The following is a 56491-nucleotide window of genomic DNA, read 5'->3' on the forward strand; positions in this document are numbered from 1 at the left end:
ACAAAGTACACAAAGCCGGTTCATCGGCGATCAGGGCACGAAGGATACAAGGGCACAGTGGAATGAACAAGAGCACTTTTTGCCATCGTGCCTTTATATATTATAAATTCAAAAAGCTGCTCTGTGATCTTTGTATCTTAATTATAAAAAAGTCTTTGTGGGCCTCCGTGCTCTTCGTGCCTTTGTGGTGAAAAATAGTGTCCTTCGTACACTCCGAGACTTAAAAGGGCATATTCAACACAGCAATTATTTTAAAATAAGTTGGTGCCGCCTGGTGTAAACTTGGTCTAATTGGTGATTAAATAAAAATTCCGTGCGGCCTGGTGTAACCCTGGTGCCGCTTGTGAGCAACTGTTGTCTCAACCACACCAGGATTACACCAGGCGGCACGGAGTTTACACCAGGCCGCACCAACGATTTTTAATAAGTCTTAGAGAACTTAGAGCCAGCTTAGAGTAGCTTCGTGGCTGAAACAGTCTTCGAGCAGCCTGGTCTTTTTTTCGAGGGCCTTAGGGCCTATTGCTGCACGGGCTCTGTGGCCTCGATCTCGTGGTCGTGGGCCTTGGTGACCTCGTGCCACTCGGTGCCGTCGAACACGATGACGTAGTCGGCAACATTTTTTAACGCGATGGACAGGCCGGGCTCGGCGCCGAAGACGATGGTCTCCTTACCGTGGGCGTTGGCCTTCGCCAGGACGGGCTTGAAGTCCGCGTCACGGGTAACGATGGCGATGGTGTCGATGGTCGGGCTGAAGATGAGCTCCACGGCGTCCACGGCCAGGCGGACGTCCACGTCGCCGGAGCCGATGATCGGCTCAAAGCCCTGGTTCTCGATGGCCTCGACGAGCTTGTCGGACGCGTACTGGTTCAGGAAAACCTTGCCGACCTTGATGTCGCCGTAGCGCTTGAGGATATCTCTGACCACTTCGAGGTCGATCTGGAACTCCTTGCGGAGCATGTTCGGGCCGTCGACCAGGAGGGCGATGTTCCGGCGCTCCTTGCTCTTTTCCTTGAAAAAGGGGATCTTATCGAGCTTGAACGCATTTTTTATAGGTGATGATAACGAATTCTTGATAGGTGCCATGATATCAGCTCCATAAATATGGCGATACAATTACTTACAGTTCGCCTTCATGGTTATAATCCTGTCGGATTTTATACACGGATTGGCCAGGCAGTAATCGGAATGCTGCAACTTTTTATAATAATGATGTATTGATAAATCCTTTACTGCCATGGTGTTACTTTATAATCCGTTAGTTAAAATACCTTCTCCTGATATAAAATAAGGGGCGTATGCCCCTTACTTTATCGCGGCGAGCCGGTTCATGGCGTTGACGAGCGCCTCCACCGAGGCGCGGACGATGTCCTCGCGGGCGGCCCGGGCCGTGATCATGCGGCCTTTGCCGTCCTCGACGCCTACCACGACCTCCGCAAGAGCGTCCGAGCCGCCGGTTATGGCCTCTATGCGAAACTCGCGGAGCCGCATCCGGTTGCCCTCGCCGTCGACCAGGCTCTCGACCGCCTTCAGGGCGGCGTCCACGGGGCCGACGCCGGTCATGGCCCCGACGTGGGGCTTGCCGTCCACCGTGAGCCGTACGGTCGCCGTGGGCGTCACGGTGTTGCCCGTCATCACGGACAGCTCCTCGAGCACGATGCGCTTTTCCGTGTGCGCCACCTCGCCCATGACGGCCTCGGTGATCGCGTAAAGGTCCATGTCGGTGACCTTCTTGCCCTTATCCCCGAGCGCCTTCACGCGCTCCAGGATGGCGTCCAGCTCGGGGTCGGTCGGGTCCAGGCCGGAGTCGCTGAGGATCTTCCTGACAGCGTGCTTGCCCGTGTGCTTGCCCAGCACGAGCCTCCTCTGGTGGCCCACCATCTCCGGCGTCATGATGCCCGGCTCGAAGGTCTTGCTTTCCGTGATGACGCCGTGGCTATGGATGCCCGACTCGTGGGAGAAGGCGTTGGCGCCGACCACCGGCTGTGTCGGCGAGATCGGTATGCCCGAGAAGCGCTCCACGACCCGGGCCGTCTCGACCAGGTACTGCGTATTGACGCTCGTCTTCAGGCCATAGATGGAATGCAGGCTCATGACCACCTGGGAGAGGTCCGCGTTCCCCGCCCGCTCGCCCAGGCTGTTCATGGTGACCTGCACCTGCTTCGCGCCCGCCTCCACCGCCGCCAGGCTGTTGGCCACGGCCAGCCCGAAGTCGTTGTGGCAGTGAACGGCGATAGGGATCTTAACGTTCCGGTAAACTTCAGCTGTCAGTTTATGCATCGTAACGGGCGATGCCACGCCCACGGTGTCGGGAATGTTCAGGACGTCGGCGCCCGCGTCCTCGGCTGCCTTGCAGATCTGCACCAGGTAGTCCATGTCAGTCCTCGTGGCGTCCATGGCGGAGAACATGCAGGGCAGGCCGTGCTTTTTCACGTACTCGACGGCCTCGACGGCCATGGCGACGACCTCCTCCCGCGACTTCTTTATCGTATTCTCCCGCTGGATGTCCGAAGTCGACACGAACGTATGGACCATGCCCACGTCCGCGTCGATGCACGCATCGATATCGGCCCTTATCACGCGGGCGAGGCCGCAGACGGCACAGTTCAGGCCAAGGTGAGAGATATCCTTTACGGAATCCTTCTCGCCGGCCGATGATATGGGAAAGCCGGCCTCGATAATATTCACGCCGAGCCTGTCTAGCTGGCGGGCGATCTCAAGTTTCTTTTCGTGCGTGAAAGACACGCCGGGCGTTTGCTCTCCATCGCGGAGAGTAGTATCAAAAATGTCTATGGTCTTATTCCTGTCCGGTATTTCAACAGTGTAAAAAACGATTCCCCATGTGAAATCACAATAGGGGAGTATGCATTCAAGTATAAGAACGTTTGTATGGGAATAAAGAACTCAGCATCAGTATCTCAGCCCCATCCTTGAATCGGGCGATATATATTCATAACTATTGCTCGTCACGCAAGAGCAAGTATTTATATCCCATCGAGTAAAACAGATTACACGTAGGAACTTGGTGTTGAAGTCGCAAGCTATATACCCCCCAAACTGTTGCTACTAAAATTTAATATTTCCAGGTTCCTACACGATATTATCTCATTGCTTATCGTACGCGGGAGCCGTCTTTTTCACCGGGGCCCGGGCAGGCCCGTACTTCAGTATCTTCACCGCCTCCTGCCAGAAGATGGCGACGAAGGCGAACGCGGCGATGAGCAGCACCTGCGAGGGCGAGAGGCCCGTGGCCTTGATGAGCGTGCCCAGAGGCGTGAAGACGACGGCGCAGAGGAAGGCGAACGCGGCGATGGCCCAGGCGTCCATCACCCGGTTCGTCAGCGGGCCCAGGGATATGAGCGGCTCGCGCGCCGAGCGCGACACGAACGCCAGGAAGATGTGCCCGATGATCCAGGCGGCGAAGGCGAACGTTTGCGCTTCCGCCACGGGGTATCCGCGATACAGCGCATAATAGAAAGCGCCGAAGACGGCGGCGAACAGGCTGAGGCCGGACAGGGCGATGCCCAAGACCATGCCCCGGTCGAACAATTTCTTTTTTCGCTCCGGCTCGTAGATGGAGCGCTCCGCGGGCTCAGCCACGAACCCGGCCGAGGCCGCCAGGTCCATGAACAGCTCGAGGAGAATGATCTGGATGGGCGCCAGCGGCATGGGCAGGCTCAGCAGCACCGGGACTAAGAACACGAGTACCAGGGCAGTCTTGACCGATAAATAGTACTTAAGGCCTTTTTTCAGGTTATCGAAGAACTTCCGCCCCTGGAATATGCCGTGGCTGATCGTGACGTAGTTATCGTCGGCGAGCACCACGTCGGCGGCCTCCCGGGCCACGTCCGTGCCCTTGATGCCCATGGATATGCCGATGTCGGCCCCCTTCAGCGCCAGCGTGTCGTTGATGCCGTCGCCCGTGACCGCCACGACCTCGCCGTTCGCCCGGAGGGCCTTCACCAGCCGGTACTTGTCCTCGGGCGTCGTCCTCGCGAAGACCGAAACGTCCTCGACGACCCGGCGCAGCTCGTCGTCCGGCATCTGGCTCATCTGAGCCCCGGTCACGACGCGCTCTGCCGGTATGCCCACCTCGCCCGCTATATAGGCGGCGGTCTTCGGGTGGTCCCCGGTGACCATGATGGTGCGTATCCCCGCCCCGCTCGCCGTCTCGATGGTCCGCTTAACGCCGGGGCGCGGAGGGTCCTCGATCCCGGCGATGCCCACGACGTCCATGCCTTTTTCCAGCTCCTGGAACGGCCTGTCTTTATCGGCTTCCGCGACGGTCTTCCTGGCCACGGCCACCACGCGGCGCCCTTTTGAGGCATCGTCCGCGATGGCCCTATCGATGTCCGGCCGCGGCACGGATGAGCTTTTTAGGACTTGCTCGGGCGCCCCGGTAAGCAGCAGCTCCAGGCCCCCGGGCATGCGCCGCAGGAGCGCCCGTGTCTTCAGCTCCGGGTCGAAGCTCCGCTCCCGCAAGACCTCGCCCCGGGCCGTGAGCCCCGACTCATGGGCTTTTTCAGCGATTGCCCGGTCCGTCGGCGAAAGTGAGATATCGGTCATGGAGTCGAGCGCGGCACCGAGCACGGCATTGCCAGCCGGGAACACGTCCGCCACGCGCATCCTGTTCTCGGTGATGGTGCCCGTCTTATCCGTGAGGATGACCGTGGCGTCGCCTAGCACCTCGGCCGCCTTTAGCTTTTTAACCAGAAAGTTCTCCTTCGAGAGCTGGTACGCGCCCAGCCCCAGGACCATCGTGATTATGATGGGCAGTTCCTCGGGGATGACCGCGAAGGCCAGCGCCAGGCCGGTCAGGATCATCTCCCGCAGCGGCTGCCCCCGGAGGTAGCCCAGCAGCGGTATAGTGATGCTGAAGAACAGCGCCACGAATACGAGGCTCCCGGCCAGGGATTTCATGGCTTTCTGCAGCGGCGTCTTAGGCGGTTTTATGGCCCGGGCCGTGGCCGATAGCCTGCCGAGCCTGGTATTTTTGCCCGTCGCCTCCACTTCCGCCTTGCCCTCGCCCGATACGACCACGGTGCCCGCGAATATCCCGTCTCCCGCCCTTTTATACTCGGGGAAGGACTCGCCGGTGAGCGCCGACTCGTCCGCCTGGATACTGTAGGAGACGGCCAGCCGCGCGTCGGCCGCCACCCGGGTGCCCTGGCCTAAAACCAGCACGTCCCCGGGCACCACGTCCTCGGTCCTTATCTCCCCCACACGGCCCTCCCTCACTACGCGGGTCCTCGGCGCCGCCATCTTCGACAGCGAGGCGATGGCCTTCTTCGCCCGGTACTCGTTCCACACCTCGGCCAGCACCAGCAGGACGATGACCACGAAGATGGTGAGGGCGTCCTCGAGCTTGCCCCAGAACGAGTAGACGGCGCCCACGAAGAGCAGCAAAAGTATCATCGGCTCGGTAATTTCCTCCGCGACGATGCCCAGGAAGCTTACCTCCCCGGGCCTGGTTATCCGGTTCGGCCCGTACTTCGCCAGGCGCTCCCCGGCCTCCGTTTCAGTTAAGCCCGACATGCCCCGGGCAGTCTGATCCTCCACGCCATCCACCATTAAAAAAATAAAAGGGCCCGGTAAAAACCTTACCCGATGTTTGTCACGGCGCCAGATATTTATGCAGGCCTCGATTAATCCACATTCAATGGCCTCCTGGAAAGACCTCTGGCCCGTCCCGGCCGCGCTGATCATTTTCTGCGCGGCGGCCCTCGTCGGCCTTCCCCTCTACATGCATATGCAAGTGTCGGGGACTACCGGAGCCTACGCGCCCTTGTACTTATACGAGCACTCGCCCTATGATACGATCGCCGTCGAGGCCCATTATGAGCCGGGCGCGGCGCCTTCCGATAATGCTCTCGCCGGACTCCGGGAGATGCTTGAGAAATACACGGGCAAGCGCGTCGAAGTCTCTGTATATGGCGACCTGCCAAAGGGCGTCGTCAACGGGCCCATCACCGAGGACAACGTGGGCGACATCGGGGAAGGCATCCTGGAAAATTATAGTAAGGTGCAGATGGGCTGGGCCGGCGGGACCATACCGATCTACATAATTTACGTTAACGCGACCGGCCCGGCGGCGACGGGCGGCGAGAACGACACCGTCGTGGGCATCTCCTACCGGGCCGACTCCTTCTTCATCCTCAAGAACTACGTAGACTCGGAGGGGCTGGAAAAGGCCGTGCTGATCCACGAGACGGGCCATCTATTTGGCCTGGAACACGACGACGACCCGAACTGCGTCATGAGCACCGTGATGCTGGAGAACAAGTCGTGGGAGAGCGGCGGGGGCCCGCCCACCGATTTCTGTGCTAACCATCAGAAAGAGCTTGCCGACCGGAGGCAGGACCTGTTCTATAATGCCAGGCGAGCTATAACATACAATTAAAATACCATGTCGCCGCTGACGAACGCCTTCGCCCGCGGATCGGACGGCCTCTCCAGGATGTCGGAAACGCCGCCGACTTCCACGAGCTCCCCGTCGATCATCACGCCTATTCTGTCGGCCAGCCTCTTCGCCTGGGCCAGGCTGTGGGTGACCATGACCACCGTCGTCCCGTAGCGGTCGTTAATGTCCTTCACTGCCTTCTCGATGATCGCCACGTTATGGCGGTCCAGGTTGGCCGTCGGCTCATCTAAAAAGAGGACCTTTGGCTTGACCACGTATGCCCTGGCGAAAGCTATGCGCTGCGCCTCTCCGCCCGAGAGGTGCCGGGCATACTCCTTTTCCTTGCCCGACATGTCCAGCAGGGCCAGGACTTCCTTCACGCGGGCGTCGATCTCATATTTCGGCACGCGCCTCAGCCGGAGGCCGTACGCGACGTTCTCGTAGACGCTCATGGAGAACACGACGGGCTTCTGGAATACCATGGCCATGGACCGCCTCAATGCCATATTGCCGCTGCGGATGTCGCTGCCGTCGATCGTTACCCGCCCCTCATAATCGGTATTGAGCATGCCCAGGATACGGATGAGGGACGTCTTGCCCGAGCCGCTTGGCCCGACGAGGGCCAGGGTCTCGCCGTCGCGGACCTCCAGGTCGATATTCCTCAGTATAATCCGGCCGTCTACGCTCCAGCCCAGCCCTCTGGCGGCGATCATGCCTTCTCCCCCTGGATAAGGTTCACTGCCAGGTTCACGACGAAAGAAAGCGCCAGCAGGATGATACCCAGGGCGATGGCCTTGCCGAAATCGCCCATCCGGGTCTCCAGCACGATGGACGTGGTGAGCACCCTGGTGCTCCACTGGATATCGCCGCCCACGATCATGACGGCGCCGACTTCCGCTATCGCCCGGCCGAAACCGGCCAGGACGGCGACGACGATCGCCTGCCGAGCCTCGCCCAGCGTGATGACGGCCGTATGCATCCGGTCGGCGCCCAGCGATATGGCCGTATCGATGACCGACGGGTCCACGGCCTTCGTGGCCGTGATGGTCAGGCCAGTGATAATGGGCAGAATCAGTATGACCTGGGCGATGACCATGGCGGTAGGCGTGAATAGCAGGCCGAACGACCCCAGCGGCCCCGACCGGGACAGGATCAGGAAGACGAACAGGCCCGCCACGACCGGGGGAAGGCCCATGAGCGTGAAGATGAGGTTCTTTAGAAGCCTCTTGAGGGGAAACTCGTTCAGGGTTATGAGCGCTCCGAGCGGTATGCCCACGAGCGAAGCGATGATGGTGGACGTCCCGGATACCTGGAGAGAAAGGGATGCGATGTCCATGATCTCCGGGTTGAGGCTGGTGATTAGAACGGCTGCCTGGATGATGCCATCGATGATATATCCCAACTTCGACACTCCGCCTGCAAAATAAATATGCGCCCGCCGCTAAATAAATGGCGGGCGAGGTTGCGTCTATGGACTCTGGTGCGTTTTATCCAGGCGCCTGCGCCGACATTGAGGGGGCTTTAGGCTGTGGCTACCGTGCCGGGCGCAGGCGGGTTAGCGGATAGGAGACTTTGCTTGAATGAAGCCCCACGAAATGTAAATAATAATGCTTGATAAATATACTTTTCGTAACTTAATTTAGTTAACAAGATGCATATAGACATTACCAAAAAAGAAAAATAAGAAAATTACTTAGTATCCTGCTCAATTTTGAGCTCGATGTGCTTCCAGGGGGTTTCGACGCTGTCCAGGGTCTCTACCATCCCCGACACGGCTCCCGAGAGGAACTCCTGTACGAACTTGTTGAGGGGGACCTTTTTCCCATCGACGACTAGCTCTGCTTTCATTATTTCACCTACGTGCATATAGGGCGCCGGAGATATAAACATCACCTTTCGCAAATTTTGTTCCCTTAAGCCGGCCGCCCGGCAATATATTTTCGAGTCAGCGCTCTCTAAAGAAAAGATTATAAGCTTATCGAAAGATAATTGCTTGAATTATAGACGATATCGGCTTTTGACGCTATATGTGGGGACCATATCGGGCTTGTCGGCCGAAAAACTACGGTGGGTACTATGAAGGGCGAGACAGGCAAGGCCAATGGCCGAGGGGCAGGCGCGCTGTTACGGCGCTCCGCGCTTTCGATTTTAGTCGTTATCATATTACTGGTAGCCTCGGCGCCAGTTAACGCGGGGGATATGTCCCCGGGTATTTCTAATTCCAGCGTCTCCACTTACATCGTGGTCTTTAACGATACGCTGCAGTATAAGACAATGGCGGCGCAGAGCGCCTCAGTGCAGAGCGCCACCAGCATGATTGCATCGTACGGCGGGCGCGTGGAATGCCGCTACAGCATCATCAACGGCATGGAGGTCTCGATACCCGAGGACAGGGCTGACCTTTTAAAGTCGCTCCCCAATGTCAAATACGTCGAAAAGGACCAGCCCGTCTATGCGTTGCTCGATGAAGCCGTGCCCCAGATCGGCGCGGACCAGGCCTGGTCCGAAGGCTATACGGGCCTCGGCGTTAAGGTCGCCGTCCTCGATACAGGTGTGGACGCGACGCACCCGGACCTGAACGGCACGAAGGTTATCGCCTGGAGGGACTTTACAGGCGGGAATTATACGACTCCCCATGACGGGCATGGCCATGGTACTCACGTATCCGGTATAATTGCGGGTACGGGCAACGCGTCTAAGGGTATATACAGGGGGGTGGCCCCCGATGCCAGCCTGATCGAGGGAAAAGTACTGGACGATAATGGCAGTGGTTATAACTCCTGGATCATATCGGGCATGGAATGGGCCGTTGCCAGCGGGGCACAGGTCATCTCCCTGTCCTTAGGCGGAAACCATTCCCAGGCAATGGACGATGAAGTCGCGAAAGTAACCGCCGAAGGCGTGGTCGTCGTCGTGGCCGCGGGAAATAGCGGCCCTGCCTCGAATACGATCAAGTGCCCAGGGGACGCTCCTGCGGCCATCACCGTGGGCGCTGTAAATAAAAGCGATGTCATCGCCTCGTTCAGCTCACGGGGGCCAAACCTGGATGGCAGCGTCAAGCCCGATGTCACGAACGTCGGCGTAAATATATGGTCAGCCAGGGCCAGCGGCACTAATACGGGTATGGGAACGCAATATTATATACAAATGAGCGGCACTAGCATGGCCACCCCGATGACGTCCGGGGTCGTGGCGCTCATGCTCCAGCGCAACAGCAGCCTGACGCCGGCGCAGGTTAAGTCGATCCTCGAGACGACGGCAAAGCCTCTGGGCGGCAGCGTGCCGAATTATATTTATGGCTGGGGCCGGGTTCAGGCAAAGTACGCGGTCGATAATGCCACGATAGCGAATACAGCAATGACATACACTTATGGGCCTAGAACGGTCTGGTCCGACATGGGTAAGAACGGCTCTGTCACTGGCAGGGTGACTTCCTCGGCGAATTTAACAGCAGGCATTGCGGGAGCTTATGTCGCCCTCGTAAACGCTTTGAACGTCAGCCAGGAGTATAACCATACCGTTACGGATGCTTATGGTTATTACAATTTCACGGGCGTGAATGCCACTTATAGCTCTAATCTCCAGGAGGGCCCGAACGGCCAGACGGGCCAGGACTATCAGCTAGGGAACAACATGTACAAGATATATGCTAATAAGAGCCCTTATGGTCAAGGCTATTCTGTCTCTTTTGGCATCGACACGAACCAGAGCGGCGCTACAACGACGGCAGTTGTCCTCTATGCTCCGCCTGCGAATGTTACAGGATATGGACCAGAAACCGTATGGTCGGACCTGGGCTTGACCGGGATAGCAGCGGGCAGGGTGACGCTATCGGTAAACGGATCGGCCGGTATAGCAGGAGCATATATTGCGCTCGTAAATGCATCGAATGCTAGCCAGGAATATAATCATACAATATCCGACGCCTACGGGAACTACAATTTAACCTGCATTAACGCTACGTACAGCTCGGTACTTGGCCAGGGTCCCCATGGCCAGGCAGGCCAGGACTGCATCAATGGCATGAACATGTACAAGATCTATGCAAATAAGAGCCCCTATGGCGAAGGATATTCTGGCGCGTTCGGCGTCGACGCGAACCAGAGTGGAGTTGTTACGACCTCCGTGGTCATATTCACCAAGCCCGCGAGGATCGACCTGGTCGCCGAAAGACAATATGTGGCCGCGAACAGCTCGGACAACATCACGATAACCGCGTATATGTATGACGCATTGGGCTATCCGGTCGCCGATGGCTACAATATTAACTTCACCGTCGGAAACGCCACGAACAATAGCTTCATGAAAGGCGGTTTCCAGTGGGTCCAGGGTAACGGCAGCCTGGGGAGCGCAGGCAATGAAGTTTCGCTGAATAACCTTACACAAAATAACCTTGGCGAGGCCAGCGTCCAGTATGGGTGGGTGGGTCCGTCGTACAGCGGCAACAGCTCGACGATCTGGGCGTACAGCGCGGACAATGCCAGCGTAAACGCCAGCATAATGGTTTATTTGGACTGTCAATCTTACACTTACAACCTCACAAAGGGTTGGAACATGATATCCGTGCCCCTATTCTTACAAAATGATAGCGTGGATGCTTTCTTCCCCGCGGATGTTAGGGCAAACCTCACGGATATGTGGTATTATAGCAATGGAAACTGGGTCTATTATTCCGGAACAAGAGGATATAGCCCGAAATATGCTCACCTTACGAATGTTACACCCGGACAGGGCTACTGGGTAAAACTATCGAATAATACAACATTCACCATCATCGGCTTAAACGAGGTCAGCGGCGTATCCGCGGCAGGCAGCGGCTGGACCATGTTCGGCGTGAAAGGCCTGGACTCGACGAACGCCACAACAGTCTATTCTGGTAATAAGGATATGTGGTATTACAGTAATGGCCAATGGTACTATTATAGTGCTACGCGGGGATATAGCCCGAAATATGCGCATCTGGATAGCCTTGACCCAGGAAAGGGCTATTGGGTGCATCTCTGATCAGGAGGAGTAAAATGGATAAAAAAATGATTAAGCTCTTAATTGTTTTTACTCTATTTGCATGGTTATTTGGAATAACATCATTTATGGCTATGGCAGATGATACATCTCTTCCCCCTCCACCACCGACTGACCAATTCGGCGGCGGTAGTAGCGGTGGCGGCGGCAGCTATAACCCCCCAGTCTTTGCGACCTACACGACGCCTCTAAAATCCAGCGACGGCACCGTCATCGGATACCTCAATGGCAAAAACTTCAACAGTGTCCTTGTCTGGGCCGAGAAGAACGGCACCGTCGGCAACGCGAGCTACGACCTCACGATCGAGGGCGAATTGAGCTCCAAGCCTTCCAACGACTGCTGGCTCGACATCGACTTTTTAAACGCCAGTTCGGCGGCCGTGCCCCCGGGCATGGAGAGCGGCCTGGTGCTCGGCGTGCTTAACGTCACGAAGAGCCCCTCGGACTGGGGCTACAAGAGCAGCCCGGCGTATACACTTAAAATGACCGTGCCGGACGCCAGCGTTAATCCCGACGATCCATATTACATTATCTGGAGCGATGGCTCCAATTATCAGCTCAAGAAAGTCAGCCTGAGCGTGGCGGGGAACGAGACGACCGTTAAGTTCAACCCATCGAGCGATACGGGCCTGTTCACGGTCGTCCGGGCTCCGATGGCAACTCCCACCCCCACACCGACGCCGACTCCTGAGCCTACGGTAACGCCTTCTCCGACACCGCTGCCGGGCAACAGCATGTGGGCCTTCCCCATATTCATCGTCCTGTTCGTAGTCGGCGTGATCGTCGGCGCCGCGGCGCTGTACCTGCTGAACATACACCGGTAATGAAAAAAGCTCATTTTCCCTCATTATTTTTATTTTTCACGCATGGGCTAATTGAAAACAGTAAACAGAAGGTTTATTTTTATCACATTCATTTACATCATGTTATGCCTCTCAAGTCCGGCTTTCGCGCCTTAACGAGCATCGAGGGCGCGCTCAATATCTTTTTAAATTCATTCCCGCCTCTATCGAGGGTCGAGATCCTGCCCCTGGAGGACGCGGGCGAGCGCGTGCTCGCTTCGGACATTAAGGCGCCCCGGGACGTCCCCCATTATGACAGGAGCGCCATGGACGGCTACGCCGTTATTGCGGCGGACACGTTCGGGAGCGGCAAGGACGCGGGGGCCATGCTCAGGCTCACGACAAAGGACGCCATCGAGAGCGGCGAGTGCAGGCAGGTGCACACGGGAAGCCCCATGCCGGAGGGAGCGGACGCCGTTATCATGCTCGAGTACGTCGAGGCGGTGGGCGACAGCATCGAGGCGCTCGCCCAGGTATCCCCGGGACAGAACGTCGGCCGCCGGGGCGAGGACGTCCGGAAGGGCGACGTCGTCTTCCCGGAAGGCAGGCAGCTCAAGCCTTCCGATGTGGGCCTCCTGGCCTCCATGGGCTTTACGGAAGTATCGGTCTACGCGAAGCCCCGCGTGCTCATCATACCGACCGGCGAGGAGATCGTGCCCAGGGGCGAGGAGCCGGTCGCCGGGCAGATGAACGAGAGCAACGGCGTGATGAACTACCTCTACGTGAAGCGTTTCGGGGGCATCCCGACAGTGCACTCCATCGTGTCCGATAAAAAAGACGAGCTCTCGGCGGCCCTGCGGGAAGGCGCTGCCTACGACCTTATCGTGACCACCGGCGGCAGCTCCGTTGGCAGACGCGACCTCATCGCCGAAGTGCTCGGGGCCTCGGGCGAGGTGCTGGTGCACGGCGTGGCCATCAAGCCGGGGAAGCCCGTGGCGCTGGGCCTCGTTCGCATGAACGATAAAAAAACGCCCATCGTCTGCCTGCCCGGCTATCCGGCCGCCTGCGCCGTCGACTCTATGGTCTTCGTCGATCCGGCGGTGAAGAGGCTCGGCCACCTCCCCCCGCCAGCCTACAGGACTCAGAAGGCCGTGCTGACCCGTAAGATTTTTTCGGAGGCCGGATACCGCACGTACACGCGGGTGTCCATCGAGGATGGCAGGGCCACGCCCATGAGGACAAAAGGCGCCGGCATATTAAGCTCGATCTCGCACGCGGACGGCTACGTGGTCACGCCCGAGGATACCGAAGGCCGCGAGGCCGGCGAGGAAGTTGAGGTGGCGTTCCTTGAGTAGCAGAAAAGAGTTCAGGACCTTAGTGTCGCTGGAGGACGCACGCAAAGCGCTGGAGCCGTTCTACCGGCATACCGTGGAAAGCGTGCCGCTGGGCGAATGCTACGACCGCGTGCTGGCGGAGGACGTGTACTCGAAGGTGGACGTGCCGGGGTTCGACAGGGCGTCCATGGACGGCTATGCCGTGAAGGCGGCGGACACCTGGGGCGCGGACGAGGAGGCGCCGAAAACCCTCAGGCTCATTGGCATCGTCCACGCGGGTGACAGGCCAGGCATCGTCATAAAAGAGGGCACGGCCGCCGATATCGCAACGGGCGCCGTCATGCCCGCGGGGGCCAACGCGGTCGTCATGGTCGAGAACACGGACACGCAGGATAGCCTGGTCAACGTCCGAAAGCCCGTCACGCCCGGCGAGAACGTCATGCATACCGGGGCCGACGTGATGATGGGAGAGCTGGTACTTCGGGAAGGGACGACGCTCACGTCCCGAGAAGTGAGTGTCCTGGCAGCCGTAGGGCTGGATAAGGTCGCCGTCTACAAAAAGCCCGTCGTGGCCATCCTGTCTACGGGCAATGAGCTCTCTCCTCCCGGCACGCATCTCGAGCCAGGCCAGATCTTCGACGTCAACGCCTACGCCATCGGCGCCGGCGTGGAGGAGAGCGGCGGCGTGCCTTTATATTCAGGCATCATCCGGGACACGCCCGAGGCGTTCATGAAAGGCGTGCTGGACGCCGTCATGAAGGCGGACATAGTCCTGACGTCGGGGAGCACATCGGCCGGGGCCTCCGATATGATGTTCTCCACCGTGGGCTCGGTGGGCCGGGTCCTCGTCCACGGCATTAAAATAAAGCCGGGCAAGCCCACCATCATAGGCGAGGCCGAGGGCAAGCCCTTCATCGGCCTCCCGGGTTATCCCTCGTCGGCCCTGACGATCTTCAACGAGGTCGTCGCCCCCCTCATACGGCATAACAGCGGCCGTAAGGGCCGGACAATTAAAGAAGTGCCCGCCCGGATGGCGTTGAGAGTTACGGCCGAAGGCGGCCGGGAGGTGCTCCAGCCCGTGGGACTGCTGAGGATGCCCGGCGGGCTGGCCGCCTACCCGATCGAAAAGGGCTCCGGCGCCGTGACGGGCCTGCTGGACGCGGACGGCTACGTCGAGATCGGCGAGGACGTGCACGTGCTCGAAGAGGGCGAGCAGGTTAAAGTGCGCCTGTTCTCCGACGAGGTCACATTCCCCGATCTCTTAATAATCGGCAGCCACTGCCTGGGAATAGACGTCGTCGCCCGCATGATGGCCGCCCGGGGCTTCACGGTCCGCTCTGTCAACGTCGGCTCCGCGGGAGGCCTGCGAGCCCTGCGCAAGGGCATCGCGGACGTCGCCGGCATCCACCTCCTGGACGAGGCGGGCACGTACAACGAGTCCTTCGTCCGGGACATTCCCGGGGTCCTTCTGGTGAAGGGCTACATCCGGGAGCAGGGGCTCATCGTGGCGAAGGGTAACCCGCTGAATATAAAAGGCGTCCCGGACCTGGCCGGAAAGCGTTTCATTAATAGGACGAAAGGCTCAGGCACGCGGACCCTGCTCGACCTGGAGCTTGCCAGGCTGGCGGAGAAACGCCATAGGACGCTTAAGGCGCTGGCCGACGCTATGCCCGGCTACGACGTGGAAGCGAAGACGCACAGCGCCGTGGCCTCGGCCATACTGACCGGAAAGGCCGACGTGGGCCTCGGGATCAAAACGGTCGCCGACCAGAACGGCCTGGGTTTCATACCTCTCCGGGACGAGGAATACGATTTCGCCGTGCAGAGAAGCCGCATGGACAAGCCGGCGGTTAAGGCGTTCCTCGATATCATCGGCTCGTCCGGGTTCAAAAAGAGTATTGAAAAGCTGGGATACCGGCCCCGCCCTTGAAGCCGTAAAGGCTATATATAAACGCTCTCGCTTTTAGAGATAATATGGCAGGGGAAGCGGAGCCGTTATCGATCGAGGACCTGTGCGCAGCGTGCCACCCGGACCGCTGCTGCACGCGCTTCCTGTGGGTGTCGGCCGGGGACGTGGAGCGCTGGAAGGCCGAAGCCCGGCAGGATATTCTATCGCACATCCGGCCACGGATAGTCGAAGGAAAGCAGATCTACGAGGTCATATCGCCCGGGCGCTCTTGCTTTTTTTTAAAGGACGGCCGGTGCTCCATCCATGGGACGAAGCCCATCGTGTGCCGTAACTTTCTATGCCTCAGGGGACTGGAGCTGAAGGCGAGAAATAACTGGTAAGCATACTATACAGGAAAAATATTTATCATAGTAATACAAACCTATGCCAGGTATCTGGATGATTATATGGCGCTTATTTCGATAAAAAATGACAGGGTCACGCTACTCGCATTGTCGCTCGTGGGCTTCACGGCCTCGTTCACGGGCCACCTGATCTCGTCGAACCTCGGCAACTACATGGGCTCCTATGGCTCGAGCATGACCGTCATCGGGCTGGTCATCGGCTCGCTCGCCATCGCGGAGATCATTCTCAAGACGCCGTTCGGCATTCTCTCGGACCGCATAGGCAAGTTAAAGCTCATGCTGGGCGGCCTGGCGCTCCTCGTCATCGTCTCTTTGATGTTCCCGCTCTTCCAGACGCCACTGCTATTATTCATCATCCGGTTCATGCAGGGCGTCGCAATCGCCGCGTTCTCCACCACGTCGACGGCCCTGGTGGCCGACCTGTTCACGGACCGCAAGGGCGAGGCCATGGGCACGTACAACTCGATGAAGGGCGCCGGATATGCCCTCGGCCCAATACTGGGCGGCATAGTCACCCAGTACTTCAACTTTTTCGACACCTTCCTATTATGCGCCATCGCCGCGGCAATCGTGCTCGTGCTCTGCTTATTCTCGGTCCGGGAAAGCTTTACGCCCCCGAAGAATAAGCAGTCCGTCGGCATCATGCTGAAGGAGAGCAACAAGCTCGACTTTTTCAGCTGCTATTTTATCGGCATGAGCGGCATGCTGGCCTTCTACGCCATCGTCTCGTTCCTGCCCGTCTACGGCACGCAGAATATGATTGGCGCCGGCGTGACCGGTACCATACTGGGCATACAGGCGGTAATCTACGTGCTGGCCCAGTACTACTCCGGCAAGGTCGCCGATAAGTTCGGCTCCCGCCTGCCCATCATGATAGGCTCGGCGCTGCTGGCCATCGGCTTGCTATTGATCGCGCTGGTGCCAAACCCGTATGTGTGGGGCCTGGCGGTCATCTTCACAGGCCTGGGCATTTCGGCCCTCTGGGTAGTCTCGAACTCGTACCTGGCCTACGCGGCCCCTTCGGCCATTATGGGCACCGTCATGGGCATTTCGGGCACCTTCAAGGAGGTCGGCGACGGCGGCGGCCCAATTTTAATCGGCTTCCTGGGCGACTGGATCGGCCTGAGGGGCGCGTTCCTGTGCATCCTCGTCTTCCTGGCCATATCGTTCCTCATGGCGTTCACGCTGGATAATAAAGTCGGCCAGGCAAAGAAAGTAGAGGAGCCAGTAAAGGCACAGTAATCTTAATGGTATAGGGCCTTGTATGCCCCGGCCATGCCCACCGGCCCGGCCATGTACACGTCGTCCAGCGGCGAGGCCGGCCTTACGGGCATCTTCATTTTCATCTTCAGGGCCATATCCCGCCGGGGCCCTGTCGCGATAACGGCCTTCGGCGTGACGGGTTCCCTGATAAAGGCACCGTGGCCGCCCTCGTCGAATATCTCCCCGTTCGTGAGCGTGCCGTCGGCCAGCTTTCGAACATAGCGCGCCATCTTTTTAGGTGTCAGGTCAGCGGTGTGTGTCTCGAACACGCCCACGATGGTGCCGTCCTCAGCCACCGTGGCGGCCGTGGTGTGGCCGTTGCCCACGTCGATGGCGACCGCCGGCAGGGGCTCCCCGTGAAGGCCGCCAAATATCCCGGCGATCTTCGTGTCCATGACCAGGACGTCCTCGTAGCCCTCGTCGTTCAGGCTTTGAATGACGGCGCTTACCCTGGAAAACTCAGGCGTCTTTTTGGTGAATACGAAGTCACGGAAAGTGGCGCCCTTTTTGATCTTGCGGCCGAACTGCCCGAACCGGAACTGCCGGTCGCTCACCCCCTTCGGCGCCACGCCGTGGTCCTGCACGGCCACGGCCACGGCGGGCTTTTCGGGGAATGAATATCCCATCCCCGTGAACGCTTCCTTGAACGAGGCCATGTCGACGTCGCGGAGCGTAAGCTTCAGGTATGGCTTCTTCATGTCCCCCTCAGTGCCGACCTCGATGCCCCGCGCTTTGACCTGCTCCAGGTCGTCGCGGATGGTGCGGGCCGCATCCGGGGTCATCATGACCCTGTATTTCTCCTCATGCCGTATGAGGGCGCCGCTGATGGCCCCGCCTCCCATAGTATAGCCATCGCAAAAAATGTCTTTTCGGGCCTTTCGCACGGCGGCCGCATAGAGCTGCGTGGGCGCCGGCATCACCAGCTTGCCATAAAAGTTTAAACGTTCGTCCGTTAAAAGAATGTCCTGCGTCCCCGAGCCCACGTCGATCGCGAAAATGCGGGTCAGAGGATGCTCACCTCGCCGGTATCGGTGACATCGACCTCCATGTCCTCTTCCAGCGTACGATTGGATATCAACGAGCCCTTTTCCTTTTTAATGCGGGTGATGAGGTCGAGCGAGTTAGATTTTACGTGGATGCCCGACTTATCGGCGTCGGCGAACACGATCTCAGGGATCTTCATGACGTCCGTCCCTTTCTTTATGATGATGCGGACGGGCGAGACGATGCTTTCCCACTCCTTGAGGGTCTCCCGGGAGCGGTCGATGTTCTCCCTGGCCCTCTTCTCGATGAGGCTGACGTTGGCCCGGGTCGTCTTGATGCGCCGGGCGATCTCGTCCTGGGTGAGGCCGGACTGCCGAAGCCTCAGCACCATGACCTGCCTCTTCGTAAGGAATGATTTATTAGCCATCACGCAATGTTATGTTTTAATCGACTTTAAATTTTGGGTTCTGCTAACATGGACGACCTTCTTGTAAAGGACTACGATTCCCTGAAAGTTACGAGGAGCGGAGCCGAGCCCGCGAAGGACCCCGTCATCGTGGAGACGACCATCGACCTGTTAGTGAATGGCACCCGACTCTCCTCCATCGTGACCACGCCCGAGATGCATAAGGAGCTCGTCGTGGGCTACCTCATCACCGAGGGCGCCGTGCGTTCCCGGGATGACATTCAGGGCATCGAGCAGAAGGGCAACAAGGTAGACGTGAAGATAAAGAACTTCGAGCACTTCGACCTTTGGTACGAGCTCCGCTCGTCCGGGTGCATCGGCATTAACTGGGAGAACAGGGACGAAGACCTCTTCTTGAAGGTGGAGCAGAAATTCGCCATCGGCGTCATCCTGGACAGCCTGAAGTATCTGTACTCTGATGTTCACGACCGCACCCGGGGCGCCCATATGGCGTGCGTGGTGGACGCTGACGGCAAGGCAAGGCATACCGCCCTCGACGTGGGCCGGCACAACGCCATCGACAAGGTCGTCGGGGCGGCGACGCTCGAGGGCCTGGACATCACGAAGCTGTTCCTCTTATCATCGGGCCGCCAGCCCGCGGGCATGGTCATGAAGGCCGCCCGGGCAGGCATACCGCTGGTCGTATCAAAGGCCGCCCCGGTCAGCTCGGGCATCGACAGCGCGCGCCGGGCGAACCTGACGCTGTGCTGCTTTGCCGATAAGGAGAAGGTGAAGGCGTTCTCGTGCCCCGAACGCATCCTCGTCTAATACTTTCGCCAGGCCCTTACTATACTATTTTATTCTTTTCAACCGACTTCATCGTGATCGATATGGCAGGGCTTAAGGTAACGATCAAAGAGATACGGCCGATCAAGGCTGCATGCCTTGACGGAAAGGGCCCGTTTAACGAAATGGGGCCGCTCTTTCGGGAAATAAACGGGTGGATCAAGGATAATAACGTCCAGATGACCGGCATACCCGGCATCGCCCTGGAGCCCGATGACCCCTCCGAGGTCGGCCCCGATAATTGCCGTTACCGCGTCTGCGTCCCCATACGGGGCGATGCTAAGGGATCCTGTGGCGTCATGATAGAGACACTTCCCGGCATCCATGCGGCATGCACTCTGCATAAAGGCCCATACTTGGGGCTGCCGGCGAAGTGGCAGGAAATGATGCGCTGGGTAAGGGAAAATGGCTACACCATCGCGGACGTTCCCCGCGAAGTCTACCTGAATGACTGCTGGGGCTCCTCCGAATACGAGCTGCTTACCGAGATCCAGATACCGGTTAAAAAATAGCGTTAATTTTTTCTATTTTTCCAGTTCCACCACTTCAATAGCTCGGGCTCCCGGCCGCCCTTCGCATAATACGTGGCGCAGCGGAAGGCATAGAGCACGCAGGGGTCAGTTCTCTTACCATGGAGCTCATTTAGCTGCTCGTACAATCTTTCGGGGTCCTTATCCTTGAGATCGCATACGCAATTACACCCCAGGCTCTTCAGGTGCCCGGCCAGGCTCTTACCGATACCCGGTATGGATTCCAGCTCTTCCCGGGAAGGCTCATATGAAGACATTTTAAGTTCCCTCACTTTTCGAATTCCAGCAAAGCTGAGCGCTCCCGGACCAGCAGCGGGATCCGCTCCTTTCCGACGATCTCCACCTCGGCGGGCGTGATATCGTATAGGCGCATGAGCGCCTCGTCCTTACGATGGTCATAGTCGACCACATTCTCGTCGACCTTATCCAGCATCGCCCGCGCCGTATCCTCGGCGCAGCCCGGCCCGTCGCCCACGATGATGATCGCCACGTTGTTCTTGCCGGGATGGACACCGATCTCCAGCGCCTTCTCGATCTGGCGGCGGCCCCGCAGGTACAGCATGATCTCCATGCCCAGGTCCCGGGCCAGGTTCCGTTTTTCTTTAAATGCCTCTACGGCCCTGTCCGCGGCGAACTCGATGTGGGCCCTGCCGGCGATGCAGTCGGCGTTGACCGCCTGCACCGTGACGCCGCACTCCTTGCCTATCGCCGCCAGCTTCCCGATAAAAGCCTTGACGTCCTTGATGTCCACTTTGCCGCCGACGATGAGAAGACCGGTCATCATGCCTACATGCGGCTGGAATCCTATAAAAATTTACCTAAGGCGGGAGGTCGTCTAAAACCTGCTTCATGCTCTTGCGATAGACCCGAAAGGCGTCCTTACCCTTCTCCGTAAGGCGTAACGTCGTATGGGGCTTTTTATCGATAAAATCCTTGATGACCTCGATATAGCCCGCCGCCTCCAGCTTGCTCATGTGGCCGGAGAGGTTTCCCCAGGTCAGCCCCGTCTGGCGCATCAGGAAGATAAAGTCCGCCCGGTCAACGACGTACAGGCTCGCCATGATCAGGAGCCGTGCCGGCTCGTGGATCAGCCGGTCGATGTCCTCGTGCGACGGGGCTTCCCCGCCATCATTCGCTTTATACATCTGCGCCCTCTTTCGGCGCCGGGTTGTTGCTCAGGAAAAGCGCGAGCGTCAGTATCCCGGATACCAGTATAACCGCTCCGGCGATCATCAGTCCTATCCCGATTTTCTGGGGTACGTCGATAAAATTGTCTTCGGCCATAGGCGCATCTCCATATGGCCATAACTACTTTAAACAATATAATACTTTACCATATAAAGTACTTTAAAACTATTCGCCGAAGCTGAACAGCGTGCTCTGGCCCAGGAGGTCCTCGTCGGGCTCCGCCGATACGGTGACGTCCTTCCGGCCGAGCCGGGCCAGGATGCGGGCGGCCACCTTCTCCCCGATGGCGGGCACGGCGGCCAGCGTCTCCAGGGCGACGTTCTTCAATGCCTCCCGGTCCTTATAGCCGGCCTCGTAGAGCCTGCGGGCACGGACGCGGCCCACGCCCTCTAATTCAATTAAGTCCATGAGCTCCCTGCTGACGCCGTAGTCTATCCGCACGGCCAGCTCCCTGGCTTCCCGGGTCAGCGGCGCTTTAAGTAAGTGCGATATCTCGGCCGTCGAGTGCATCAGCCAGACGCAGGTCTCCATTAAGTTACGAACATCACCCGGGCCGATGTTGTAGAAGGCCGTCATCTCTTCCTCGTTCTTCTCGTTGACCCACATGTCCACGAGCGCCGCGGTCTTCACGCTGGACAGGAAGGACTCGAACTCCGTATCGTCCCCCACGTCCGGGACGTCCGTGATGAAGTCCGTTATGTGGTCGTCGGTGTATTTTATGATCCATGCGTAGTCGGAGCGGCGCAAATAAAGCGACCTCACGTCCGGCGTGGAGCATATTAGCTGTAAAAGCGCGATCTCCGTGCCGTAGGGCTCCCGCCTCTTTTTCGAGGCCTCCAGCGCCCGCACGATGATCGAGGCCGAGAGAGGGTCGATATACAGCCGGGACGTCAGCTTTCCCAGCTCCGTCGCCCGGAGCCGGTCCGCCGTCCTTATTATCATACGCTCTGCCTCTAAAAAGTCGAGCACGTTATCGATGACCGCGGACAGGTCGCCCCGCTGGTGGGCGTAGAACGTCGTGCCCATGAACTCGTTTAAGCCGATAACGTCACCGCAAAAATCGGTGGCGATAGCCGACAGCACGTGGGCCCTCATCGCGGGCTCGGTGCCCAGCTTGGAGGTGATCTGCTCCGGTAACGAGAGCACGTAGTTCTCCATCAGCTCGCCCAGCTCGTCGTAATTCTTGGCGATGAGCACGGCCTCGCCGTAGGGGTCCAGCCCCGGCCTGCCCGCCCTTCCCGCCATTTGCTTGTACTCCAGCACGGGGATGGGCACGTTCCCGTAGTTCACGTCGAAGCGCCGGTAGTCGCGGATTATTACCCGCCGGGCGGGCAGGTTCAGGCCCGCCGCGAGGGTCGGCGTGCAGGCGATGACCTTGATGTTATTCTTCCGGAACTCGGCCTCGACGATGTGCCGGTGTTCGCCCTTCAGGCCGGCGTGGTGGAATGCGATGCCGTGCTCCACGCAGGCGGCGAGCTTCGCGCAGGTGTCCGTCTCCGCGTGGCGCATGACCTGCTGCTTAATATCTATGAATTTCGCTTTTTCCTCTTCTGACTCCTGCTTAGACAGGCTCCTGGCGAGCTTCTGGGCGATGCTCTCGCTGCTCTTCCGCGTGTTGGCGAACACGATGCACTGGCCGCCTTCAGCTAATGTATCGGCGACAAGCGCCAGCACGTCGTCCGGGCCTGGCGTCTTGATGACCCGCTTCTCGCTGGAAAAAGTGATGGCCCGGCCGAAGAACACGCCTTCCTTCAGCTCGGTCGGCCTCCAGTCGCTGACGACGAGCTTCGCCCCCATCCAGTCGGCTAATTCTTTCGCATTGCCTATGGTCGCCGATAATGCGATGACCTGGAGCGCCGGGTTGAGCCGCCTGAGCTTGGCCAGCGTTACCTCGAGAGTCGGCCCCCTGTTCGCCGAATCAATCAGGTGCACCTCGTCGGCCACGACCACGGTGAGGCTCGACAGCCACGGGGCGCCGTTCCGGAGCAGCGAGTCGGTCTTCTCGGAGGTGGCCACGATAATGTCCCGGTCCTTGAGCCACTCGTCCTTCGAGTCGTAGTCGCCCGTGGAGATCCCGGCTCTCACGCCGAGACTTTCGAACTGCCGGAAGCGCTCGAACTTCTCCGATGCCAGCGCCTTCAGCGGCACGATGTAGAGGGCTTTGCCCCCGGCGGCGATGGACTTGAGCATGGCCATCTCTGCTAAAAGCGTTTTTCCGCTGGCCGTGGGTATGGCGGCTAAAAGGCTCTTCCCATCCAGGAAGCCCTTTTTCACGGCCTCGGCCTGGGGCGGGTAGAGCTCCTTGATGCCGGAAGCCTCGTAAAAGTCCTTGATGCTGGCGGGCAGGTCGAGCTCGGCTATTTTCATTAGCGCAATGGATGCCCCCATCTTAAATCATCTTTTCCCTCGCACCCCGAAAGTACTAGTCATGAATGTTACCACAGGGGACACGATGGCTTATTATTTTCACCACAGTGGGCACTGAGAAATAATTCACCACAGGGGTTCACAGAGGCCACAGAGGATATTATTAATTTTCACCACAGGGGTTCACAGTGGTCACAGAGGTTTTATTTTCACTACAGTGGTTCACAGAGGCCACAGAGGTATTTTTTTAAATGCTGAAGGGGACTCGCCTTTGGCTCGCCCCTCGCAGACCCCGCCCGTTGACTGTCTCGGTGGACTCTATGATGCCTCTGTGGCCAATTATAAAAAAACCACTGTGAACCCCTGTGGTGAAAATTAATAAAATCCTCTGTGGCCTCTGTGGACCACTGTGGTGAATTATCTCTCGGTGACCACTGTGGTGAAAATAAAAGTCCTCAGTGCCCACTGTGGTGAAAACAATAGCCTTCGTGACCTCTGTGGTTAGTCTACGGAGGGAAGCTGTACGATGAACCGGCTTCCCCTGCCTGGCTCTCCGTGCACCCTGTCCTCCACCCAGACACGCCCGTTGAATCCCTCCACGAGCGACCGCACGATATAAAGGCCCAGGCCGCTGCCGCGGGCCTTCGTCTGGCCGCGCTTTGAGCGAGAAAAGATGCTATCCTTGAGGTCATCGGGAATGCCCGGGCCGTTATCCTCGACGCTCACCTCGCAGCAGCGGGCGCCATTGTGTTTTACGGGCCTGATCCCGATGAATACCTTCAGGGGGCCGGTCGAATGCTTGATGGCGTTGCTGACGATATTCGAGAACACGTCCTTCAACAGCCGGTTGGCCCGTACAAGGCACGTGACGGCCGTATACTCGATGGTGACGTCCCTGCCGGGCACTACCATATATTCGGCCACCACTTCCGATAAAATGACGGAGAGATCGACCGGTTCCAGTTTCAGCTTCCTCCCCGTTGCCTGCTGGACCTTCCTCAGGTTATCGATGAGCCGGGAGCTTTCAAGGAGCATCGCGCAGGACCGGCTTAAATAAGTGGAGACCGGGTCGTTCACGGGTAACGTGTCCAGGGCCATCTCGAGGTATCCGAGCGCGACCTGGTTCATGTTGTTAATGTCGTGGCCCATGAGGTCCAGGTACATCTCGACGTTCTCCTTGGCGCGCTTCATCTCTTCCTCGGCATGCTTGCGCTCGGTGATGTCGACGGCCGTGACGAGGGTGGAGGGCTTACCGCGATACTCGATGAGCCCGGGCGTCAATTCCGCCCAGCGTTCCTCCCCGCCTTTTGTGATGAACTTGATCTCATAGCTCCTGGGAGCCGGGCGGCCGAGGCGCCGGGCATGGCCATAGCTCCTGACGGTTTCCTGAAAATCGGGGTGTATCCATCCCAAGAAGTCCATAGCAAACAGCTCTTCCTTCGAGTAGCCGGTGATGTGGCACATAGCCGGGTTCACGTAGATGAACCGCCTGTTCTGGTATATGAAAATGGCAGAGGACGTGGTCTCGGCAAGCACCCGGAACTTCTCCTCGCTATGCGCCAGCTCCTGCGTCCTTTCCTCGACGCGGCGCTCCAGCTCCTCCCTCGCCTTCCAGAGCTCTCTCACGTCCCGGAAAGACACGATGGCCCCTCTTTTCTCGCCTCCCTCCATCAGCGCGCTGCCGCTGAGCTCGACGGGCACCCGCCCGCCTTCTCCGTCGACGATCTCTATCGAGAAGGGGCGGACCGACGTTCCCGACATCCCCTTGCTGAATGCACGGACAGCCCGGTCCCTATAGCCGGCCGCGACAAAATCCGTGAAGTGGTGGCCGATGATATCGTCCTGTGACCGGCGCATGATTTTCTGCCCGCTGGGATTAACGTAGTCGACGATCCCCTTCCTGTTCAGCGTGATGATGCCGTCGTTCGTCGAAGTGGTGATCGCCCGGTATTTCTCCTCGGACTCCATCAGCTTTTTTTCGACCATGACCTGCGAGGTAATGTCCCGGATGGACTCGATGGCGCCGACCACCTTACCGTTGAGGCCGTACAGCCGGGCGGCCGACCCCCAGAGCACGACGTCCCGGCCCCTGACCCGGGCCTTTATCGTCAGCGCCTCGAGCTTGTCCTCCTGCGCGACGACGTTCGTGTAACTGCTCTCGACCACCTTGACCGGCTGCCCGATGAGGTCCATAAGCATCGGCTTGCGCTCCCCGTAGAAATGTATGGCGTACTCGTAGTTACCCTTGCCGAGCATGTCTTCGGCCGCCACGCCCGTCATCTTCTCCATCGCCTTATTCCAGGCCACGACGTGGCCCTCGTTGTCGATGACCATCGTAGGGTCCGGGTAGAACTCGACGACGCTGGACGGCAGGATCATCGAGCCGTGGAGCCTGTCATAAAAGTTATCCCTGTTATCGGGCACAAGGCCGACCATGACGGGCGCCTCCCATGGCCACCGGTAACTGTCTGGAAAAATCACTGCTTGCGAGGGGCTTTAATGAATATGCAAGGCTATACACAATACCTCCGCGCCCCCTATTGCGGATAGCATTTTTTTATCTGGTGATAAGTAAATTCTGGCACGCACACCATGTGCCTGTATAATTATATTATATTCGTGATTACTTATATGTTACTCAGGCATGAAATCCTTCTGAATAGAGATGACGTCCTCTGAATCTACCGCTGAAGCGTATGCATCCAGGGGCTCTTTGTTCAGGGCCAGGAACGTTTCTCCCCATTTGAACCTCTCCGCCACTTCCCTGGCCTGGCCAGCACAGCCTAAAATGTATAAGGCGGCGACGAACGCCTCGGCGCTGTTCAGCATGAAGGGCTTCCCGTAGTTCACGGGATTAGACGCCAGCAGGTAGGGCAGCGCCCTCTCTTCAAGGCGCTTCGGCTTTAGCTTCGGGAAAATGCGCTCCACCTCGCCCCAGGTGCAGTCGAGCACGACGATGCCCCTGCGGGCATATTCCAGGTCGGCCCTCGAAAGGGCCTTTTTCGCGATGGGGCTCAGCAGGACGGCGCCCCTCGGCAACTTTCCCACAGTCTTGTATACCGTCGCCAGACCGAACTTCTCCATGCGCCGGGCTGAGCACTTCTTCGGGTCGTCCTGGCGGGCGTGGTACACGTAGAGCGGGAGCATGGAAAATCGTTTATAGGATTGGGCGTGATTTAGCTTTAACATTTGCCGGGGACTTTTATGGCGAACAAGCTCAAGGCTATCTGGGAACTGACGCGGCTGGAACACGGTATCATATACGGGCTGGGCGTGCTTGTCGCCCTGGTCATCGGCAAAGGGGGCGTGCCAGACGCGACAGTCGCCGTGGCGGGCGTCATGGGCGCCGTGCTGGCCGAGATGGGCGCCTTCGCCCTGAACGACTACTTCGACGTGGACGTTGACATAAAAAATAACCGCACGGACCGTCCCATCGTGAGGGGCGACATTTCCAGGAACGAGGCCCTGTGGGTGGCCATAATCGCGTCGCTCATGAGCGCCGTCGCCATGTATTTCACTGGCAGCATGGGCGCCGTCCTGGTGCTCATATTCCTCGTCCTCTTCGGCGTGCTCTATAATGCCCGGCTCAAGGAGTACGGCATCTGGGGCAATATTTACATCAGCTTCACCATGGCAGCGCCTTTCCTGTTCGGCAGCATGCTCTTCGCCGGTAACGACCCCACGCTTTACGTCATCGCGGCCATAGCCTTCGTGGTGGGCATGGGCCGCGAAATTATGAAGGGCATCATGGACATGGAGGGCGACGCGCTGAGGAATGTCCGGACGGTGGCCCGCACTCGGGGACCGGATACGGCTAAAAATCTTGCTGTGGCGCTTTATGTCCTTGGCATGCTCCTGTCGCCCCTGCCCCTCCTCATGGGCAGCCCGAAGTTCCACATGAGCCCGATATACGGCGTCTCCGCCTTCCTGTCGGTCGCCATCCTGGCCTACGTGTGCTACACGCTCATGAAAAGCCACGACATCGGGACCGTCGGAAAGGCCCGGAAGACGACCATGGCGTCCATGGCCATAGCGCTTCTCGGCGTGCTCCTCGCGGCCCTACTCTAATAACTTTTATTGCGGCACAACGCCATACGCATAATTATGACTCTGCGCGACCTGCTGGCCCGGCTCGAGCCCGAGGCCATACCTTTTCCTTTTTCCAGGCTCTACTCGTGGCTCGCATCATCCCGCATGGTCCGGGATTATTATGAGAGCGTCGCCGCCCAGGTGCTGGAGCGAGTGCATATCGGCCGCATACTGGACATCGGTACCGGACCCGGGAGGCTTCCGCTGGCGATCGCCTCGAAGAATCGGTACGTCCACGTCACGGGCCTGGACCTGTCCGCGGACATGGTGAAGATCGCTTCCCGCCTGCCCATACAAAATGGCGCCGCTAACATAGACTTTAAGGCAGGGAACGCCGGCGAGCTGCCGTTCGGCGACCGGGAATTCGACCTGGTGATAAGCACGCTCTCGTTCCACCACTGGAAGGAGCCCGAGAAGGCGCTCGATGAGATCTACCGGGTTTTGAGGGAAGGCGGTGAAGCGTGGATCTACGACATCCCGAGTAAGGTCAACCCCACCGTCTGGTCGGAGATGAAAAAGCGCTACGGCTTCATCGCGTCGACGTTCATGCACTTCCACACGCTCACCGAGCCCTTCTACGACGAGAAGCGGCTGGGCGAGATAGCCGCGGCCTCGCGGTTTAAAAAATACGAGATAGACTACAGGCTATTCACTTACCGGCTGCGGCTGTATAAATAACCGACTGCATACGGACATAATATTAACGCCCGTCAGCGCCCTCGAAAGTGGTTAAACATATTTCGAAGGAACTTATTTTACGATGGTCTCCCTGAGCTTCTCGACACCTTCCGCCTCGTAGACTGCGTTGCCCACGACGATGGTGTCCGCATACCGCGCCATCTCCTCGGCCTTTTCACGGGAGTTGATGCCTCCGCCGTAGTAAAGCCGGGCGCCATGCAGCTTTTCCCTGACCGCCCTGACCAGCGCCGGGTCGCCGAATGTGCCGCTGTACTCGACGTACACGATGGGGAAGTGGAAGAACCGGTCCGCGCACTCCCCGTAGGCGGCAGCCTCGCGGGGCGTCATCTCGGTCTTTGCCTTCGTCACCATGGCCACGGCTGACCTGGGGTTCATGACTATGTAAGCTTCCGGCACGATCTTTTCCCAGTCGACATCGAAGTGCTGTACCCATATCTTGTGGACGCCCATGAGCCAGAAGGCCACGTCGGTGTTCAGTATGGACGGCACGAAGATCAGGTCCATGTCGTCCCGGAGGCCTTCAGTGCCCGCGGGCTCCAGCACTTTGGGGATGCTGTAATCCTTGAGCATTTCAACGAGGTGGGAGACGTTATCCTTCGTGATGTTCTGCGTGCCGGAGATCATGATGGCGTCCGTTCCCGAGTCCACTATCTCCGCCACTGCCTTCGGGGTAATCGTCTTATCCGGGTCCAGCTTGGTCACATGCTTCCACTTCTTCCAGTCGATCATAGTCACAGATGCTCCATTCAAAATCAACGATAATTTATCGGACGATGCGCTCGATCGGTACGATGAGGATGTCCCGGGCGCCGACGCTCTTCAGCTCGTTGACGACCTTGTAGATCTCCCGCTCGTGGACGACCGCGTGGACCGCGCACATGGGCGAGTTCGCTTCCACCTTCATGACGGTGGGGCCCGACAGGCCCGGCAGCTTCTTCTTCACCGCCTCCAGCGCCGCCGCCGGCACGTTCATCATCAGATAGCGCTTGCCCTTGGCCTCGATGACGCTCTCCAGCGCCAGCTTGATCTCCGAGACCTTTTTTGGGTGCTTAGCAAGGCTCTCCTTGCTGGCGATGAGCTTCTGCGAGGTGCGCAGCACGTGCTCGACGACCTTGAGGTGGTTGATGGACAGCGTCGTGCCACTGGACGTGAGGTCGACGATCGCGTCGGCGACGCCGATGTGCGGCGTGATCTCGGTGGCCCCGGAGACCTCGACGACGTGCACGTGAATGCCTTTTGACTCGAAGAACTTCCTCGTTATCGCCGGGAACTCGGTGGCTATCTTTTTATCCTTAAGCTGCTCTGCCTTCTCGATGCCCGACTCTTCGGGCACGGCCAGCACGAGGTCGGCCTTCCCGATGCCCAGGTCGAGCAGCGTCTCGACGTCCGCCCCGGACTCGTGGATGAAGTCCTCGCCCGTGATGCCCAGGTCGGCCGCGCCGTTCTCCACGTACTCGGGGATGTCCCGCGCCCGGGCGAACAGTAGCGAGATCTCGTCGTCCACCGTCTTCGCGAAGAGGCTCCGATCGGAGTGGTCCACGATATGCAGCCCTGCCCGCTCGAAAAGGTCCATGATCGGCTCGTATACTCTTCCTTTATTGGGCAGCGCTATTCGTACCATAAATTATCGAACTTTATAATCACGAGGGAAGATATAAGCCTTTAGATGCGTCTGCGAACATGTTTTCGATATCGTTACCAGTAAATAACAGTACATTAACAATAAAAAAAAATTCAAAGTTACCTTCGCGGTTCGACGCCCTGCATGATGGTGCACGTCGAAATGCGAAGAAGACCGGGTACTTCGATAAGACATTAAATATATAGCTGAACGCCACGCTATTATTCGTATTGATATGAACGGTTACGTCAAGGTCGCGAAGGCCGCCGACATCGGCGCCGGTACTATGAAAGGCTATACGATAAATGGCGTTAAAGTACTCATTGCGAATGTCGGCGGGAAGTACTACGCCCTTGAGGATAAATGCTCGCACATGGGGGCGAAACTCTCCACCGGCATACTCACGGGCAACATCGTCATGTGCATAGCTCACTCAGCGCAGTTCGACGTGACCACGGGCGCGCCGCTCAACCTGCTCGGCAAGGAGCCCGTGAAGGCCTACGAGTTGCGAGTGAACAGCGAAGACCTGGAAGTCAAACTTTGATCTGTTATGCCTGAGAGGGACACCGATAGCCTGGTTAAGGCGCTGGAGCCGTACAACGACATCGACGTCCGGCTGGACGCGGCGATCGCCCTCGGGTGCTCGGGCGACCCGGCGGGCGTCGAGCCCCTCATATCCATTTTAAAGGACGACCACTATGCCTTACGCCGGGAGGCTGCTATTGCATTAGGCAGCCTCAAGGACGCCCGGGCTGTCGGGCCCCTGGCCGAGGCGCTCAGGGACCAGTTCTACGAGCTGCGGAGGGACGCGGCCATCGCGCTGGGCACGATAGCGGACCTGAAGGCCGTTCCGCCCCTCCTCGAGGCGCTGGGCGATAAGGACGCCGGCGTGCGGCGGGATGCCGCCTGGGCGCTGGGAAACATCGGCGATATCCGAGCGGCCGGGGCGATGCTTACACTGCTCAAAGACAGGGACGTCGGAGTCCGGCAGAACGCCGCCTGGGCGCTCGGCGTTTTCAAATATATGGAGGGCGCGCTGCCGCTGGCCGCGCTCCTGAAGGACGAGGATGACGCTGTCCGGCGGGTCGCGGCCATCGCGCTGGGCGCCCTCAAGGCGCCGGGGACCGTGGAGCCGCTCATCGCGGCGCTCAAGGACCACGACGAGAGGGTCCGCCGGGAGGCGGCCATGGCCCTCATCGGCTTCGGACCGGACGCCGTCGGGCCCCTCATCGAGTCCCTTAACGACCGGAGCGAGTTCGTCCGGCAGAACGCCGCCTGGGCGCTGGGCGAGATCCGGGACGAAAGAGCCGTGGGGCCGCTGGTCGAGGCGCTCGGCGACCGGGACCGGGGCGTGCGCTGGGACGCGGCCTGGGCCCTGGTGCGGGTGGACGGCGACCGGGCGGTCATACCGCTCATCGAAAAGCTCAAGTCCGGCGAGAGGGACCACCGGCTGACGGCCATCTGGGCCCTGGGGGAGTTGCGGGACGCGCGGGCCGTCGAGCCTCTCATCGAGGCGCTTAAGGACCGCAACGATTCCATCCGAAAGGCAGCGGCCGTCGCGCTCGGCAGCATCGGCGACCCCCGGGCCGTGCGCCCGCTGGTGGAGACGCTGAAGGACGAGGACGAGGAGGTGCGCAACGAGGCCGCTATATCTTTCCGGAACTTCGGGCCGCAGGCCGTGGACATGCTCATCGGCGCTCTGGCCGAGAAGGACGACTACGCCCGCAAGGGCGCCGCATTTGCGCTGGGCGATTTAGGCGACGAGCGCGCCGTTGGCCCGCTTTTACAGTCCATGAAGGACGAGGCGCAGTCGGTCCGCTGGGACGCGGCCTGGGCGCTCGTCAAGTTAGGTAAAAAAGGCGCCGTGGCGCAGCTCATGAAGGCGCTACGGGACCCGGACGCCGACGTCCGCTGGAAGTCGGCCTGGGCGCTGGGCGAGATTAACGACGCCCGGGCCGTGGGGCCCCTGCTCGACGCGCTCCGGGACGACGATGGCCTGGTCCGCAACAGCGCGTCCATCTCGCTTTCACTCATTTTCGAGTCCCTGGTAAAAGGCCTGAATAGCGAGGACTTCTCCATAAGGGGAGAGGCCGGCATGACCGCGCTGGGCGCACTCGACCCTCTCATCGGGGCGCTGGTGGTCGATAACGTCACGGTGCGGGGGAACGCCGTGGGCGTGTTCGTGACCATCCTGGAGCCGCTGCTAAATGTCCTGAGCGAGGTCGACGATAACGCGGCCGACGCCCTGATACGGAAGATAATGGGCCCGCTCGTGAAGGCGCTCAAGTACGAGAACCGCCGCGGCCGGCTGGAGGATACCAGTGCCCTCAGGTTCGTGTCCAATGAGCGCATCATCGGCGCCCTCGTTATGGCGATGAACGACGCGGACTTCAGCGTGCGGAGCAACGCTGCCATAACCTTTTTACTCATCCTGGACCCGATGCTGAAGGCGCTGAACAGCGAGGGCCGGGAGGTCCGGCGCCGCGCCGCGGAGGCGCTCGTAGCGTCGGTGGAGCCGCTTTTAAGGGTATTATACGAGGTGCACGATAACTCCGCGGACGTTTTCATCCGCAAGGCCATGAGCCCCCTGAACAGGGCCATGAACGACGAGGACATGTACGTGCGGAGCAACGCCGCCATCGTCATGTTCCGGATGGTGGAGCTGCTGAACAAGGCCTTAAAGAATAAGAATAACGGCCTCCGGATGGGCGCGGCGGTCGCGCTGGGCTCCATCCGGGACGCCCGGTCGCTGGCGCCCCTGGCCGAGGCGCTCGGCGACAGGGACCAGGGCATCCGGCGCGAGGCGGCCGTTGCGCTCGGCGGCATCGGCGATTCGAGGGGCATCAGCCCCCTAATGGAGGCGCTAAAGGACGAGGACAGCATCGTGCGCCGGGAGGCGGCCTGGGGCCTGGTGAGGATCGGCGACAGGGCCGTCGAGCCGCTGCTGGGCGCGCTTGCCCAAAATCCGGAGCATCGCTGGGAGCTGGTCTGGGCCCTGGGCGAGACCCAGGACGAAAGGTCCGTGCCGGCGCTCATCGGGGCGCTGAGGGACGAGGACGATGCGGTGCGCCGGGAGGCGGCCTGGGCGCTGTGGTTCATCGGCGACGAGCGTGCCGCCGTGCCGCTGAAGGAGGCCCTGGGCGAGAACTCGGCCATGTACGAGGCGGAAATAGCGCTAAACCGCATCGAGCAGCGCGACACGATCGATACGCTGAAGAAGGCGCTCCAGGCCAGGCTCGGGAAAGAGCGCCCGCCGGAGCGCGCAGAGGGCATGAAGCCTCATATAAAATAGATAATGCAGGGCACGAGGAGCACGCCCATCAGGCATGTTTTTCTGACGTTTACCAGGTGCGGGGCCAGGCCGGCCATCCCCGCCACCGCGAACACGGCCAGCCCGAGGAAGCCCGTCATCGCCAGGCACATTGCCGCTAAAAATAACAGCACTGTGGCGTTGAGCAGCCTGTAGTTCACCCTCGTGAAGACCCCCGAGGCAACGCCGCCGGCCAGTATCGTCACCGGGTACGTGAGCGCCCCGGCCAGGCACATGGCGAAGGCCAGCAGCATGAACGTCTCGAAGTCGATGGAGCCGATGGCGCTCTGGGCCGCGGCCACGGCGCCGCTCCTCGGGTGGCCGATGACGTACAGGGCTACGAGTGAAAAGACGGCGTTCGCCGTGTTCACGCCAGAGATGGAAACGATATACTTCCGGTCGTCGGCCTCGCTCTTCTTCGAGAGCATGCCCGTGACCGTGGTCGCCACGCCCGTGCTTACCGCCGGGAACCAGGATACCAGCGCCCCCGCCGCAGTGCCGGCGAGGGCACTCCTGAGGACATCGCCCGCGGGCAGAGACAATGTGCTCTTGTGCTGGGGCGGCATAGCGGGAGAGGAGTTCAGGCTCAGCAGAAGCGTCGGAGCCCCGAATAGGCCTGAGAGCAGTGGCAGCAGCATTTCGGGGGCCGCGATATGGACCAGCGGGACGAGCAGGCCCTCGGCGCTGAACGCCGCCAGGCCCAGAAGACCGCAGACGAGAAATATGGCGGCGGCCCAGGCGATGGCCTTCAGCCTGTCCAGTGCGCCGGCGAACGGCCCCTTCCCCCGGTTCGAGAGTATCACCAGCGCCGAAATAGCGATCAGGATAATGCCCATATAGCCCTGTATAGGCCCGTTGAGCGACTTGAAAAAGAGCGATATCGGGGCCATCAGTAAAAGCGATGCGCCGATGGCCAGGCCGCTGCCCATGGCCGATAGCCGCACGGCCTCGACGCCCCGGCCTTCCTGCAGCATCCGGTGGCCTGGAAGAACGGCCATGGCCGTGGCCTCGTCCGGCGCGCCTAAAAAGATCGAGGGCACTATGTCCAGGAAGCTCTGGGATATGGTGCTCGCCACGATCATGACCGCCACATAGAGCGCCGGTAAACCCGAGGCCACGAGCGCCGGCGTCATGCCCAGCAGTATGGCGGAGGTATTATTGACGTGGATGCCCGGCAACAAGCCGGCAAAGGCGCCGACGACGATGCCGCCGAACACCGAAGCGCAAAACAACACCAGCGAAAGCTCAAGCACAATATAGACTTATTTTCAAAATATTAAAAATTAGTGGTATTATATGGGCCGCTCTTTCGTCCTTACTTATCAGGGTCTTTGCCGTATTCGCTCTCAATGCTGTCGAGCAGCAGGTACAGGGCCCGGTTTACCTCGGGTAGATGGCCATAGCCCGTCCTGATATGCTCCGCATCCTGGACGTATCGGCTCCCGTCAAGGTCTCCGGAGCAATTCCCGATTAGCTTCTCGATGCTTTCCCTCGTCGATTCCAGGTGGAACTGCAGGCCGATGGCCCGGCCCAACTCGAACCCCTGGTTATCGCAGGCTTCGCTCGATGCGAGCTTCCTCGCGCCCGGGGGGATCGAGAACGTATCCCCGTGCCAGTGGAAAGCCATGAGCTCCCGGGGAAGCCGTCTGAATACGGGCGAATTTTGGGCTTCGGGGGTCAGCTTCACCGGGAACCAGCCGACCTCCCTGAACTTATTTTTCGTTACGGTGCCGCCCATGGCCCCGGCGATAAGCTGCGCGCCCAGGCACACTCCCAGGACGATCTTTCCCGTGGCGACGGCGCTCCTGATGAACCGCTTTTCGTCCTTCAGCCATGGATACTTCACATCGTCATCGGCCCCCATGGGGCCGCCCATGACCACGAGCCAGTCGAAGCTGCCCAGAAGAGGGAGCTCTTCTCTATAGATATGAGTCGTTCCCGTGGAGTGCCCCTTGCTTTTTGCCCAGGACTCGATGCTCGCCATGTCCTCGAAGGGGACGTGTTGAATACAGTGTATCCTCATACAATAGCCATTTGCCTTCCAATGATATAAACCGGAGTATGCTGTCCCGCTGGCGGATAATAAACTATTGTCAAGGCTCTCGAAAAATTATAAGAATGCTCTAAGCGTTTTCAGCCGCTTCGTGGCTGAAAACGCTTAGAGCATTCTTTATTTTGCTTTGATTGATCGGCCAGGCATCACTGGCTGATGGTGACTTCGGCGTATGAGGCGCCGGCGGGCACGGTGACCTGCGCGATGTAGACGCCCTGGACTGGCACTTCCGCGTTGGACATGCCGGTCTGGGAGCCGCCGGTCATGGGCCTGGTATAGAACGATTCGCCCGTCAGGACGTCGTAGACGTTCACATAGCCCGTGCCATACGCTGTACGGCTAAAGGAATAGCTGATCTTGAGATCTCCTTTTTGCGCCTTGAACGGCTCTGAAACGGCGATGCCGTCCGCCTCGGCAGCGCCCACGGTCACGGGCAGTGACACAGCGGATGACGTATCCGGCCGCTTGATAATGACGGACCATTCGCCGTCCGACGTGGCCATAAGGGTATAGTTGCCAGGATAGATGGAGTTGTCGTCGATGACCATCAGCCTGCTTCCCGACGTCCTGCCGTCCGATACGTTCGCCATGCCGTTGCCGCTCGCGTCCGTAAGCGAGAAGCCGAGTCGCGTCCCGGAGCCGGACCAGGTGACGACGTATGCGCCCTGCTTCAGGCGGAAGCCATTCGCCATGCCGTCCATGCCGCCCGAGATCGAGGTGGTGTCGTCCACGACGGTCATCGTGGGCTGGATGAAAGCCGGGGTGGGCTTTGGCGTGGCCGTCGCCGGCACGGCCGTCGGCTCGATGGTGGCATCGGGCCCCACGGTCGGCGTGATCTTATGGGGCGCGCTAAAGCATCCGCTAACTGCCGTCATCGTTAGAACCAGGATCAATACAGTTACAAGCGGGGCCGGCTTCATGATTGCCATAAATTGCATCGATAGCGTATAAATTTTTGCGTTTAATTGCCACACGCCTGGAGCTTCCAGTTTTAATCCCGCGAAGCCGATGGGGATCAGAGTTACTTTCAGAAAAATAGAAGAGAGCGAACCCCGAAGGGCTCGCAAGTTCATTTTATCCTTAGCGCCTGATGACTTCCCTGCCCGACGGCCTGTTGATGACCACTTCGAGGGGCATCTTGCCGGTGACGGTGTGGGTTGCGCACGAGAAGCACGGGTCGTAGGCCCGGATGACCATTTCCATCCTGTTGAGGATACCCTCGGCGGGAGTGGGGGTGTTAATGATCTTCTGGGCGGTGTTCTTCAGGCCGACGTTGATGGCCTTGTTGTTGTGCGCCGTGGCGACGATGATGTTCGCCTTGGTTATGAAGCCCTTGTCGTCCGTGTCGTAGTCGTGGATGAGGGTGCCTCTCGGGGCCTCGATGATGCCGACGCCCGTTGCGGCCCTCGCCTTGACCGGCACGCGCAACTCCTTGCCCATGATGGCGGGGTCGGAGAGCAGCTCGACGGCCTTCTCGGACGCATAGAGCAGCTCGATGAGCCTGGCGTAGTGGTACAGCAGGGTCTTCTGGGCCGGCCGGCCGAACGCCTTGCGGAATTCCTGCAGCTCGGCGTTGGCGAGCGGGGTGTCGATCTGGTCGCAGACGTTGATCCTCGACAGCGGCGAGACACGGTACATGCCGTTCTCCCAGCCCATGTCCTTCCAGTAGGGCGCCTTCATGTAGGAGTGCGGATATACGTACTCGGCGATGTACTGGAGGTAGTCCTTGTCCGCGAACTCCTTGACGATGCTGCCGTCCTTGCCGAGCAGCCTCATCGTGCCGTCGTAGAGTTCCAGGTTGCCGTTCTTCACGAGGCCCAGGTGCATCGAGTCGGCGTCGCCTAACAGCTTGATCGCGTCGATGTACTGGTTGAAGATGGGCTTTGCGAGGGCCAGGGTCGCCTTGCCGTATTCCACGGCCTGCTTGGCCATGGGCAGCAGCTTGTCGACCTCTTCCTGGGTCAGGCCCTTGGTGATGCCGCCCGGAACGTAGGTCACGGGGTTGATGGACCTGCCCGCGGTGGCCTCGACGATCTGCTGGCCGATCTTTCGGAACTTGACCGCCTGCACGGCGAGGTCCGGGTTGGCGGCTATGATGCCGAACACGTTCCTCTGCTTCGGGTCCCCGTCCGGAGTAAAGACGAAGTCCGGGGCGGCCAGGAAGTAGAAGTGCAGCGAATGGGAGTGGATGTACTGTCCCATCTGCATGAGCTCACGGAGCATAGTGGCCGTGGGAGCGGTGCCGGCACCGAAACACTGGTCGACGGCCTTTGCGGAGGCCAGGTGGTGCGATACGGGGCAGATGCCGCAGATCTGCGTGACGATCCGGGGTGCCTCTTCGACGGCCCTGCCCTGGAGGAACTTCTCGAAGCCTCTGACTTCCATGATGTTGAGGCGGGCGTCGGTTACCTTGCCGCTGTCCTCCATGTCTATGGTGATCTGGGCGTGGCCCTCGATCCTTGATACTGGTGCTACTTTAATTTGCTTGACCATGATAATTCACCTCACTTTACCTTCTCGACGACCTTCCTGGTCAGGAACGAGACGGGCACGGTGTACTTGTAGAAGTTGCCGATGGGGTCATAGATATCCGCGACCATCTTGTCGAGGTCGACCGTCGGGTCGTCGTCCAGGCCGTAGCAGGACGTGACGGCGCTGATCATCGCGGCGCCCTGCTCGGGCGCGTTCTCACACTTGCCGAAGCAGCCACGGCAGGCAGCTCCCGCGGTCGGGCACAGTGCGCCGCAGCCCGCCCGGGTGGCAGAGCCGCTGCAGATGTAGCCCTGCTCGAACAGGCACTTCTTGTCGTCCGGGGTGCCCTCGAAGGGCCTCAGGACTTTCTTGATGTTGCGCTCGCTCTTCTCCCTCGGGCACTCGTCGCATACGGACTTCTTGCTGAGCTCGTAGGGAGCGCCGCCGAGCAGCGACATGATGGCCGCACCGATCATTGCGGGGGTCGGGCCGCAGCCCGGGATCATGACGTCTACCTTGACGTAGTCGCTGGCCGGCCTCATGTCCGGCAGGAGGGTCGGCAGGCCATCCATGTACGGGAGCCTTCCGATGTCGTTCTTCGTGCTCTTGGTGGTCATGTAGACCTCTTCGAGCAGCGAGTTCAGGTCGTATAAGTTGGCCATGCCGGGCGTGCCGCCGAAGCAGGCACAGCTTCCCAGCGCGATTAAAATGTCACAGTTCTTTCTGATCTCCAGCAGCTCGTGCAGGTTGTCGCTGTTCCTGACGCCGCCGCTGACGATACCTACGGTCGCCTTAGGCGGGTGCTTGACATCCATCAGGACGGGGATGTACGCGAACTCGATCTTTTCCAGTACGGACAAGAGAGTTTCGTGCAGGTCGAGCACCGAGATCTCACAGCCGGCGCAGGCGCCTATCCATGACTCGATTACCTTTACTTTTTCTCCCATTTCATTCACTCCATTGACAAGACAGGTCCTATCTTATGGGCCCTTCCTTGGCCCATCTCATAGATCCAGTGTTTAGTACAATCTTTTTTCCCGGCAGGGGTATTTAAAGCTTTAGTTATAACTGAAAAATTTTTCACCGTCTCTCAGGGCATATAATATTAGATTGTCCGCGCTGAATGCAATTACTATAGTATAAGCGCTGTCTGGCCTGTGGTATGCGCTCTCCGGGCGGACCGACAATCTTATATAGACAGACCCTTATATATAACTATAATTTATAAGTATATATTCCTTTCGACCTATAAAATATGTTAAAAATAACCATTATTTATTTTCATCTACTGGAAAAGTTTATAAAGTCATAGGTTTGAGATTGTAATTAAATACGATAACCAACCGGCAGGGCCGGCACGAGCGTCCCGGCCGGAATCACGGTCATAATCTCACCGATTAGACATAACGAACCAATATAAGCCGATGTCTCAGCAAAGGCCAGAAGGGAAAAAATATATAAAATGTCAGGCCCAAGTAAAGATATTCGTGCCAAAAAAATAGGCAAACGTAGGTTATTGTGTGGCTTATGGCAACCTTTAAATAGGTACGTAATCATACAAAAACCAACAAAAACCAATGGCTGGTGCGTAAAAGTGACGGCAATAGCGTTAGATATCCAGGGCAGAATCTGTACTGGTTGCAATAATTGCGTTGTCGCCTGCCCGGTCAATGCGTTGGAGCTTACGGTCATCAACCCGGTGACCCGAAAGAAGACCTACAACGTGCTGAACGGAAAGGCTGTAGTGGTCGATGAGGATGTTTGCAATGGTTGCGGCATTTGCTTAATGGTATGTCCTCAGCGTGCGATCACGCTTACAACGGAATGAACGTATAGGAGGAGAAGATACTTGTTTCCCAGTTATGCGAAAAAAATAGAGAACAACAAGCTGGATGTCGAGCAAAAACTGTTATTGACTAAGTCTAACTTAACGGTTGACCTCGACAAGTGTACCGGTTGTGGAGTGTGTATCGACGCATGTCCGGAGGAGGCAATCAGCAAGGGCCCCCTCGGAGCTGTAGGGCGCGGAAAGGCCAAGACCTCGAAGATCGACGTCGACGCCAAGAAGTGCTCGTACTGCGGCGTATGTAACATTATGTGCCCGTTCGACGCGATCAAGCTGACCGTAGACGGCCAGCCGAAGCTGCCCATCATCGAGCAGCAGGGCTTCCCCCAGATCGCCAAGGACGCGAAGATCGACCCCGAAAAGTGCACGCACTGCGTGCTTTGCGAGGAGGTCTGCCCCAGGGACGCCATCAAGAGGGAAGTGGCGGACGTGGACCAGGGCCATAAGGCGTCATCCACCAACACCAAGTACGCGCTTGACTATAAGCTCGACGAGGACAAGTGCACGCTCTGCGGCATTTGTGCCGAGCTTTGTGACGCTTATAAGATTGACTACAAGGAGCCGACCCCGCTCACGGTCAAGAAGATCGGCAAGCTTAACTTCGATGAGAAGAAGTGCGACTATTGCCAGCTATGCATCACCGCTTGCCCCGAAGAGGCCATCAAGCTCGAGAGAAAGGAGATCGCCAAGCCGATGCTGAGCGGCAAGGTCGACATCGACCTGGACAAGTGCATCACCTGCTCGTGGTGCCAGGTCATCTGCCCGCGGGACGCGGCCAAGGTCAACAAGATATTCGAGGGCGAGTACGAGCTCGTCACCTCCAAGTGCCCGGCAGGGTGCTCGACCTGCGTCGAGGTCTGCCCGGCCAACGCGTTATACATCCCGCCAATAGAGGAAGCGGGACAGAAGCCCGGCAAGCTGAACTACAACAAGGACTTCTGCATGTACTGCGGCGCCTGCGTCCAGGCGTGCCCGGCTGACGGCACCATCAAGATGAAGAGGACCAAGATCAACTGGAAGGGCGAGGAGACGAGCCTGTCCAAGAAGATCTCGGACAAGCTGATGGCAGAGAAGACTCCCAAGATCCAGGGGGCGTAAAAAATGGCATTGGAATCTCAGGTTTTAAGCTTAAACAAGGGCCTCGTGAACTTTACCCATGAGGTCGAAAAGGGCGGCGGAGAGAACATCTCCGTATGTTACCAGTGCGGTACCTGCACGGCCGGCTGCCCCATGGGGAGGCGCAACGCGCTGCGCACGAGGAAGATCATGAGGATGACCGCCCTCGGCCTTAAGGACGAGCTCCTCAAGAGCGACGAGATCTGGTACTGCTCGACCTGCTACACCTGCACCGACAGGTGCCCGAGGCACGTCAAGCCGACAGACGTCATCATCGCGCTCAGGAACATGGCCACGAAGAACCTGCTGGCCCCGAAGAACTTCCTCCAGAACGCGACGTTCATCTACCAGACCGGCCATGCGGTGCCGATCAACGACGCGACCAAGAAGCTCAGGGTCAAGCTCGGATTGCCGGAGAACCCGCCAACGACTCACGCGTTCCCGGAGTTTATGCCGGGCGTGCGGGCCATCCTGGACGGAACAGGGCTGATGGCCATCAAGGCACAGATGGACGCGAAGGAGGTAAAGAAATGAGCGAAGCTAAATTAAAATCATCACTGTTCCTCGGCTGTATTGCGCCGAACAGGTACCCGGGCATCGAGGTCTCGACGATCAAGACGGCCAAGAACCTGGGCGTCGAGCTCGTCGACCTCAAGGGCGCCGGCTGCTGCCCCGCTCCAGGCGCGTTCGGCTCGATGGACTTACTGACCTGGGAAGCCCTGGCCGCGAGGAACATCTGCCTGTCTGAGCAGATGGGCCTGGACTGTACGGTCGTGTGCAACGGCTGCTACAAGTCGCTGTATGACGTCAACGAGAAATTAAAGGCAAACCCGGTCGAGATGGAAAAGGTCAACGGCATCCTGAAGCTGGCCGACATGCAGTACAAGGGATCCATCGAGGTCCGCCATGTCGCCGAGCAGCTCTACAATGACGTGGGCATCAAGAAGATCAGGGACAGCGTCGTCCAGCCCCTCAACGGCATCAAGGTCGGCATCCACTATGGCTGCCACTTACTCAAGCCCGGCAGGGAGAGGCACTTCACTAACGCCGAGGCCTTCGGCACCGAGATCCCCAGATTCCTGGACGAGATGGTCGAGGCCCTGGGAGCCAGAAGCATGGACTACAAGGACAAGATGATGTGCTGCGGAGCCGGCGGAGGCGTCAGAGGCTACAAGAAGGACTTCGCCCTCGACATGACCAACGAGAAGCTGAAGAACATGCAGGCCGTCGGCGTGGACTGTATCGTCGACGTGTGCCCGTTCTGCCACCTGCAGTTCGACCTGGGGCAGATGGAGATCGCCGAGAAGTTCGGCGACAAGTACAATATCCCGGTGCTGCACTATGGCCAGCTACTCGGCCTCGCTCAGGGCATGAGCCCGGACGAGCTGGGACTGGAAGCACACCAGATCAAGGTAGACTCATTACTGGATAAGATTGTGTGAGGGATGAGAAATGGCAAACGAAAAGAAACCTAACAGAGTCGGAGTGTTCATCTGTCACTGCGGTACCAACATCGCGGGCGTCATCCCGATCGATCAGCTGAGGGAATATGCGATGACGCTCCCCAACGTAGTGCACGCGGACAACTACACTTACATGTGTTCAACCCCGGGCCAGGAAAAGATCAAGACCGCCATCAAGGAGCACAACCTTGACGCGGTAGTGGTCGCGGCGTGCTCGCCCCGCCTGCACGAGCCGACCTTCAGGAAGGCGTCGGCGGCAGGCGGCCTGAACCCGTTCATATTCGAAATGGCGAACATCCGTGAGCAGTCCTCCTGGATCCACATGAAGGAGCCGGAGAGGGCGACGGAGAAGGCGAAGGACATCGTGCGCATGAGCGTCGCGAGGGCGTCGCTGCTCGAGCCGCTGGACACCAAGTACATCCCGGTCGAGAAGGCCATCATGGTCATCGGCGCGGGCGTCGCCGGCATCCAGGCGGCCCTGGAGATCGCCGACTCGGGCATCACGACCTACCTCATAGAGAAGGACCCGAGCATCGGCGGCAACATGTCCAGGCTGGACAAGACGTTCCCCACGCTGGACTGCTCGCAGTGTATCCTGACCCCGAAGATGGTGGACGTCGACAGGCACCCGAATATCAAGACGTTGACCTACACGGAAGTCGACAAGGTGGACGGCTACATCGGCAACTTCACCGTCACGGTGAGGCGGAAGGCCAGAGGCGTCAAGGAAGCCGAATGTAACGGCTGCGGCGACTGTGCTGCAGTATGCCCCGTAACCAAGGGCAACGAGTTCGACCTTGGGCTGGGCCCGAGGAAGGCCATATACGTGCCCTTCCCGCAGGCAGTGCCTCTCAAGTACACCATCGACTTCGACAGCTGCATCAAGTGCGATCTGTGTGTCAAGAAGTGCGGCGACAAGAACGCCATCGACCTCAACATGAAGGACGAGCTCGTCGAGATCAAGGTCGGCACCATCATCGTGGCCACTGGCTTTGACCTGTACGAGATCGAGAAGAAGGAGGAGTGGGGATATGGCAGGTACGACAACGTCATCACCGGCCTCCAGTTCGAGAGGCTCATCAACGCGTCAGGCCCGACCGGCGGTAAGCTCATCAGGCCGTCGGACGGCCAGAAGCCGCACAACGTGGCGTTCGTATTATGCGCAGGCTCGAGAGACCAGGACGCAAACCCGTACTGCTCGAGAGTCTGCTGTATGTACTCGCTGAAGCACGCCCACCAGATCATGGAGAAGATGCCGGGCACCATACCCTACCTCTTCTACATGGACATACGGGCCTTCGGTAAGGCATACGAAGAATTCTACTACCGCATTCAGGACGAGGGCGCTAAATTCGTCCGCGGCAGGGTATCCTACATCGAGGAAGACCCGGTCACCAAGAACTGCATCGTCCACGCAGAGGACACGCTGCTTGGCACGCCCGTCACCTTAGACGCTGACATGGTCGTGCTGGCGTCCGCCATCGTCCCCAAGGAGACGACCGAGTTACTCAGGAACAAGCTGACCATCTCCAGGAGCCCGGACAAGTTCCTGCTTGAGGCACACCCCAAGCTGAACCCGTTCTCCACGAGCACTGATGGTATCTTCCTGGCCGGCTGCTGTCAGGGCCCCAAGGACATCCCCGACACAGTAGCCCAGGCGGCCGGTGCCGCCGCGGCAGCCCAGGTCCCAATCAACCAGGGCAAGGTCGCCCTCGAGCCCATCGCGGCAAAAGTGAACGACGACCTCTGCTCCGGCTGCGGAGTATGCGGCAGCCTGTGCCCGTACAAGGCCATCACGCTGAGCGAGATCGGCGAGGGCCACAGGAGAGCGTCGGTCAACGATGCGATGTGTAAGGGCTGCGGCACCTGCGGCGCAGCGTGCCCGGCAAAGGCAATCACCATGCAACACTTTAAGAACGAACAGATCAGGGCGCAGATCGCTGCACTGTTCACCCCCGTAGGAGGTGCCTAAGATGGCTGACGAGTTCGAACCCAAGATACTCGGCATACTGTGTAACTGGTGTACCTACGCAGGCTCGGACCTGGCGGGCACATCGAGAATACAGTACCCCCCCAACGTACGTGTCATCCGTGTGATGTGCACGGGCCGTATCGACCCCGCGTTCGTCATGGAGGCGTTCAGCCTCGGCGCCGACGCGGTGCTCATATCGGGCTGCCACATCGGCGACTGCCACTACATCGCGGGCAACTACAAGGCAAGACGCAGGATAGCCCTGACCAGGAAAGTCATCGAACAGTTCGGCATCGACCCCAGGAGGCTCAAGATGACCTTCGTCTCGGCATCGGAAGGTGCGCTGTGGGCGGAAGTCGTCAAGGACATGGTCAATACCATCAAGAAGCTGGGCCCCACGCCCGTCCAGAAGAAGGTTGACCTGCACGCCGCAGGCGGGCACGCCGCCGCGGGCGCGGACGAAGACCTGGCAGAGATCGCAAAGGCAAGCGCTGGAAAGAAGCTGGAAGCCGCGCCGGTACAGAAGAAGTGACCGGGGCTTCTCAGGAGACCCGAAAATGACTAACTCGATAGAAGCAAACCTGATATCAGGTAGGACCTTCATGCAGGGTGTCGCCATCGAGGGGCACAAGCATGAGGATGAATATATCAAGGCCTGCGGGATATGCGAAGTTGACGTGAGCGACCTCAAGAAGCTCAAGGTCTTCCCCGGCCAGACCGTGAGGGTCAAATCGGCTTACGGAGAGGTAGTCGTTAGGGCGGTAAAAGCGACCCAGGGTCCGCACCCTGGGCTGGTCTTTATTCCCATGGGGCCATGGGCAAACCAGGTAACGAGCCCGAATACGTATTCGACGGGCATGCCCCACTTCAAAGGAGTAAAGGTCACCATCGAACCAGCGCCTAACGAGAAAGTTCTGAACGGCATCGAGCTGCTTCAGAAGACCACATTAGACCTGAAGGTGAACGCATGATTGAGACTAAAGCTGAAACGGTCGCCAAACAGGAAAACCTAAAAATAGTCACCGATGTGGTCTGTCCCTTCTGCGGTACCCTTTGCGACGACATCAAGGTCGTGCTCGACGGCAACAGGATCGTCGACACGATGAACGCCTGCATCATCGGCAACGAGAAGTTCAAGTCGGCACAGGCCGGCCACAGGGTTCCCAGGCCGATGGAGAGAGTGGAGGGCACCACCGAGTTCGCTCCAGTTAGCTACGACTACGCCATCGAGAAGGCGGCACAGATCCTGGCCAACGCCAGGAGGCCGCTGTTCTACGGCTGGTCGTCCACGTCCTGCGAAGCGCAGGAAGTCGGCAACGAGCTGGCGGAGATCACCGGCGGCGTCACCGATAACACTGCCTCTGTCTGCCATGGGCCGTCGGTCATGGCCATCCAGACCGTCGGAGCGCCATGCTGCACCCTGGGCGAGGTCAAGAACAGGGCCGACCTCATCATCTACTGGGGCTGCAACCCCATCCATGCCCACCCGAGGCACATGAGCCGCTACACCATATACCCGAGAGGCTTCTTCACGGAGAGGGGCTTCGACGACAGGACCTTGGTCGTAGTGGACCCCAGGCCTACGGACACGGCAAAGCAGGCCGATATCTACGTTCAGGTAGAGCAGGGCAAGGACTACGAATTACTGGACGCCTTGAGGACCGCCACCCGCGGCGAGGACATCCCCGACGTGGTAGCGGGCGTCAAGAAGGAGCAGATCAAAGAGCTGGCCGAATTGGCGAAAAGCAAGAAGTTCGGGCTGCTCTTCTTCGGCATGGGCGTCACGCAGACCACCGGCAAGCACCGCAACATCGACATCGCCATCAGCTGGGTAGCGGACATGAACAAGTACACCAAGTTCAGCCTCATCCCCATGCGGGGCCACTACAACGTCACCGGCTCCGGCATGGTCATGACGTGGCAGTCCGGCTTCCCGTTCGCCATGGACTTCTCCAGGGGATACCCGAGGTATAACCCGGGAGAGACCGCGGCCAACGACATACTGCTGAGGCACGAGTGCGACGCAGCGCTGGTCATCGCCTCCGACCCGGGCGCACACTTCCCGGTATCGGCGATGAAATGGTATGCCCAGATCCCGACGATCGCCATCGACCCGCACTACACGCCCACGACCGGCATATCCGGGCTGGTCATCCCGTCGACTATCATCGGCGTCGAAGAGGAAGGCACCGCCTATCGTATGGACAACGTGCCCATCCGCTGCAGGAAGGTCATCGACTCTCCGGAATTCCTTTCGGACGAGGAGATCCTCCGCAGGATCCTCAACAGGGTCAGAGAGCTCAAGGGACTACCCGCCGGAGGACATCACTGAGGTGGAACCATGGCAAGGAAAGTAACAACTGCAACCAATGAACTATTAATAAAGAACGGTTTCGTCTACGACCCGGCCAGCGGCATTAACGGTGATGTCAAGGATATCGCGGTCCAGAACGGCAAGATCGTGGAAGCGTCCAGGCTGACCACCGGCGCCAGGGTCATCGACGCAAGAGGAAAGATCGTCATGGCCGGCGGCATAGACCCGCATACGCACGTCGCCGGGCCCAAGGTCAACGTCGGCAGGATGTTCCGGCCGGAAGACAAGCTCCACGACCCCAAGCTTGAGCACTCATCAAAGCTCATCCGGGCCGGAGGAGGCTTCTCCGTGCCGTCGACGTTCACGACGGCGTACCGGTACTCCAGGCTGGGCTACACCATGGCCAACGAGGCGGCAATGCCCCCACTGCTGGCCAGGCACACCCACGAGGAGATCCGCGACACCCCGATCATCGACCAGTCGGCGTTCACGCTGCTGGGCAATAACTGGCTCGTGATGGAATACATCAAGAGGGGCGAGACCGAGAAGCTCGACGCATTCGTCGCATGGATGCTCAAGGCCACGAAGGGCTTTGTCATTAAACTAGTCAACCCCGGAGGCACCGAAGCCTGGGGCTGGGGCAAGAACTGCGTCTCCATCGACGACCCCGTCCCGTACTTCGACGTCACCCCGAAAGACATCATCCAGGGCCTGGCGGGCACCAACGAGAGGCTGGGCATGCCCCACTCCATACACCTGCACGCCAACAACCTGGGCCACCCGGGCAACATCACCACCACGCTCAAGTCGCTGGCGCTGACCGAGGGCATCAAGACCAACAAGAAGTCGGGAAGGACGCAGAACGTCCACCTGACCCACGCCCAGTTCAACGCTTATGGCGGCACCGCCTGGAAGGACTTCTTCTCCGAGGCCAGCAAGCTGGCGGACTACGTGAACGGGCACGACCACGTCACCATCGACGCGGGCTTCGTCACGCTCGACGAGACTACGACGATGACGGCGGACGGCCCGATGGAGTTCGGCCTGCACTCGATCAACCACCTGAAGTGGGCCAACACCGACGTGGAGCTGGAGACCGGCTCGGGCGTCGTCCCGTACATCTACGACCCCAAGCTGCACGTCTGCGGCATCCAGTGGGCCATCGGCCTGGAGCTGGCGTTACTCGTCAAGGACCCGATGAAGTGCTTCATGACGACGGACCACCCGAACGCAGGGCCGTTCACCCGCTATCCCACCATCACAAGCTGGCTCATGAGCAAGAAGGCCAGGGACGCGAAGATGGCGACACTGCATAAGTGGGTGCCCGAGAGGACGAAGCTCGCGGGCATCGACCGGGAGCTCTCGTTCTACGAGATCGCCCAGATGACCAGGGCAGGACCGGCAAGGGCATTGGGCATCGGCAAGAGAAAAGGCGGACTGGCGCCCGGCATGGATGCGGACATCGCCATCTACAGCTTCAACCCGAAGACCACCGATGCAGCGGACAAGCCCGAGGCGCTCGTTAAGGCGTTCGAGAATACCGCATACACCATCAAGGGCGGCGAGGTCGTCGTCAAGGACGGCGAAGTGGTATCCCTCGGAAGCACCAAGAGCACCTGGTGGACCGACGCCGACGGCTTCGACAACAAGGAAGTCGCCAACGACATAGTGGACAAGTTCCTGAAGTACTACTCGGTGACCATGAACAACTACCCGGTCCAGGAATCCTATATCCCGAACTCTACCGTGATAAAGGCCGGGCCGCTTGCGGGAGGTAACTAAGCATGGAAAAGATTACCTTAACCCCCAAGGCGGACGAGAAGTACCTCGTCCTCGAGGCCGAGTGCATTTCACCGGACGTGTTCGCGGGTAAGACGCTGGACGATATCAAAGAGCTGAAGGTCTGGGAGGGCAACACCACCTGGCCCCTCGGCAAATTCTTTGAGATCACTGGCACCGTGGCCGCGAAGCCTGAAGACCAGGCCATCGTCGTCAACGGCAGCGTGCCCCGGGTCAAGTACATCGGCTCCAGGATGACGAACGGCGCTATCCTCTGCAAGGGCGACGTGGACATGTACTGCGGCGCCTGGATGAAGGGAGGCAGCATCATCGTCAAGGGCAACGCCGACGCGTTCGCGGCCATCCAGATGGAGGGCGGGCAGCTCCTCATCGAGGGCAACGCGGGCAACTACCTGGGAGCTTCCTATAGAGGCGACTGGCGTGGCATGAAGGGCGGCGAGATCGTGGTCAACGGCAACGCGGGCTGCGACATCGGCGAGTACATGATGGGCGGAACGATCACCGTCAAGGGCAACGTGGACATCAACGCGGGTATTCACGCCGGACGGGCCGTAGGCGCCAAGGAGCCCGGCGGAAAGATCGTCATCATGGGCAACGCCATCGGAAGGGTCGGCGGCCAGATGATCCGCGGCAACATCTACGTGCTCGGCAACATCGAGACTATGATGCCCGGATTCGCGCTGAAGTCCACCGAGGACGTCGACTTCGAAGGCAAGAAGACACCCTTCAAGGTCTACACGGGCGACCGCGCAGAGGCCGGAAAGGGCACTCTGTACGTGAAGGCATAAGAAAAGATTATATAACAATATGAACATCTCCTTACGGAGATGTTCAACCCTATTTATTCCCGAACCAAGGCTGGGAGCACGCCATCAATGCCCTGGTATAAGGCCATTGTCAATTCCACAACATCGACCACGCGCTTTTTAATGGACAATTACGCGGGCGTTGAGTTCCGGGTCGTCGGCCAGGAAGAGAAGGACGGCGTCATTTTCCGCATCTCCGAATTCTTAAAGGACGGCAAGGTCATCGTCCATTCCACCGTGGAAATGCCCGTCGCCAGGAATCCTCCCGAGTTCATCGAGGAGATGCGCCGCAGGGTCATCCCCATCGGCGACGCAATCCGTATGAACGGGTACAGCGTCGAGTACCGCATCACCGACCACGATACCGTTTTTAAGGAATATGAGATGGTGGGCGACGTCTACTTAAGGATCAAAGAGCTCTACTACGAAATGTAATTTTTACGGCCAAAACAGGCATAGGGCGATTTAATCGTGCTTTGCTGATTTATCCATTCGGCTTCAACATTCCAGTAATGCCCGAAGTGTTGCTGCAGGTACGCTTACCGAACCTGAAGAAGGCCGACGAGATCTTCGAGATAGCCGAAAGGTCAGGCTACGACGGCATCGAGCTCGACTGCGCCGGCCTGGACTGTAGCCTGGACGACCTGTACGTCAAATCGGTCGACTATAACCTGCCCATAAAGAGCCTGCTGGCGCCGACTCTGACCTTCAGCCAGCCCGTGCACTATCTATTGCACGGCGACACCGACGTACATTCAGCCTTTCACGCATTCAAGCCTCAGCGCATCGTCTTCCGGCTGCCAGGCACGCCGGTCCTGAAAGACCTGGCCGGCTACGTGTTCAAGGACCGCCTGAACTATTTTAAAGGCCTCTATGGCAATGATGCTATTTGCGTCGAGAACGGGGCCCCCTCGGGAAGCCTGCGGGTGCCCCCCATATTTGACATCAAAGGGGTAAGGAACCTGGCTTACGAGCTCGACATCTTCATCAACTTCGACGTGGCCAACTGCGCCGCCAGCGGCCGGGACATCCTTCAGGCCTATGACATGCTGGCGCCCCGCGTGAAGAGCGCCCACATCAGCGACCACGGCGGGCGGGATTCCAGCCACCTCGTCCCGGGGGACGGCCTGCTGCCTCTCGGCACACTGCTCACAAAGATGAAGGCCAACAGGTATAACGGATCCTTCACCATGGAGCTCGACCAGCAGGAGATCGCCGGCCGGGACAGCGGAGAGATAATGATACTTTATAAGGAACTCATCGGGTACGTGAAAAGCCATTTTTAACATCTGCCAGGGTCCTCTAAAAAATATCAAGAATGCCCGAAGACTTTTTCAGCCACGGAGCTACTCTAAGCGGGCCTGAAGCTACACGAAGACATTATTAAAATATTAAAGCGCTTAGAGCCAGCTTCGAATAACTTTGAGACCGGACAGTCTTCGCGCGACTTAATCTCTTTTAGAGTGTTATGACTATGGCTGCAATCAAATAATAAAATTGAAAAAAAGAAGCTTATTTCGTTATCTTTTCGAGCGCCTCGACGACGCCCGCCAGCTTCGCCGCCGGTATGCCCACGATGAGCTCGTCGTCGGCGATCTTCGCGAACTTCCGGGACCCGTCGCACCCGAAGGTGGCGTTCATCTCGCCCGTATTGTATACCTGGGCGACGGCGTCGGCGCAGACGGACTGGATGCCCGAGAAGCTCACGATGTTGCGGCCGCCCTTTTCGTATATATTGGACTGGGCGATCTTCAGGAGCTGTTTCGGGTTGCCGATGACAACGACCACGTCCGGCACGAAGGTCGCCTTTTCCAGAGGCGCGTACAGCGACGCGACGAAGTGCTTATTCGTGCGGGGCACTGCGTCCATTGTCTTTTTGGCCGACTCCAGGGTCTTGAACCTGCCCAGGCCGAAGTAGAATTCGCCGGTCCTGATCTTCTCCGGCGTCTCCGTAATGCCCATGGCTCCGGCGCCTCCGGCGCAGGCGTGCTGCTCTTTGGTGGCATAGAAGACGTCGCCGGCCCTCGCTTTCTGGACCATCTCGCAGTGCCTGATCTTTTCCTTCAGCTCGGGAACGCCGGCGGGTATCTCGCTTTTTTCTTTAATTAATCGGACGGCCACGGGCGAGCCCTTGAGGCCGAGGAGCGTCTTTAATTTCGATGATATTTCCGTATAATTATCCATAACAGTAGCCTCTTAACATTGTTAATTAAAAACGGCGTTGAAGTTTAAAGCCTTTTTGAGCTAAAACCATGCCGACAATGTCTTTTGCTTGCCCGTCTCCGATGCGGCCTTATCGAGCCGCTCGACGACCTTGCCCACGCGCTCGGGCGAGAAGTTATGCTCGTCGCAAAGGAAATGCTTTATCTTTTCAGGCTCGGGCCTGCTCCACTTAATATTATAATCGTCCGTTGTGGGCGGATGCAGGAAGAACTCTTTAATCTCCTCATAATTCTCGATATTCTGCCCCAGCTCATCCAGGATCGCCTTCATGTCCGGGTGTTTTTTGACGAGCTTTAATGCCGTCTTTGGGCCGACTTTGTATATTCCCGGGTTAAAGTCCGTGCCCACCAGGATGCCCATGTCCACGAGCTGCTCTCTCGTGACTTCCAGGGTCTCCAGGACTTCCTTGAGCTCGACGATCTGGGGCTTCACGTCCACGTAGACGCCCCGCCGGGGCACCTTCCGCCGCCCGGTGATGGTGACGTTCCGGATCATCCTGGGTGCGCCGAAGAGCAGCGAATCATAATCCTGCGAGCCCACGTAGTCTGCGGCGCCCTTCTGGACCATGTAGGAGGCCTGTGCCTCGCCCTCCGAGGGCGCGATGATAAAGGGGACGCCCATGTAGCCTAGAAGTTCCTTCGAGTCTTTTATTATTTGGGCGTTGATGCTGGTGGAGGCCTGGGCGTACTTGTAGGCCTCCGCGCTGCCCGACGCCACGGCCGCCTCATACATCTGCTTCGCCGCCTCCCGCACCTCCCGACGGGCCTTGATGGTCTCCGCCTTCAGCGAGGGCGGCTTGCCGTCGTAGACGAACACTGGCCTGATGCCCTGCTCGATGAGATTCGTGACGCGGTAAATGATGCCCGATAGATGAGACGTCACCTCGCCCCTGTCATCGACTAAAGGCGTGCCGTCCATCTGCCGGATGATGCTGAGAAACTGGTAAAGCGTGTTAAAAGCGTCTATGGCGATGACCTTGCCGCTCAGGTCCGCCAGCGAGGTCTCGTGCTCCGGCACCAGGTCCGTGAGGTCGACTCCCATGTTCAGGCTCCCTATAATGCTGGTCTTTTAGATATTTAACTTAATCGAGAAAAAGAAGTGAAGGGCCGGCTACTTCCGGTCGAAGAACGGGCTCTTGCCGGTTACGCTCAGCGGGATGCCGTAGGCTTCCTTGATGTCGGAGTCCTTGAACAGCTTCAGGTTCAAAGCCGCCCTGCCGACGGAGAACATGATGCGGTTGTCGATGTGGTGCAGGCCCGCGACGGCGGCCGCCGAGCAGGCGGCGATGCCGAGGTCGCCCGTGCTGATGGCGCATACGCCCTTGTGCTTGATGTTCTCCGCACAGTCCTTGAAGCCACAGTAGCCGCAGACCGGCAGGTAGATCGGCACGGGCCGCTGGCCCAGCAGCACGACGGCTTGCGAGCTGTCCACGCAGCCGGCGTCCCTGGCGAAGAAAGCGGCGCTGTTCTCTTCGGCAACGCGGCGCATCTCCTTCGCGATCTTATCCTTATCCCTGCCCGTGACCACCATCGTCAGCAGATTGTCCACGCCCTTGCCCTTCGGGGCAGTCCTGGCGGCCGCGCACATGAGGGCCGCCACTTCCTCGACGGCCTTCTGTTCCATGTCCTTGCCCTTCGTAATCATATCAAACGACCTTCTCGAATTGATCCTTTGAGGCGCCGCACTGGGGGCAGACCCAGTCCTCGGGCAGGGCTTCGAACGCAGTTCCCGGCGCTATGCCATTGTCGGGATCGCCCTTTTCCGGGTCATAGACATACCCGCAGGGAATGCATTGCCACTTATCCATCGGCATCACTCCTTCGTGCCCTTCACTGTGTAGCCCAGCTCCTTGACGACGGCCAGCATCCGGTCGACCTTGACGACGTCGGGATCGTAGACGACCTTTGCCTTGCCCGTGGTGAACAATACGTCGGCGCTCTTGACTCCCTTGAGCTTCTTGAGCCCATCGGCGATGGCCTGGGAGCAGTGGTTACAGTGCATGCCTTCGATGACGATGGTGATCTTCTTATCGGCCATACGAAGAAAAGAAGGGCATGATAGCCAATATACTTTTTTCAGGTCAGGTACCACGAGCGCCAGTGGGCACGGATCTGCTGCCGCAGCGCATCGTCGAGGCCCTCTTGCTTCAGGAAGGTATAAAGCGTGTACGCGGCCTTCTTCCGCACGTAAAAATAGTCGTAGCTTTTTAGCTTTTTGATGAGCGGCTCCACCGCCCGCGGGTCCCCTATCTTGCCCAGCGCCACGACGGCCTCCAGGCGCACATCGTCGTCGGGGTCTTCAAGCAGAGTGATGAGCGCTTCTGTGGCCCCGGGGTACCCTAGGTCTCCTAGCTCGATAGCCGATTTTTTCCGGGCTTTCGGGTCCTGGTCTTTCAACCCCTCTAAGAGGGCCTCCAATGAACTCATAAAAGAAAAATGGGGAGGAAGCACCCGGTTATCCTACCCCAGAATAGTCTTCAGGTCCTGCTCCGGCGTGGTGATGGGCATGATGTTGAAGTTCTTCACCAGCACGTCGAACACTGCGGGCGTGATGAACGCCGGCAGGCTCGGGCCCAGGCGGATGTCCCTGATGCCTAAAGACAATAGCGACAGCAGTATTGCGGCAGCCTTCTGCTCATACCAGGATAGGATTATGGACAGCGGCAGGTCGTTCACTCCGACGCCGAAGGCGTCCGCCAGCGCCATGGCGATCTTGACCGCCGAGTAGGCGTCGTTGCACTGCCCGACGTCCAATAATCGAGGAATGCCGCCGATGTCGCCCAGGTCGTGGTCGAAGAACTTGAACTTGCCGCAGGCGAGCGTCAAGATCACGGTATCCTTCGGGGCCTTGTCCACGAACTCCGTGTAGTAGTTGCGGCTGGCCTTTACGCCGTCGCAGCCGCCGACCAGGAAGAAGTGCCTGATCTTGCCGGCCTTGACCGCGTCTATGACCGCCGGGGCGACGCCCAGCACGGCGTTCCGGGCGAAGCCGACCATGACGCTCTTGCCCGGCACGTCCTCGGGATATCCGGGCATCTCCTGTGCCTTCTTGATCACGGGGCTAAAATCACGATCCTTTAGGTGCACGACTCCGGGCCACCCGACCGGGCCCATGGTGTAAATGCTGGCCTGGTAGGACTCCCGGGGCTTCTGGATGCAGTTGGTGGTCATCACGATGGGGCCCGGAAAGGCGGCGAACTCCTTTGCCTGGTTCTGCCAGGCCGTGCCGTAATGGCCATAGAAGTGCTTATACTTCTTCAGGCCCGGGTAGCCGTGCGTGGGCAGCATCTCGCCGTGCGTATACACGTAGATGCCCTTGCCCTCGGTCTGCTTTAATAATTCCTCTAAGTCCTTAAGGTCATGGCCTGAGACGAGGATCGCCTTGCCCTTCTTCGCGCCCAGGGGGACTGCAGTGGGCACCGGGTGGCCGTATGTGCCCGTATTGCCCGCGTCCAGCAGCTCCATGGTGCGGATGTTGATCTCGCCGCACTTCATCGCCAGGCCCACCCAGTCGTTGAGGCCGAGGTTCTTATTACTTAAGGCGGCCAGGCCTTCGTGAATAAAGGCATATACCTTATCGTCTTCCTGCCCCAGGATCTGCGCGTGGTCCGCGTACGCCGCCACGCCCTTGATGCCGTACAGGGTCGTGTGCTGTAAGGACCGGATATTCTCGTCGGGGGAGAACGTGTCCGACATGAGGCCTACCTTCGTGCCCTGGTCGATCAGGCCGGTCAGGTCCTTTGCCGGCCTGAACGCGGCCGCCCCATTTAATTCGCCTAGCTTTGCCTTATTCCTTAAGCTCTCCCGCAGTTCCACGCAGCGGCTAATGCGCTCCGGGAACCTGGCCGGGTCAAAGTCGACGTTGGTGAGCGTCGAGAACAGCGCATTCACCGTAAATCGGTTAGCATCGGGGTCCACTACGCCGGCCTTGCGGGCCTCAGCGGCGACCTCGGCAAGGCCCCTCAGGGCGTAGACCAGCAGGTCCTGCAGCGCCGCCACGTCGGCGGTCTTGCCGCACACGCCCATCCTGGTGCAGCCCTTCTCGTTCGCAGTCTGCTCGCACTGATAACAAAACATGCTCGTTGCAGCCATCTTTTACCTCCATGTCACTCGTTACAGTTATTATTAGTTCGTATGTATAATACTCGTTACAGTTATTATTAGTTCGTATGTATACGTACTAATTATAAATAGATATTGGTGATATAATCTCTTTTTTGGTAAAAATAAGTTCGTAATTAACGAACAGTTCGTTAACAGCGAACTTATTTATACAGGGTCGAGCATGTTAACAGTTGATGCGAAACCAGGTCGAGATATACTCCACGAAGAAGGGAATGATTGCCATCGAGAGCCCTATCAAAAATAAGATACTGCAAAAATTAGCCGAGCGGGAGCTCACCTTCGAGGAGCTGATCGAGGTCTGCGGCAAGGCCCGCTCCACGATGTCGGTGCACCTCAACGACCTTCTAAACATGGGCCTGGTGTATAAGCGCGTCGATTCCCGGGACCACCGTAAGAAGTATTTCGGCCTTAACACTGACCTTTTAGTCAGCTCGAAGATGCCGGTAAGCGCCCATTACGACAAGATCCTGCAGTCCGTGCCCGCGACCATCGGGAACAAGTACGATTTTCTCAAGTCGCTATTCCATCTAGTCCGCTCCGGCATGGAGTCCTACGGCGTCGACACCAGCCCGGCCCTGAAAAAGATCGGGCGGGACGTGGGCCGGGTGCTGGCGTCCCACTTCAAGGCGAAGACAGCCAGCGCCCTGCTAAAAGAAGTCTCGCAGTTCTGGGAGGCCCAGGGCCTGGGCATAGTACGGGCCGTCAAAGGCGATGTGCCCACCATCATCGTGGACGACTGTTTTGACTGCAGCACCATGCCCGACATCGGCCATACGCAGTGCTCCATGGACGAGGGTATACTGGAAGCCATTATCGAAGAAAAGCTAAAGGTGAAGTGCTCCGTCGAGGAAGTGGAGTGCTACGGGACGGGACATCACCACTGTAAGTTCCTGATAAAAATATTCTAGGGGACCTTTTTCGCCTCTTCCCCGACCTTCTTTCCAAGCTCCCTGAGCTTTTTCGCCACGTCACCGCCGGCGTGCTTGTGGACGCAGACCCCCTCGCTCACGATGCGCACGCCCTTCCACCGCATGTCGTTCTCCAGGTTTTTGAGGTTGTCGGTGTTCCACTTATAAGTACCGAAGGCGGCGCCGACCTTGTCCGACGGCTTTGCCTGCGCCAGCTTCGAGTCAACGAGCTCCCTCATCTTC

General features: G+C 58.8%; 56 protein-coding genes (1 of these 56 cut by a window edge). 26 read left to right on the forward strand and 30 right to left on the reverse strand.

Going from position 1 to position 56491, the window contains the following annotated elements; all coding sequences use genetic code 11:
* Positions 1-516 precede the first annotated feature (516 nt).
* The 3 genes from VMC84_RS09645 to VMC84_RS09655 all read right to left on the reverse strand — a co-directional run bounded on the left by VMC84_RS09645 (position 517) and on the right by VMC84_RS09655 (position 5568).
* Entirely contained in the window at positions 517-1083 is a 567-nt protein-coding gene (locus tag VMC84_RS09645) for a TIGR00288 family NYN domain-containing protein (protein WP_325380044.1), read from the reverse strand.
* 219 nt (positions 1084-1302) lie between these two features.
* The gene (locus tag VMC84_RS09650; protein ID WP_349256766.1) at positions 1303-2832 is read right to left on the reverse strand and encodes a 2-isopropylmalate synthase; all 1530 of its coding nucleotides are present in this window, start codon (positions 2830-2832) and stop codon (positions 1303-1305) included.
* Between the two features lie 270 nt (positions 2833-3102).
* Positions 3103-5568: a cation-transporting P-type ATPase gene (locus tag VMC84_RS09655; RefSeq protein ID WP_325380046.1), complete on the reverse strand. Its 2466-nt coding sequence runs from the start codon at positions 5566-5568 to the stop codon at positions 3103-3105.
* Between the two features lie 88 nt (positions 5569-5656).
* Here VMC84_RS09655 and VMC84_RS09660 point away from each other — a divergent pair, with 88 nt between their 5' ends.
* Positions 5657-6397 carry a peptidase M54 gene (locus VMC84_RS09660; protein ID WP_325380048.1) on the forward strand — a complete coding sequence of 247 codons (741 nt, stop codon included), beginning with the start codon at positions 5657-5659 and terminating at the stop codon, positions 6395-6397.
* Here the strand turns inward: VMC84_RS09660 and VMC84_RS09665 are convergent.
* The 3 genes from VMC84_RS09665 to VMC84_RS09675 form a co-directional block, all read right to left on the reverse strand.
* Entirely contained in the window at positions 6394-7110 is a 717-nt protein-coding gene (locus tag VMC84_RS09665) for a phosphate ABC transporter ATP-binding protein (protein WP_325380050.1), read from the reverse strand. The genes VMC84_RS09660 and VMC84_RS09665 overlap by 4 nt on opposite strands.
* Entirely contained in the window at positions 7107-7799 is a 693-nt protein-coding gene (locus VMC84_RS09670; RefSeq protein WP_325380052.1) for an ABC transporter permease, read from the reverse strand. Before VMC84_RS09670 ends, VMC84_RS09665 begins: the two co-directional genes overlap by 4 nt.
* Positions 7800-8086: 287 nt before the next feature.
* Entirely contained in the window at positions 8087-8245 is a 159-nt protein-coding gene (locus tag VMC84_RS09675) for a hypothetical protein (RefSeq protein WP_325380053.1), read from the reverse strand.
* Positions 8246-8473: 228 nt separating this feature from the next.
* On the opposite strand from VMC84_RS09675, the gene VMC84_RS09680 reads away from it, so the two are divergent.
* The 6 genes from VMC84_RS09680 to VMC84_RS09705 all read left to right on the forward strand — a co-directional run bounded on the left by VMC84_RS09680 (position 8474) and on the right by VMC84_RS09705 (position 17090).
* Positions 8474-11401: a S8 family serine peptidase gene (locus VMC84_RS09680; RefSeq protein WP_325380055.1), complete on the forward strand. Its 2928-nt coding sequence runs from the start codon at positions 8474-8476 to the stop codon at positions 11399-11401.
* Between the two features lie 92 nt (positions 11402-11493).
* A complete protein-coding gene (locus VMC84_RS09685; protein WP_325380057.1) occupies positions 11494-12243 on the forward strand; it encodes a hypothetical protein in 750 nt (249 codons plus the stop codon).
* Between the two features lie 104 nt (positions 12244-12347).
* The gene (glp, locus tag VMC84_RS09690; RefSeq protein ID WP_325380059.1) at positions 12348-13556 is read left to right on the forward strand and encodes a gephyrin-like molybdotransferase Glp; all 1209 of its coding nucleotides are present in this window, start codon (positions 12348-12350) and stop codon (positions 13554-13556) included.
* Positions 13549-15465, forward strand: coding sequence for a molybdopterin biosynthesis protein (locus VMC84_RS09695; protein ID WP_325380061.1), 1917 nt, complete (start codon positions 13549-13551; stop codon positions 15463-15465). The genes glp and VMC84_RS09695 overlap by 8 nt, the downstream gene beginning before the upstream one ends.
* A gap of 44 nt (positions 15466-15509) precedes the next feature.
* Positions 15510-15824, forward strand: coding sequence for a YkgJ family cysteine cluster protein (locus VMC84_RS09700; RefSeq protein ID WP_325380063.1), 315 nt, complete (start codon positions 15510-15512; stop codon positions 15822-15824).
* A gap of 66 nt (positions 15825-15890) precedes the next feature.
* On the forward strand, positions 15891-17090 hold the full coding sequence (locus VMC84_RS09705) for an MFS transporter (RefSeq protein WP_325380065.1): 1200 nt from the start codon (positions 15891-15893) through the stop codon (positions 17088-17090).
* Between the two features lie 2 nt (positions 17091-17092).
* On the opposite strand, the gene VMC84_RS09710 is transcribed toward VMC84_RS09705, so the two are convergent.
* Together VMC84_RS09710 and VMC84_RS09715 are read right to left on the reverse strand one after the other, a co-directional pair.
* A complete protein-coding gene (locus VMC84_RS09710) occupies positions 17093-18094 on the reverse strand; it encodes a DUF1786 domain-containing protein (RefSeq protein WP_325380067.1) in 1002 nt (333 codons plus the stop codon).
* Between the two features lie 20 nt (positions 18095-18114).
* Positions 18115-18522, reverse strand: coding sequence for a Tfx family DNA-binding protein (locus tag VMC84_RS09715; protein WP_325380069.1), 408 nt, complete (start codon positions 18520-18522; stop codon positions 18115-18117).
* A gap of 48 nt (positions 18523-18570) precedes the next feature.
* Between VMC84_RS09715 and fdhD the strand changes: the two genes are divergently transcribed.
* Both fdhD and VMC84_RS09725 read left to right on the forward strand, forming a co-directional pair.
* A complete protein-coding gene (fdhD, locus tag VMC84_RS09720; RefSeq protein WP_325380071.1) occupies positions 18571-19329 on the forward strand; it encodes a formate dehydrogenase accessory sulfurtransferase FdhD in 759 nt (252 codons plus the stop codon).
* Positions 19330-19391: 62 nt separating this feature from the next.
* Complete coding sequence (locus VMC84_RS09725) at positions 19392-19859, forward strand: GyrI-like domain-containing protein (RefSeq protein WP_325380073.1); 468 nt, start codon at positions 19392-19394, stop codon at positions 19857-19859.
* A gap of 2 nt (positions 19860-19861) precedes the next feature.
* On the opposite strand, the gene VMC84_RS09730 is transcribed toward VMC84_RS09725, so the two are convergent.
* The 7 genes from VMC84_RS09730 to VMC84_RS09760 all read right to left on the reverse strand — a co-directional run bounded on the left by VMC84_RS09730 (position 19862) and on the right by VMC84_RS09760 (position 26579).
* The gene (locus VMC84_RS09730; RefSeq protein WP_325380075.1) at positions 19862-20134 is read right to left on the reverse strand and encodes a helix-hairpin-helix domain-containing protein; all 273 of its coding nucleotides are present in this window, start codon (positions 20132-20134) and stop codon (positions 19862-19864) included.
* Positions 20135-20145: 11 nt separating this feature from the next.
* Entirely contained in the window at positions 20146-20661 is a 516-nt protein-coding gene (gene cgi121 / locus VMC84_RS09735) for a KEOPS complex subunit Cgi121 (RefSeq protein ID WP_325380077.1), read from the reverse strand.
* Between the two features lie 34 nt (positions 20662-20695).
* Positions 20696-21022 (reverse strand): transcriptional regulator, encoded by a 327-nt coding sequence (locus tag VMC84_RS09740; RefSeq protein ID WP_325380079.1) that lies wholly within the window; start codon positions 21020-21022, stop codon positions 20696-20698.
* The gene (locus tag VMC84_RS09745; RefSeq protein ID WP_325380081.1) at positions 21015-21161 is read right to left on the reverse strand and encodes a hypothetical protein; all 147 of its coding nucleotides are present in this window, start codon (positions 21159-21161) and stop codon (positions 21015-21017) included. Before VMC84_RS09745 ends, VMC84_RS09740 begins: the two co-directional genes overlap by 8 nt.
* 69 nt (positions 21162-21230) lie before the next feature.
* The gene (locus VMC84_RS09750) at positions 21231-23432 is read right to left on the reverse strand and encodes an ATP-dependent DNA helicase (RefSeq protein ID WP_325380083.1); all 2202 of its coding nucleotides are present in this window, start codon (positions 23430-23432) and stop codon (positions 21231-21233) included.
* 501 nt (positions 23433-23933) lie between these two features.
* Complete coding sequence (locus VMC84_RS09755; RefSeq protein ID WP_325380085.1) at positions 23934-25868, reverse strand: PAS domain S-box protein; 1935 nt, start codon at positions 25866-25868, stop codon at positions 23934-23936.
* A gap of 198 nt (positions 25869-26066) precedes the next feature.
* Positions 26067-26579: a DUF367 family protein gene (locus tag VMC84_RS09760; RefSeq protein ID WP_325380087.1), complete on the reverse strand. Its 513-nt coding sequence runs from the start codon at positions 26577-26579 to the stop codon at positions 26067-26069.
* 57 nt (positions 26580-26636) lie between these two features.
* On the opposite strand from VMC84_RS09760, the gene VMC84_RS09765 reads away from it, so the two are divergent.
* Both VMC84_RS09765 and VMC84_RS09770 read left to right on the forward strand, forming a co-directional pair.
* Entirely contained in the window at positions 26637-27500 is an 864-nt protein-coding gene (locus VMC84_RS09765; RefSeq protein WP_325380089.1) for a UbiA family prenyltransferase, read from the forward strand.
* A gap of 36 nt (positions 27501-27536) precedes the next feature.
* Positions 27537-28199, forward strand: coding sequence for a class I SAM-dependent methyltransferase (locus VMC84_RS09770; RefSeq protein WP_325380091.1), 663 nt, complete (start codon positions 27537-27539; stop codon positions 28197-28199).
* A gap of 72 nt (positions 28200-28271) precedes the next feature.
* On the opposite strand, the gene VMC84_RS09775 is transcribed toward VMC84_RS09770, so the two are convergent.
* Both VMC84_RS09775 and hisG read right to left on the reverse strand, forming a co-directional pair.
* Positions 28272-28949, reverse strand: a complete 678-nt coding sequence (locus tag VMC84_RS09775; protein WP_325380187.1) for a phosphoglycerol geranylgeranyltransferase — start codon at positions 28947-28949, stop codon at positions 28272-28274.
* Between the two features lie 34 nt (positions 28950-28983).
* Positions 28984-29841, reverse strand: coding sequence for an ATP phosphoribosyltransferase (gene hisG, locus VMC84_RS09780; RefSeq protein WP_325380093.1), 858 nt, complete (start codon positions 29839-29841; stop codon positions 28984-28986).
* 235 nt (positions 29842-30076) lie between these two features.
* Between hisG and VMC84_RS09785 the strand changes: the two genes are divergently transcribed.
* Positions 30077-30385 carry a Rieske (2Fe-2S) protein gene (locus VMC84_RS09785; protein WP_325380095.1) on the forward strand — a complete coding sequence of 103 codons (309 nt, stop codon included), beginning with the start codon at positions 30077-30079 and terminating at the stop codon, positions 30383-30385.
* 6 nt (positions 30386-30391) lie between these two features.
* Positions 30392-33133, forward strand: coding sequence for a HEAT repeat domain-containing protein (locus VMC84_RS09790; protein WP_325380097.1), 2742 nt, complete (start codon positions 30392-30394; stop codon positions 33131-33133).
* Here VMC84_RS09790 and VMC84_RS09795 read toward each other — a convergent pair.
* The 5 genes from VMC84_RS09795 to VMC84_RS09815 form a co-directional block, all read right to left on the reverse strand.
* Complete coding sequence (locus VMC84_RS09795; protein ID WP_325380099.1) at positions 33121-34404, reverse strand: tripartite tricarboxylate transporter permease; 1284 nt, start codon at positions 34402-34404, stop codon at positions 33121-33123. The genes VMC84_RS09790 and VMC84_RS09795 overlap by 13 nt on opposite strands.
* A 62-nt stretch (positions 34405-34466) precedes the next feature.
* Entirely contained in the window at positions 34467-35174 is a 708-nt protein-coding gene (locus VMC84_RS09800) for a type 1 glutamine amidotransferase (protein WP_325380101.1), read from the reverse strand.
* 176 nt (positions 35175-35350) lie between these two features.
* Positions 35351-36124: a hypothetical protein gene (locus VMC84_RS09805; RefSeq protein WP_325380103.1), complete on the reverse strand. Its 774-nt coding sequence runs from the start codon at positions 36122-36124 to the stop codon at positions 35351-35353.
* 160 nt (positions 36125-36284) lie between these two features.
* Positions 36285-37697: a Ni/Fe hydrogenase subunit alpha gene (locus VMC84_RS09810; RefSeq protein WP_325380105.1), complete on the reverse strand. Its 1413-nt coding sequence runs from the start codon at positions 37695-37697 to the stop codon at positions 36285-36287.
* A gap of 11 nt (positions 37698-37708) precedes the next feature.
* A complete protein-coding gene (locus VMC84_RS09815; RefSeq protein ID WP_325380107.1) occupies positions 37709-38623 on the reverse strand; it encodes a hydrogenase in 915 nt (304 codons plus the stop codon).
* A gap of 647 nt (positions 38624-39270) precedes the next feature.
* Between VMC84_RS09815 and VMC84_RS13805 the strand changes: the two genes are divergently transcribed.
* The 12 genes from VMC84_RS13805 (at position 39271) to VMC84_RS09875 (ending at position 50279) form a co-directional block, all read left to right on the forward strand.
* The gene (locus VMC84_RS13805) at positions 39271-39504 is read left to right on the forward strand and encodes a 4Fe-4S binding protein (protein WP_349256767.1); all 234 of its coding nucleotides are present in this window, start codon (positions 39271-39273) and stop codon (positions 39502-39504) included.
* A gap of 21 nt (positions 39505-39525) precedes the next feature.
* On the forward strand, positions 39526-40620 hold the full coding sequence (locus VMC84_RS09825; RefSeq protein ID WP_325380111.1) for a 4Fe-4S binding protein: 1095 nt from the start codon (positions 39526-39528) through the stop codon (positions 40618-40620).
* Between the two features lie 3 nt (positions 40621-40623).
* Complete coding sequence (gene hdrC / locus VMC84_RS09830) at positions 40624-41172, forward strand: CoB--CoM heterodisulfide reductase subunit C (RefSeq protein WP_325380113.1); 549 nt, start codon at positions 40624-40626, stop codon at positions 41170-41172.
* Positions 41169-42080: a CoB--CoM heterodisulfide reductase subunit B gene (hdrB, locus tag VMC84_RS09835; RefSeq protein WP_325380115.1), complete on the forward strand. Its 912-nt coding sequence runs from the start codon at positions 41169-41171 to the stop codon at positions 42078-42080. Before hdrC ends, hdrB begins: the two co-directional genes overlap by 4 nt.
* A gap of 10 nt (positions 42081-42090) precedes the next feature.
* Complete coding sequence (locus VMC84_RS09840; RefSeq protein WP_325380117.1) at positions 42091-44073, forward strand: CoB--CoM heterodisulfide reductase iron-sulfur subunit A family protein; 1983 nt, start codon at positions 42091-42093, stop codon at positions 44071-44073.
* A 1-nt stretch (position 44074) separates the two neighbouring features.
* Positions 44075-44605, forward strand: a complete 531-nt coding sequence (locus tag VMC84_RS09845) for a hydrogenase iron-sulfur subunit (protein ID WP_349256765.1) — start codon at positions 44075-44077, stop codon at positions 44603-44605.
* 25 nt (positions 44606-44630) lie between these two features.
* The gene (locus VMC84_RS09850; RefSeq protein ID WP_325380119.1) at positions 44631-45044 is read left to right on the forward strand and encodes a molybdopterin dinucleotide binding domain-containing protein; all 414 of its coding nucleotides are present in this window, start codon (positions 44631-44633) and stop codon (positions 45042-45044) included.
* Complete coding sequence (locus VMC84_RS09855; RefSeq protein ID WP_325380121.1) at positions 45041-46405, forward strand: formylmethanofuran dehydrogenase subunit B; 1365 nt, start codon at positions 45041-45043, stop codon at positions 46403-46405. The genes VMC84_RS09850 and VMC84_RS09855 overlap by 4 nt, the downstream gene beginning before the upstream one ends.
* 9 nt (positions 46406-46414) lie before the next feature.
* Entirely contained in the window at positions 46415-48169 is a 1755-nt protein-coding gene (gene fwdA / locus VMC84_RS09860; RefSeq protein ID WP_325380123.1) for a tungsten-dependent formylmethanofuran dehydrogenase subunit FwdA, read from the forward strand.
* Positions 48170-48171: 2 nt separating this feature from the next.
* Positions 48172-48975 (forward strand): formylmethanofuran dehydrogenase subunit C, encoded by an 804-nt coding sequence (locus VMC84_RS09865; RefSeq protein WP_325380125.1) that lies wholly within the window; start codon positions 48172-48174, stop codon positions 48973-48975.
* 87 nt (positions 48976-49062) lie between these two features.
* Positions 49063-49428, forward strand: a complete 366-nt coding sequence (locus VMC84_RS09870) for a hypothetical protein (RefSeq protein WP_325380127.1) — start codon at positions 49063-49065, stop codon at positions 49426-49428.
* 77 nt (positions 49429-49505) lie between these two features.
* Positions 49506-50279, forward strand: coding sequence for a sugar phosphate isomerase/epimerase (locus tag VMC84_RS09875; RefSeq protein ID WP_325380129.1), 774 nt, complete (start codon positions 49506-49508; stop codon positions 50277-50279).
* 226 nt (positions 50280-50505) lie between these two features.
* Here the strand turns inward: VMC84_RS09875 and VMC84_RS09880 are convergent, their stop codons facing one another.
* The 7 genes from VMC84_RS09880 to hcp form a co-directional block, all read right to left on the reverse strand.
* A complete protein-coding gene (locus VMC84_RS09880) occupies positions 50506-51177 on the reverse strand; it encodes a DUF169 domain-containing protein (protein WP_325380131.1) in 672 nt (223 codons plus the stop codon).
* Between the two features lie 60 nt (positions 51178-51237).
* Entirely contained in the window at positions 51238-52257 is a 1020-nt protein-coding gene (fen, locus tag VMC84_RS09885) for a flap endonuclease-1 (protein ID WP_325380133.1), read from the reverse strand.
* Positions 52258-52326: 69 nt separating this feature from the next.
* Positions 52327-52860, reverse strand: coding sequence for a ferredoxin domain-containing protein (locus VMC84_RS09890; RefSeq protein ID WP_325380136.1), 534 nt, complete (start codon positions 52858-52860; stop codon positions 52327-52329).
* Position 52861: 1 nt separating this feature from the next.
* On the reverse strand, positions 52862-53023 hold the full coding sequence (gene rd / locus VMC84_RS09895; RefSeq protein WP_325380138.1) for a rubredoxin: 162 nt from the start codon (positions 53021-53023) through the stop codon (positions 52862-52864).
* A gap of 5 nt (positions 53024-53028) precedes the next feature.
* The gene (locus tag VMC84_RS09900) at positions 53029-53253 is read right to left on the reverse strand and encodes a heavy-metal-associated domain-containing protein (RefSeq protein ID WP_325380140.1); all 225 of its coding nucleotides are present in this window, start codon (positions 53251-53253) and stop codon (positions 53029-53031) included.
* A gap of 38 nt (positions 53254-53291) precedes the next feature.
* Positions 53292-53642, reverse strand: a complete 351-nt coding sequence (locus tag VMC84_RS09905; RefSeq protein WP_325380142.1) for a HEAT repeat domain-containing protein — start codon at positions 53640-53642, stop codon at positions 53292-53294.
* A gap of 33 nt (positions 53643-53675) precedes the next feature.
* A complete protein-coding gene (gene hcp / locus VMC84_RS09910) occupies positions 53676-55292 on the reverse strand; it encodes a hydroxylamine reductase (protein ID WP_349256768.1) in 1617 nt (538 codons plus the stop codon).
* A 221-nt stretch (positions 55293-55513) separates the two neighbouring features.
* Here hcp and VMC84_RS09915 point away from each other — a divergent pair, with 221 nt between their 5' ends.
* Entirely contained in the window at positions 55514-56248 is a 735-nt protein-coding gene (locus VMC84_RS09915; protein ID WP_325380147.1) for a V4R domain-containing protein, read from the forward strand.
* On the opposite strand, the gene VMC84_RS09920 is transcribed toward VMC84_RS09915, so the two are convergent.
* Positions 56245-56491, reverse strand: partial view of a flavodoxin domain-containing protein gene (locus tag VMC84_RS09920; RefSeq protein ID WP_325380149.1) — the 3' portion only. Its footprint extends 194 nt past the window's final position; the window shows 247 of its 441 coding nt (coding positions 195-441); its start codon lies beyond the right edge, outside the window; the stop codon is at positions 56245-56247. The genes VMC84_RS09915 and VMC84_RS09920 overlap by 4 nt on opposite strands.

The organism is Methanocella sp., assembly GCF_035506375.1.
Lineage (GTDB): Archaea > Halobacteriota > Methanocellia > Methanocellales > Methanocellaceae > Methanocella.

Excerpts from the sequence above, each read along its gene's own strand:
- hisG (WP_325380093.1), bottom strand. The coding sequence starts at position 29,841 with ATGGTACGAATAGCGCTGCCCAATAAAGGAAGAGTATACGAGCCGATC.
- VMC84_RS09785 (WP_325380095.1), top strand. The coding sequence starts at position 30,077 with ATGAACGGTTACGTCAAGGTCGCGAAGGCCGCCGACATCGGCGCCGGT.
- VMC84_RS09805 (WP_325380103.1), bottom strand. The coding sequence starts at position 36,124 with ATGAAGCCGGCCCCGCTTGTAACTGTATTGATCCTGGTTCTAACGATG.
- VMC84_RS09890 (WP_325380136.1), bottom strand. The coding sequence starts at position 52,860 with ATGATTACGAAGGGCAAGGACATGGAACAGAAGGCCGTCGAGGAAGTG.
- rd (WP_325380138.1), bottom strand. The coding sequence starts at position 53,023 with ATGGATAAGTGGCAATGCATTCCCTGCGGGTATGTCTATGACCCGGAA.
- VMC84_RS09880 (WP_325380131.1), bottom strand. The coding sequence starts at position 51,177 with ATGGATAATTATACGGAAATATCATCGAAATTAAAGACGCTCCTCGGC.
- VMC84_RS09855 (WP_325380121.1), top strand. The coding sequence starts at position 45,041 with ATGATTGAGACTAAAGCTGAAACGGTCGCCAAACAGGAAAACCTAAAA.
- VMC84_RS09755 (WP_325380085.1), bottom strand. The coding sequence starts at position 25,868 with ATGGTCGGCCTTGTGCCCGATAACAGGGATAACTTTTATGACAGGCTC.
- VMC84_RS09870 (WP_325380127.1), top strand. The coding sequence starts at position 49,063 with ATGCCCTGGTATAAGGCCATTGTCAATTCCACAACATCGACCACGCGC.
- VMC84_RS09725 (WP_325380073.1), top strand. The coding sequence starts at position 19,392 with ATGGCAGGGCTTAAGGTAACGATCAAAGAGATACGGCCGATCAAGGCT.
- hdrC (WP_325380113.1), top strand. The coding sequence starts at position 40,624 with ATGGCATTGGAATCTCAGGTTTTAAGCTTAAACAAGGGCCTCGTGAAC.
- VMC84_RS09905 (WP_325380142.1), bottom strand. The coding sequence starts at position 53,642 with ATGAGTTCATTGGAGGCCCTCTTAGAGGGGTTGAAAGACCAGGACCCG.
- VMC84_RS09865 (WP_325380125.1), top strand. The coding sequence starts at position 48,172 with ATGGAAAAGATTACCTTAACCCCCAAGGCGGACGAGAAGTACCTCGTC.
- VMC84_RS09815 (WP_325380107.1), bottom strand. The coding sequence starts at position 38,623 with ATGGGAGAAAAAGTAAAGGTAATCGAGTCATGGATAGGCGCCTGCGCC.
- VMC84_RS09765 (WP_325380089.1), top strand. The coding sequence starts at position 26,637 with ATGGCGAACAAGCTCAAGGCTATCTGGGAACTGACGCGGCTGGAACAC.
- VMC84_RS09730 (WP_325380075.1), bottom strand. The coding sequence starts at position 20,134 with ATGTCTTCATATGAGCCTTCCCGGGAAGAGCTGGAATCCATACCGGGT.
- VMC84_RS09790 (WP_325380097.1), top strand. The coding sequence starts at position 30,392 with ATGCCTGAGAGGGACACCGATAGCCTGGTTAAGGCGCTGGAGCCGTAC.
- VMC84_RS09715 (WP_325380069.1), bottom strand. The coding sequence starts at position 18,522 with ATGGCTAATAAATCATTCCTTACGAAGAGGCAGGTCATGGTGCTGAGG.
- VMC84_RS09840 (WP_325380117.1), top strand. The coding sequence starts at position 42,091 with ATGGCAAACGAAAAGAAACCTAACAGAGTCGGAGTGTTCATCTGTCAC.
- VMC84_RS09750 (WP_325380083.1), bottom strand. The coding sequence starts at position 23,432 with ATGAAAATAGCCGAGCTCGACCTGCCCGCCAGCATCAAGGACTTTTAC.
- VMC84_RS09700 (WP_325380063.1), top strand. The coding sequence starts at position 15,510 with ATGGCAGGGGAAGCGGAGCCGTTATCGATCGAGGACCTGTGCGCAGCG.
- cgi121 (WP_325380077.1), bottom strand. The coding sequence starts at position 20,661 with ATGATGACCGGTCTTCTCATCGTCGGCGGCAAAGTGGACATCAAGGAC.
- VMC84_RS09900 (WP_325380140.1), bottom strand. The coding sequence starts at position 53,253 with ATGGCCGATAAGAAGATCACCATCGTCATCGAAGGCATGCACTGTAAC.
- VMC84_RS09660 (WP_325380048.1), top strand. The coding sequence starts at position 5,657 with ATGGCCTCCTGGAAAGACCTCTGGCCCGTCCCGGCCGCGCTGATCATT.
- fen (WP_325380133.1), bottom strand. The coding sequence starts at position 52,257 with ATGGGAGTCGACCTCACGGACCTGGTGCCGGAGCACGAGACCTCGCTG.
- fdhD (WP_325380071.1), top strand. The coding sequence starts at position 18,571 with ATGGACGACCTTCTTGTAAAGGACTACGATTCCCTGAAAGTTACGAGG.
- VMC84_RS09680 (WP_325380055.1), top strand. The coding sequence starts at position 8,474 with ATGAAGGGCGAGACAGGCAAGGCCAATGGCCGAGGGGCAGGCGCGCTG.
- fwdA (WP_325380123.1), top strand. The coding sequence starts at position 46,415 with ATGGCAAGGAAAGTAACAACTGCAACCAATGAACTATTAATAAAGAAC.
- VMC84_RS09655 (WP_325380046.1), bottom strand. The coding sequence starts at position 5,568 with ATGGTGGATGGCGTGGAGGATCAGACTGCCCGGGGCATGTCGGGCTTA.
- VMC84_RS09705 (WP_325380065.1), top strand. The coding sequence starts at position 15,891 with ATGGCGCTTATTTCGATAAAAAATGACAGGGTCACGCTACTCGCATTG.
- VMC84_RS09760 (WP_325380087.1), bottom strand. The coding sequence starts at position 26,579 with ATGCTCCCGCTCTACGTGTACCACGCCCGCCAGGACGACCCGAAGAAG.
- VMC84_RS09915 (WP_325380147.1), top strand. The coding sequence starts at position 55,514 with ATGCGAAACCAGGTCGAGATATACTCCACGAAGAAGGGAATGATTGCC.
- glp (WP_325380059.1), top strand. The coding sequence starts at position 12,348 with ATGCCTCTCAAGTCCGGCTTTCGCGCCTTAACGAGCATCGAGGGCGCG.
- hdrB (WP_325380115.1), top strand. The coding sequence starts at position 41,169 with ATGAGCGAAGCTAAATTAAAATCATCACTGTTCCTCGGCTGTATTGCG.
- VMC84_RS09810 (WP_325380105.1), bottom strand. The coding sequence starts at position 37,697 with ATGGTCAAGCAAATTAAAGTAGCACCAGTATCAAGGATCGAGGGCCAC.
- VMC84_RS09800 (WP_325380101.1), bottom strand. The coding sequence starts at position 35,174 with ATGAGGATACACTGTATTCAACACGTCCCCTTCGAGGACATGGCGAGC.
- VMC84_RS09665 (WP_325380050.1), bottom strand. The coding sequence starts at position 7,110 with ATGATCGCCGCCAGAGGGCTGGGCTGGAGCGTAGACGGCCGGATTATA.
- VMC84_RS09850 (WP_325380119.1), top strand. The coding sequence starts at position 44,631 with ATGACTAACTCGATAGAAGCAAACCTGATATCAGGTAGGACCTTCATG.
- VMC84_RS09685 (WP_325380057.1), top strand. The coding sequence starts at position 11,494 with ATGGCAGATGATACATCTCTTCCCCCTCCACCACCGACTGACCAATTC.
- VMC84_RS09875 (WP_325380129.1), top strand. The coding sequence starts at position 49,506 with ATGCCCGAAGTGTTGCTGCAGGTACGCTTACCGAACCTGAAGAAGGCC.
- VMC84_RS09770 (WP_325380091.1), top strand. The coding sequence starts at position 27,537 with ATGACTCTGCGCGACCTGCTGGCCCGGCTCGAGCCCGAGGCCATACCT.
- VMC84_RS09675 (WP_325380053.1), bottom strand. The coding sequence starts at position 8,245 with ATGAAAGCAGAGCTAGTCGTCGATGGGAAAAAGGTCCCCCTCAACAAG.
- VMC84_RS09745 (WP_325380081.1), bottom strand. The coding sequence starts at position 21,161 with ATGGCCGAAGACAATTTTATCGACGTACCCCAGAAAATCGGGATAGGA.
- VMC84_RS09845 (WP_349256765.1), top strand. The coding sequence starts at position 44,075 with ATGGCTGACGAGTTCGAACCCAAGATACTCGGCATACTGTGTAACTGG.
- VMC84_RS09775 (WP_325380187.1), bottom strand. The coding sequence starts at position 28,949 with ATGATCGACTGGAAGAAGTGGAAGCATGTGACCAAGCTGGACCCGGAT.
- VMC84_RS09645 (WP_325380044.1), bottom strand. The coding sequence starts at position 1,083 with ATGGCACCTATCAAGAATTCGTTATCATCACCTATAAAAAATGCGTTC.
- VMC84_RS09740 (WP_325380079.1), bottom strand. The coding sequence starts at position 21,022 with ATGTATAAAGCGAATGATGGCGGGGAAGCCCCGTCGCACGAGGACATC.
- hcp (WP_349256768.1), bottom strand. The coding sequence starts at position 55,292 with ATGTTTTGTTATCAGTGCGAGCAGACTGCGAACGAGAAGGGCTGCACC.